This is a genomic window from Microcoleus sp. S1D4 (assembly GCF_036700765.1).
Lineage (GTDB): Bacteria > Cyanobacteriota > Cyanobacteriia > Cyanobacteriales > Microcoleaceae > Microcoleus.
Window position 1 is genome coordinate 57,672 of record NZ_JAUBPP010000020.1, and the last position, 56,500, is coordinate 114,171.

At 44.7% G+C, this 56,500-nt stretch carries 54 protein-coding genes, 1 tRNA gene and 1 pseudogene (1 of these 56 running past the window's edge); 21 read left to right on the forward strand and 35 right to left on the reverse strand.

What is annotated here, in order from left to right; all coding sequences use genetic code 11:
* The 4 genes from QT998_RS19965 to QT998_RS19980 form a co-directional block, all read right to left on the reverse strand.
* Positions 1-231, reverse strand: partial view of a ribbon-helix-helix protein, CopG family gene (locus tag QT998_RS19965; protein ID WP_333218124.1) — the beginning only. The gene continues 843 nt to the left of window position 1, outside the view; the window shows 231 of its 1,074 coding nt (coding positions 1-231); it begins with the start codon at positions 229-231; its stop codon lies off the left edge, out of view.
* A gap of 184 nt (positions 232-415) precedes the next feature.
* Positions 416-1,174, reverse strand: a complete 759-nt coding sequence (locus tag QT998_RS19970) for a phycoerythrobilin:ferredoxin oxidoreductase (RefSeq protein WP_194012015.1) — start codon at positions 1,172-1,174, stop codon at positions 416-418.
* Positions 1,175-1,392: 218 nt separating this feature from the next.
* Positions 1,393-2,127: a 15,16-dihydrobiliverdin:ferredoxin oxidoreductase gene (locus QT998_RS19975; protein WP_333090293.1), complete on the reverse strand. Its 735-nt coding sequence runs from the start codon at positions 2,125-2,127 to the stop codon at positions 1,393-1,395.
* Positions 2,128-2,296: 169 nt separating this feature from the next.
* Positions 2,297-2,953, reverse strand: coding sequence for a HEAT repeat domain-containing protein (locus QT998_RS19980; protein ID WP_333090292.1), 657 nt, complete (start codon positions 2,951-2,953; stop codon positions 2,297-2,299).
* Positions 2,954-3,048: 95 nt separating this feature from the next.
* On the opposite strand from QT998_RS19980, the gene QT998_RS19985 reads away from it, so the two are divergent.
* Positions 3,049-3,294 carry an acetyltransferase gene (locus QT998_RS19985; RefSeq protein WP_194012012.1) on the forward strand — a complete coding sequence of 82 codons (246 nt, stop codon included), beginning with the start codon at positions 3,049-3,051 and terminating at the stop codon, positions 3,292-3,294.
* Positions 3,295-3,534: 240 nt separating this feature from the next.
* Complete coding sequence (locus QT998_RS19990; protein ID WP_333117308.1) at positions 3,535-4,104, forward strand: phycobilisome protein; 570 nt, start codon at positions 3,535-3,537, stop codon at positions 4,102-4,104.
* Positions 4,105-4,181: 77 nt separating this feature from the next.
* Here the strand turns inward: QT998_RS19990 and QT998_RS19995 are convergent, their stop codons facing one another.
* Positions 4,182-5,090, reverse strand: coding sequence for a phosphodiester glycosidase family protein (locus tag QT998_RS19995; protein ID WP_333117306.1), 909 nt, complete (start codon positions 5,088-5,090; stop codon positions 4,182-4,184).
* Between the two features lie 79 nt (positions 5,091-5,169).
* On the opposite strand from QT998_RS19995, the gene QT998_RS20000 reads away from it, so the two are divergent.
* Together QT998_RS20000 and QT998_RS20005 are read left to right on the forward strand one after the other, a co-directional pair.
* The gene (locus QT998_RS20000; RefSeq protein ID WP_333117305.1) at positions 5,170-5,979 is read left to right on the forward strand and encodes a pentapeptide repeat-containing protein; all 810 of its coding nucleotides are present in this window, start codon (positions 5,170-5,172) and stop codon (positions 5,977-5,979) included.
* A gap of 13 nt (positions 5,980-5,992) precedes the next feature.
* Positions 5,993-6,901 (forward strand): HEAT repeat domain-containing protein, encoded by a 909-nt coding sequence (locus QT998_RS20005; RefSeq protein WP_333117303.1) that lies wholly within the window; start codon positions 5,993-5,995, stop codon positions 6,899-6,901.
* Positions 6,902-7,020: 119 nt separating this feature from the next.
* Here the strand turns inward: QT998_RS20005 and QT998_RS20010 are convergent.
* Positions 7,021-7,977: pseudogene (locus QT998_RS20010) on the reverse strand (IS630 family transposase).
* Between the two features lie 383 nt (positions 7,978-8,360).
* On the opposite strand from QT998_RS20010, the gene QT998_RS20015 reads away from it, so the two are divergent.
* Complete coding sequence (locus QT998_RS20015; RefSeq protein WP_333218132.1) at positions 8,361-8,447, forward strand: hypothetical protein; 87 nt, start codon at positions 8,361-8,363, stop codon at positions 8,445-8,447.
* A complete protein-coding gene (locus QT998_RS20020; protein WP_333117299.1) occupies positions 8,407-8,778 on the forward strand; it encodes a PD-(D/E)XK motif protein in 372 nt (123 codons plus the stop codon). The genes QT998_RS20015 and QT998_RS20020 overlap by 41 nt, the downstream gene beginning before the upstream one ends.
* A 10-nt stretch (positions 8,779-8,788) precedes the next feature.
* On the opposite strand, the gene QT998_RS20025 is transcribed toward QT998_RS20020, so the two are convergent.
* From QT998_RS20025 to zds, 5 genes are all read right to left on the reverse strand, one after another.
* Complete coding sequence (locus QT998_RS20025; RefSeq protein ID WP_333090285.1) at positions 8,789-8,935, reverse strand: hypothetical protein; 147 nt, start codon at positions 8,933-8,935, stop codon at positions 8,789-8,791.
* Between the two features lie 74 nt (positions 8,936-9,009).
* Positions 9,010-9,083, reverse strand: a tRNA-Val gene (locus QT998_RS20030).
* 162 nt (positions 9,084-9,245) lie between these two features.
* On the reverse strand, positions 9,246-11,273 hold the full coding sequence (locus QT998_RS20035; protein WP_333117297.1) for a serine/threonine-protein kinase: 2,028 nt from the start codon (positions 11,271-11,273) through the stop codon (positions 9,246-9,248).
* 244 nt (positions 11,274-11,517) lie between these two features.
* Positions 11,518-11,964 (reverse strand): SRPBCC family protein, encoded by a 447-nt coding sequence (locus QT998_RS20040; RefSeq protein ID WP_194013045.1) that lies wholly within the window; start codon positions 11,962-11,964, stop codon positions 11,518-11,520.
* A gap of 261 nt (positions 11,965-12,225) precedes the next feature.
* The gene (gene zds / locus QT998_RS20045) at positions 12,226-13,662 is read right to left on the reverse strand and encodes a 9,9'-di-cis-zeta-carotene desaturase (protein ID WP_333090283.1); all 1,437 of its coding nucleotides are present in this window, start codon (positions 13,660-13,662) and stop codon (positions 12,226-12,228) included.
* A 330-nt stretch (positions 13,663-13,992) separates the two neighbouring features.
* On the opposite strand from zds, the gene QT998_RS20050 reads away from it, so the two are divergent.
* Together QT998_RS20050 and QT998_RS20055 are read left to right on the forward strand one after the other, a co-directional pair.
* Positions 13,993-14,286 carry a hypothetical protein gene (locus QT998_RS20050; RefSeq protein WP_265238746.1) on the forward strand — a complete coding sequence of 98 codons (294 nt, stop codon included), beginning with the start codon at positions 13,993-13,995 and terminating at the stop codon, positions 14,284-14,286.
* Positions 14,287-14,412: 126 nt separating this feature from the next.
* Entirely contained in the window at positions 14,413-17,130 is a 2,718-nt protein-coding gene (locus QT998_RS20055) for a leucine-rich repeat domain-containing protein (RefSeq protein ID WP_333117295.1), read from the forward strand.
* A gap of 614 nt (positions 17,131-17,744) precedes the next feature.
* Here the strand turns inward: QT998_RS20055 and QT998_RS20060 are convergent.
* The 4 genes from QT998_RS20060 to QT998_RS20075 all read right to left on the reverse strand — a co-directional run bounded on the left by QT998_RS20060 (position 17,745) and on the right by QT998_RS20075 (position 23,347).
* The gene (locus QT998_RS20060; RefSeq protein ID WP_333090279.1) at positions 17,745-18,590 is read right to left on the reverse strand and encodes a nitrate ABC transporter ATP-binding protein; all 846 of its coding nucleotides are present in this window, start codon (positions 18,588-18,590) and stop codon (positions 17,745-17,747) included.
* Positions 18,591-18,732: 142 nt separating this feature from the next.
* Positions 18,733-20,736: an ABC transporter ATP-binding/substrate-binding protein gene (locus tag QT998_RS20065; protein ID WP_333090278.1), complete on the reverse strand. Its 2,004-nt coding sequence runs from the start codon at positions 20,734-20,736 to the stop codon at positions 18,733-18,735.
* Positions 20,737-21,026: 290 nt separating this feature from the next.
* Entirely contained in the window at positions 21,027-21,872 is an 846-nt protein-coding gene (gene ntrB / locus QT998_RS20070; RefSeq protein ID WP_333090277.1) for a nitrate ABC transporter permease, read from the reverse strand.
* A 77-nt stretch (positions 21,873-21,949) separates the two neighbouring features.
* Positions 21,950-23,347: a CmpA/NrtA family ABC transporter substrate-binding protein gene (locus tag QT998_RS20075; RefSeq protein ID WP_333090275.1), complete on the reverse strand. Its 1,398-nt coding sequence runs from the start codon at positions 23,345-23,347 to the stop codon at positions 21,950-21,952.
* A gap of 1,160 nt (positions 23,348-24,507) precedes the next feature.
* Between QT998_RS20075 and QT998_RS20080 the strand changes: the two genes are divergently transcribed.
* Positions 24,508-24,675, forward strand: coding sequence for a hypothetical protein (locus QT998_RS20080; RefSeq protein WP_333090273.1), 168 nt, complete (start codon positions 24,508-24,510; stop codon positions 24,673-24,675).
* Between the two features lie 23 nt (positions 24,676-24,698).
* Entirely contained in the window at positions 24,699-25,721 is a 1,023-nt protein-coding gene (locus tag QT998_RS20085; RefSeq protein ID WP_333117292.1) for a cysteine peptidase family C39 domain-containing protein, read from the forward strand.
* A gap of 174 nt (positions 25,722-25,895) precedes the next feature.
* On the opposite strand, the gene QT998_RS20090 is transcribed toward QT998_RS20085, so the two are convergent.
* Positions 25,896-26,057 carry a hypothetical protein gene (locus QT998_RS20090; protein WP_333117290.1) on the reverse strand — a complete coding sequence of 54 codons (162 nt, stop codon included), beginning with the start codon at positions 26,055-26,057 and terminating at the stop codon, positions 25,896-25,898.
* A gap of 107 nt (positions 26,058-26,164) precedes the next feature.
* Positions 26,165-27,190, reverse strand: coding sequence for an isochorismatase (locus tag QT998_RS20095; protein ID WP_333117288.1), 1,026 nt, complete (start codon positions 27,188-27,190; stop codon positions 26,165-26,167).
* A gap of 208 nt (positions 27,191-27,398) precedes the next feature.
* On the opposite strand from QT998_RS20095, the gene QT998_RS20100 reads away from it, so the two are divergent.
* Positions 27,399-28,070 carry a TVP38/TMEM64 family protein gene (locus tag QT998_RS20100; RefSeq protein ID WP_333218126.1) on the forward strand — a complete coding sequence of 224 codons (672 nt, stop codon included), beginning with the start codon at positions 27,399-27,401 and terminating at the stop codon, positions 28,068-28,070.
* Between the two features lie 16 nt (positions 28,071-28,086).
* Positions 28,087-29,622, forward strand: a complete 1,536-nt coding sequence (locus tag QT998_RS20105; protein ID WP_333117287.1) for a mercuric reductase — start codon at positions 28,087-28,089, stop codon at positions 29,620-29,622.
* Between the two features lie 242 nt (positions 29,623-29,864).
* On the opposite strand, the gene QT998_RS20110 is transcribed toward QT998_RS20105, so the two are convergent.
* From QT998_RS20110 to QT998_RS20125, 4 genes are all read right to left on the reverse strand, one after another.
* Entirely contained in the window at positions 29,865-30,455 is a 591-nt protein-coding gene (locus QT998_RS20110) for a Uma2 family endonuclease (protein WP_333117286.1), read from the reverse strand.
* Positions 30,456-30,527: 72 nt separating this feature from the next.
* Positions 30,528-30,905: a hypothetical protein gene (locus QT998_RS20115; protein ID WP_333090260.1), complete on the reverse strand. Its 378-nt coding sequence runs from the start codon at positions 30,903-30,905 to the stop codon at positions 30,528-30,530.
* Positions 30,906-30,909: 4 nt separating this feature from the next.
* Positions 30,910-31,758, reverse strand: coding sequence for a phosphatase domain-containing protein (locus QT998_RS20120; RefSeq protein WP_333117284.1), 849 nt, complete (start codon positions 31,756-31,758; stop codon positions 30,910-30,912).
* Between the two features lie 83 nt (positions 31,759-31,841).
* Positions 31,842-32,927 (reverse strand): T4 RnlA family RNA ligase, encoded by a 1,086-nt coding sequence (locus QT998_RS20125; protein ID WP_333117283.1) that lies wholly within the window; start codon positions 32,925-32,927, stop codon positions 31,842-31,844.
* Between the two features lie 189 nt (positions 32,928-33,116).
* Here QT998_RS20125 and QT998_RS20130 point away from each other — a divergent pair, with 189 nt between their 5' ends.
* Together QT998_RS20130 and QT998_RS20135 are read left to right on the forward strand one after the other, a co-directional pair.
* Positions 33,117-33,677, forward strand: a complete 561-nt coding sequence (locus QT998_RS20130) for a hypothetical protein (protein WP_333117282.1) — start codon at positions 33,117-33,119, stop codon at positions 33,675-33,677.
* 392 nt (positions 33,678-34,069) lie between these two features.
* Positions 34,070-35,098: a hypothetical protein gene (locus QT998_RS20135; RefSeq protein ID WP_333117280.1), complete on the forward strand. Its 1,029-nt coding sequence runs from the start codon at positions 34,070-34,072 to the stop codon at positions 35,096-35,098.
* 76 nt (positions 35,099-35,174) lie between these two features.
* Here the strand turns inward: QT998_RS20135 and QT998_RS20140 are convergent, their stop codons facing one another.
* Together QT998_RS20140 and QT998_RS20145 are read right to left on the reverse strand one after the other, a co-directional pair.
* A complete protein-coding gene (locus QT998_RS20140) occupies positions 35,175-35,615 on the reverse strand; it encodes an MAG6450 family protein (RefSeq protein WP_333218128.1) in 441 nt (146 codons plus the stop codon).
* Positions 35,616-36,071 carry a Panacea domain-containing protein gene (locus QT998_RS20145; protein ID WP_333117277.1) on the reverse strand — a complete coding sequence of 152 codons (456 nt, stop codon included), beginning with the start codon at positions 36,069-36,071 and terminating at the stop codon, positions 35,616-35,618. It abuts the gene before it with no gap.
* Between the two features lie 544 nt (positions 36,072-36,615).
* Here QT998_RS20145 and hemC point away from each other — a divergent pair.
* The 3 genes from hemC (at position 36,616) to glgA (ending at position 40,752) form a co-directional block, all read left to right on the forward strand.
* On the forward strand, positions 36,616-37,587 hold the full coding sequence (gene hemC, locus QT998_RS20150) for a hydroxymethylbilane synthase (RefSeq protein ID WP_333090248.1): 972 nt from the start codon (positions 36,616-36,618) through the stop codon (positions 37,585-37,587).
* 351 nt (positions 37,588-37,938) lie between these two features.
* Positions 37,939-38,763 carry a S1C family serine protease gene (locus tag QT998_RS20155; RefSeq protein ID WP_333090246.1) on the forward strand — a complete coding sequence of 275 codons (825 nt, stop codon included), beginning with the start codon at positions 37,939-37,941 and terminating at the stop codon, positions 38,761-38,763.
* 594 nt (positions 38,764-39,357) lie between these two features.
* Complete coding sequence (gene glgA, locus QT998_RS20160; RefSeq protein WP_333090245.1) at positions 39,358-40,752, forward strand: glycogen synthase GlgA; 1,395 nt, start codon at positions 39,358-39,360, stop codon at positions 40,750-40,752.
* Positions 40,753-41,111: 359 nt separating this feature from the next.
* Here glgA and QT998_RS20165 read toward each other — a convergent pair whose 3' ends face one another.
* The gene (locus tag QT998_RS20165; protein WP_333090242.1) at positions 41,112-41,540 is read right to left on the reverse strand and encodes a DUF1824 family protein; all 429 of its coding nucleotides are present in this window, start codon (positions 41,538-41,540) and stop codon (positions 41,112-41,114) included.
* A gap of 305 nt (positions 41,541-41,845) precedes the next feature.
* Between QT998_RS20165 and QT998_RS20170 the strand changes: the two genes are divergently transcribed.
* Complete coding sequence (locus tag QT998_RS20170) at positions 41,846-42,739, forward strand: polysaccharide deacetylase family protein (protein ID WP_333133217.1); 894 nt, start codon at positions 41,846-41,848, stop codon at positions 42,737-42,739.
* Positions 42,740-42,863: 124 nt separating this feature from the next.
* Here the strand turns inward: QT998_RS20170 and rnc are convergent, their stop codons facing one another.
* The 3 genes from rnc to QT998_RS20185 all read right to left on the reverse strand — a co-directional run bounded on the left by rnc (position 42,864) and on the right by QT998_RS20185 (position 45,103).
* Positions 42,864-43,577, reverse strand: a complete 714-nt coding sequence (gene rnc / locus QT998_RS20175) for a ribonuclease III (RefSeq protein ID WP_333090239.1) — start codon at positions 43,575-43,577, stop codon at positions 42,864-42,866.
* A gap of 336 nt (positions 43,578-43,913) precedes the next feature.
* On the reverse strand, positions 43,914-44,474 hold the full coding sequence (locus tag QT998_RS20180; RefSeq protein WP_333090237.1) for an NYN domain-containing protein: 561 nt from the start codon (positions 44,472-44,474) through the stop codon (positions 43,914-43,916).
* Positions 44,475-44,905: 431 nt separating this feature from the next.
* Positions 44,906-45,103: a hypothetical protein gene (locus QT998_RS20185; protein ID WP_333090235.1), complete on the reverse strand. Its 198-nt coding sequence runs from the start codon at positions 45,101-45,103 to the stop codon at positions 44,906-44,908.
* 109 nt (positions 45,104-45,212) lie between these two features.
* On the opposite strand from QT998_RS20185, the gene QT998_RS20190 reads away from it, so the two are divergent.
* Positions 45,213-45,356, forward strand: coding sequence for a chlorophyll a/b-binding protein (locus tag QT998_RS20190; protein WP_194010658.1), 144 nt, complete (start codon positions 45,213-45,215; stop codon positions 45,354-45,356).
* 488 nt (positions 45,357-45,844) lie between these two features.
* On the opposite strand, the gene QT998_RS20195 is transcribed toward QT998_RS20190, so the two are convergent.
* From QT998_RS20195 to QT998_RS20210, 4 genes are all read right to left on the reverse strand, one after another.
* Positions 45,845-46,063 (reverse strand): hypothetical protein, encoded by a 219-nt coding sequence (locus QT998_RS20195; RefSeq protein WP_333090233.1) that lies wholly within the window; start codon positions 46,061-46,063, stop codon positions 45,845-45,847.
* Between the two features lie 201 nt (positions 46,064-46,264).
* Positions 46,265-46,657: a response regulator gene (locus tag QT998_RS20200; protein WP_194070666.1), complete on the reverse strand. Its 393-nt coding sequence runs from the start codon at positions 46,655-46,657 to the stop codon at positions 46,265-46,267.
* 470 nt (positions 46,658-47,127) lie between these two features.
* Positions 47,128-49,665: a PAS domain S-box protein gene (locus tag QT998_RS20205; RefSeq protein ID WP_333090230.1), complete on the reverse strand. Its 2,538-nt coding sequence runs from the start codon at positions 49,663-49,665 to the stop codon at positions 47,128-47,130.
* A 266-nt stretch (positions 49,666-49,931) separates the two neighbouring features.
* Positions 49,932-52,178, reverse strand: a complete 2,247-nt coding sequence (locus QT998_RS20210; protein WP_333117274.1) for a glycoside hydrolase — start codon at positions 52,176-52,178, stop codon at positions 49,932-49,934.
* 68 nt (positions 52,179-52,246) lie between these two features.
* Between QT998_RS20210 and QT998_RS20215 the strand changes: the two genes are divergently transcribed.
* Complete coding sequence (locus QT998_RS20215) at positions 52,247-52,429, forward strand: hypothetical protein (protein ID WP_333117272.1); 183 nt, start codon at positions 52,247-52,249, stop codon at positions 52,427-52,429.
* Here the strand turns inward: QT998_RS20215 and QT998_RS20220 are convergent, their stop codons facing one another.
* Together QT998_RS20220 and QT998_RS20225 are read right to left on the reverse strand one after the other, a co-directional pair.
* Complete coding sequence (locus tag QT998_RS20220; protein ID WP_194012902.1) at positions 52,430-52,669, reverse strand: NifU family protein; 240 nt, start codon at positions 52,667-52,669, stop codon at positions 52,430-52,432. It abuts the gene before it with no gap.
* A 135-nt stretch (positions 52,670-52,804) separates the two neighbouring features.
* On the reverse strand, positions 52,805-53,455 hold the full coding sequence (locus QT998_RS20225) for a DUF3386 domain-containing protein (RefSeq protein ID WP_194070663.1): 651 nt from the start codon (positions 53,453-53,455) through the stop codon (positions 52,805-52,807).
* 316 nt (positions 53,456-53,771) lie between these two features.
* On the opposite strand from QT998_RS20225, the gene QT998_RS20230 reads away from it, so the two are divergent.
* On the forward strand, positions 53,772-55,310 hold the full coding sequence (locus QT998_RS20230) for a PAS domain S-box protein (RefSeq protein ID WP_194070662.1): 1,539 nt from the start codon (positions 53,772-53,774) through the stop codon (positions 55,308-55,310).
* A 140-nt stretch (positions 55,311-55,450) separates the two neighbouring features.
* On the opposite strand, the gene QT998_RS20235 is transcribed toward QT998_RS20230, so the two are convergent.
* Both QT998_RS20235 and QT998_RS20240 read right to left on the reverse strand, forming a co-directional pair.
* Positions 55,451-55,867, reverse strand: coding sequence for a transposase (locus tag QT998_RS20235; protein WP_333218130.1), 417 nt, complete (start codon positions 55,865-55,867; stop codon positions 55,451-55,453).
* 95 nt (positions 55,868-55,962) lie between these two features.
* Positions 55,963-56,500 (reverse strand): transposase (locus QT998_RS20240; RefSeq protein WP_442921988.1); only part of this gene is annotated, 538 nt, incomplete at its 5' end.

Below are 56,500 nucleotides of genomic sequence, written 5' to 3' on the forward strand. Positions count from 1 at the left end.
AGTATCGATCGCACCTTCTTCATCTTTTTTCCAAGTGATACTAACTTCACTTTTGTCCTTAGAAATATCTAAAGCGCCTTTTGCCAAGCGTTCTAGTAGTTCTGACCTCGATATTCCCAGCTTGCGAGCGATCGTATTCAATCTATCGGCACTAGAAGGAGTCAGCGAAAGTCCGACTTTGACTTTGCTTTCTGAATTTGAACTAACTACATTGCGATTTTTTTTGACCATTGGCATTTTCCTCATGCCAACCTACACTTATTAGTGTAGTGGCTGAAACATCTCTTAAAATTAATTCTTGTTATATCAATTCCGGTTGCACCGGAATGATGTTAACTGTTAACTGTTACCTGTTAACGGTTAACAGTCAACAGTCAACAGTGAATTTACTATTCCGATGCTAACAGATTTGATATTACTTACCAATTGTGGCAGCTTGTGGCAGCTTCCGTTCCAAATCGAACAAAAAGCCATGAATGTACTCTTCCGTCCATTCCTCGCCGTAGAACCGTTTAAACATTCCCCGGGCGGGGTCTTTTTCGGCACGATACCGCAGGTAGCGCAGTTGAGCTTGTAAGATACTATCTAACTTTGCGCTATCTGTCACGGGTTCGGCGCGATCGACCAAATCCAAATAAGCAGCGAGATAGTCTTTGAATGCTGCAAAAACCCGAGTTTCCACAACTTCCGTTTCCTTGGGGCGAGTCCACAGAAACGCCGGTGAGAAAAACTGTTTGGCTTCTTCTGGAAAATCTCCGCCCCAGGGAAGGTGCGGTTGATGAGCTTGAAACATTTGCGCGATCGGCGCAGTATACTTAGCCTCGTAGTCAGCATCCCCGCCAAACAAAGGCTGCATATCCAGAGCAATTAAATGACCGCCCGGAAGCGTTACCAAATCCGCGCCAAAAAACGGCAAATCATAGTTAAGATGCGGGAAAATCACAAAATTCAGAACTTGCAAGCTGTTGCCGCCTTGGACGTGAGCCGCGCGAATTTGCCGCAGTTTCGGGGATGAAAAAGCATAACTGGTAGTTACGATTTCTTCTTGATTTTTCCCTTTGCCGACAGTAGCTTCCTTAAGTTCAAACCCTTCTGGAATCGGGTAAGACTGTAAGTCTAACCGATTTTTCATCAGAGCAATCGCCGTATCTAAAAAAGGTTGATAAAGAGTCATATCGATTTTAGATTTTAGATTTTAGATTTTAGATTAGACTTCTTCAATCAACAGGTTTGTAGTAATGGCTTTAGTTTTTCTTCCGAGGTTCGCAGTCAGGACTTTAGTCCTTCTTTCGAGGTTCGCAGTCAGGACTTTAGTCCCTTTTAAACCTTGACTTTAAGGACTGAAGTCCGAACGATCGAACTTTGTTGGAAAAATCCATGTAAATTCAGCGGTCATCGCGTGCCAGCGGCGACAGCTAAAGGCACAGCATCTTCAAACAAAAATTCGTAAAGAAATTTTTCTGCCCATTCGTGACCAAAATAACTGCTAAACAAGCCCGAAGCCGGGTCTCTGTCTGCGCTGTACTGGTCGTAATCTTTTTGAGCTTTAACGATGCGCTGGATATCTTCTTGGTCAGTCAGCGGTTGTGCGGACGACAGCATTTTCCAGTACAAATCCAAATAGTCTTTATAAGCTGGATATACCCGATTTTCTACAGTTTCCGCATCAGTTTTGGCGAACAGCAAGTATTTTGAAAAATACTGATTGGCGTCATAAAATTTCATTTCTAAATTTTGTGCCAAATCGTCATACTTGTCGCGGAGCGATTGTAGAGGTTGAACGTATTTTGCTATATAAGCTTCATCTCTAAAGAGCGGCTGAAAGTCGAGAACTACTAAAATTTTCTTCTTGCCAAAAGACAAGAGGTCAATTCCCAACAGAGGCAAATCGTAATTGTGATTGGGATAAATCACGCAATTAAAAACTTGAGCTGCTTCACCTGCATCGATGTAAGTGTAGCGAATTTTTCGCAATTGCGGGCATTCGTAAGACCAACTGCGGATTTTAGCTGGGGTTTTGCCGCGCTCGCTGACATTGACTTCCAACCCGGAGGGAATGGGGCGACTTTGCAAATCAAACCTTTGAAACAGCTCTTGCTCTAGGTATTCCCGAAAAGGCTGGTACATGGCGAATTAACTCAGGTGGCAAAACTCTTGCGATCGTAAAGGATGCGGTCGGCTCACGTCTCGTTTATTAAAAACAAAGTAACAATCCGTAACATTATGAAGGGCGATCGGGCTAATCTCAGGGCGGGTATGAAGTGCGACGGGCTTGTAGATTTCAAAACCAGCGTTTTTAAAGCGAAGTTTCCAAAGTTGCACCTACCACCCGAAAATCGGGATCTTTTGCCAAATAGCTCACAGCAGCGCGAGCTTGAGGATTGTCAAATTTTCTCAGCACCCGCGCAACTCGCATCCGAGTTTCCCAGTATTCGGCGCTCACTAGAGGTAACAATTGCTGCAATGCTTCTTCTGCTTTCTCCGTATTTGCCAGGATGCCCAATCCGTCCATCGCCACATCCTGCACTGGTATATCTTCGCCCGCTAGACCGATCGTACAAATTTCTAATATGGCATCAGGACACTGCATTTCGTACATGGGAGCCATGATACTGCGGCGGACGAGCCAATTGTCATCGCGGCGAAAAGCTTCCACCAAGTGAGGAATTGCCTCGGTGCCAAACATTGACACAGAGTTAGCGGCTTCTGCTCGCACGTTCGGATCGCGATCGAACTGCATCATTTTTAACAGCGCCGCGAAAGATTCCGCAGTTTTACTCTGGCGCAATCCCATCGCCACGAACGATCGTACCATGAACTCAGGATCGTCCACCTTCGTCAGCAACACCGGCAGCGCCACCGCAGCATCGCACTTTCTCAAAGCCGTTATCGCCCGCAGCCTGTCTTTAGAATCCGAACTTTCCAGCGCTGCTTCGATTTCGCTAATTTCCATGAGCCAATTTAAATATATTTTTGTTACTTTTCTTGACAATTTTAACAATTCTTGCCGGATTTTGGGAAAATTATAAAAAATTCAGTTATTAGATTATGTCTGCAAATTTAGAGGCTGAAACTTCAACACCAGAAGACGTTCAGGAAGTAATTGCTGAGTTGGAGCAATACCGCCAACGGCTGATCGACGATACCTTGGAAATGGCTAAAAAGGTAAAAATGCCCAAGCAAGCAGTGATGAAGCAGTTGGAAAATCACCCAGAGATAGTTTATATCGACGGGGCGCTAGCCAATTTGCGATCGCAACCCCAAGATAATAATACGGCGGTTGAAACTGCGTAAGCGTCAAACAATGTCCGAGCCAAGCGGACTAAGAGAAAATAACCTAATTTTTACCGCCCATTTTTTCACCCGCTTGGCATTGCTTTTGTTTGTCTAAACGCGGTTTCAACAGCCCGGTATTCTGAAACAATATGTAATTATGCTACTCCTGATTTAGGTTCATTTGAGATAATGCCGATCGCCCTTCTGGTAAAATTTCAATATGCCTTCTCCTAGTAATTATCCACTATCTATTGATCTATGACTCTCCAATTAAGCGAAAAAGCCAAAGAATTAATCCCGAAAGCCCGAATAGTCAACCTAGCCACCTGGGAAAATTCCCATTCTCCCGCAGAAATTCAACTGATTCAAGCTGCTGACGACACAGGTCGCTATCTCACCGATGAAGATTTGCAGCAACTTAACTCATCCGAACCAACATTAATTAATACTGTAAAGTTCCTGCGCGACAGTGCGGCGGATATTGTATCGGAAGCCAGGGAACAAGTTTTAGCGGCATATCCAAATATTTCTGAACCCGGAGGCGACCTTTATCCCCCAGCTAGGGCGGAGGCTTGTTGGCGAGATTTCTGGCATTTTCTGCGCTGCATTACCTATGGAATTGCGGGAAATACGCCAGAATTTACCAGCGATAAAGGGCTGCACAACATGAATTTATTATATCAAGAATTGGGCGTTCCTTTGCCTGCAATGGTTATAGGTTTGCAAGGAATTAAGGCTGCTAGTTTGAAGCGGTGCGATGCGGGCGATGCAGCAAAATTAGCTCCTTATTTCGACCATTTGATTGCGAAAATGAGCCAGTTTAGTTAAAAACTGAACATTAGCTAATTGTATGGGGCGCATTACCTACCATACAATTAGCTGGATAAAAACCGCAATTTGCAACCCTAATTTTCCCACGCATAAAACCCTAAATGATTAGAAATTGGACGTTCCTGCATGGGGATTTTATTCTGAATCGGAGCATTCAACAGTTTTGCTCCTGATGGCGATGCTACTGCCAAAGTGACCGAACCACCACCGTCCAAATTCAGCACTGTATCGGCTCCCAACTGCATCGCAATCTCTGTGATTTCGCTCAACTTCAGCCCTTCGCTGTAAAGCCTCTGCTTGCCGTCTGCCACAATTAACCACAACTTTTTGCCTGTGAGGTCGATCGCCGCAACTGCACGGGGATAGAGTTGATCTTGTTTGTTTTCTTCCTGAATTTGTGCTACTATTTTGCTATTTTTTACCAGTAAAGTATCTCCCGCAATTCCATAGGCTGTTCCCGCAGGACAATTGCCGTTTTCGACTATTTGAGCGCGGTTTTTGGTGTCAAAACAAAGGGCGGGAAAGTTTGAATCTGGTTGGGAATAAGCTTGGCTTTTGCTAATGGCGTGTCCGACGTTATTCACTCGATCGCCTCTGCGGGGATAATAATCCCAAGGTGCTTCCTCAATGCAGGGATAAAAAAAATTGGCATTGACTGCTAGTTGCAATTTGAATTCTTTGAGAAATTCAGTAGCGGTGCGGGCGTTGGTTTCTGTTAAATCGGCTGTTGGAGTTCCGGGGGTGACAAAAATTCCTATTCCTGGGGCTTTGAGGTCGATGCTAACAATGTGAATCATGATGGAACGTGGATTTGAGCGGAATTCCTTGCGGTAGGCTATTCCTTGAAAGAGCGATCGGGTTTCGTTTGTTTGTGCTGGACGCGAAAAGTAGGGAATGTTATAGATTAGTATTGGTGCGAGTAATATTCCGAAACCGAGAATGTGTGAAATGTGTTTGATTTTGAGCGGATTGGTTAGTTTCATTTTGTGAAGGAGATTTTTTAACGAACCGCGAAGACGCGAAGGACGCGAAGGAAGGAAAGAGAGGGAAGAGAAGAGAAATATGAGTTATTCGGATGTCCATAATTTTAGCAATCAAGTTTTGCGAAATCGATCGTTCCAAGGACAAGTTCTTAACGGTGCTGATTTTGGCGGTGCGGATGTTCGTGGCTGCAATTTTAGAAATGCTCAGTTGGAGGGTGCTAATTTTATTGGTGCGAAGATTGGGGTTTCTGGGCGACAGATTGCTGTTTTGAGTGCTGGGGCGATCGCGATTTGTTTGGTTGTGGGCGATGTTGTGACTAGACTGATTTTAGGAACCCAAGGACAGGTATTGGGTTCTCGCAGTTGGCCTTTTGTGCTGTTGCTGTATGGGGTTTTGAGCGTTGCTGGGTTGGCTGGGGCGATCGCCCGCACACAGCCACCAACCTCAAAAATCGGTAGATTTGCGGGGACAATTTCTGCTATTCTATCAGGGGCTTTGTTGGGATTTTTCTATGCTGGGACTGCAACTAATAATAATTCTCAGGCTGCTCTTGCTGGAATGGCGATCGGCGGGGTGTTAATGTTTTTTGTGAATTCCAGGATTCGCCGCCAATTTGCTAAGGTGGCGATCGTAGCGGCCCGAAGTGTTACGACTTACGGAGCAGCTTTTTTGTTTTCTGCCACTGCTAGCACTTTTCTGAGCACTCACAAACTGTTTTGGGGTACGTGTTTCGGTTTGGTGTCGCTGCTGTATTTTTGGTGGTCGTTTGTGTCTTTTTCTGCTATTGTTGGAGAGATTAGAAATGCTCAGCACACTTCGTTCAGAGGTGCAAATCTCGCTGATGCTAAATTTGATAGGAATTACATCAATCTAAAATCTAAAATTTAACATCTCAAATCCCATGACTAACATTCAAACAGCGATCGATCCAGCAGAAAGTGACGCTTTGCTGCAAACGGTGAGGGAACAAAGATCTCTCCAAACTTTCAATCCCAACGATAGCGAACTTCTCAAAAAGATGGTCGAATGTATGGGAGATTCGCGGGGAATGATGCGGCTGAATTTTGCCGAAACCCTCGGCTTAATTGGCAAACCAGCAACTCCTTTTTTGGTGGAAGCTCTAGCACACCACCCCAACCCTGTCGTCCGCAGAGCAAGTGCTAAAACGCTGACTCTGATTGGCGATCCCGTCGCCCTTCCGGCGCTGTTAGAGGCTTTTTTGCACGATGATGATACTGTTGTCCACGGTTCGTCGGCGGCAGCCCTCGCTCAGTTGGGCGAACCGTCTGTGCCGCATTTGTTGGAAGTTTTAGCTTCGCCAAAACATTCTGAAAATACTAAGGGACACGCGGCTTGGGCTTTGGCTTTTATCGGCTCGAAGGCAAAAAAATATTTGTATCGGGAAATCGCGTCGGATTCGGTTGAGGTGCGGGCTGCTGTCGTAGGGGCGATCGCCAAAATCGCTCAAGAAGAACCCGAAGAAGCTGCATTCAACCTGTTAGTTAATGCTCTCACAGACACAGCGGAAATTGTGCGTGTGGAAGCAGCATCGGCTTTGGGAATTACGGCTTACAAACCTGCAATTTCTAACTTAATTGAGTTGCTGCACCATGCAAGTTGGGAAAGTAGAAAAGCGGCGGCTCTAGCATTGATGAAAATTGGAACTAGCGAATATCCGCCGGAGTTTTCTGTTCTTTTGGAACCGTTGGAAGCTGCACTTGTTAATGAATCGGAAGCGCAGGTAAGGCAGGTGATTCAGTTGGCGATTTCTCAGATTCACAAACAGTCTGAGACTGATGATTGGGAATAGATAATTTATATCATGTTCGCTAGAATGACCACCATAAAATTGGTTTGTATGGAGGACGAAAAGTCCTCCATACAAACACTTTTATGACTGGTAATTGACTGCAGATGATATAGCCTTTCTCACAAAGGTGAGGTACAATAACAACAGTGTGTAAACCAGTTAAAAATATTTGATGATGTAACTTGACTGAATGCCAAATCTATGGCTTTCGCTAATTCTTGATAATTAGTAGTCTTGATAGAACGGAGAATATTTTTAAGTTTTGACCACAGATTTTCTATTGGTGAAAAATCTGGTGAATAGGTCGATAAGTATATTAATCTTGCCCCTTGTTTTTCGATAGCTTTTTTCACTTCTTCTCCCAAGTGAATAGAACAATTATCCATGACTACACAAGCCCCTTTCCATAGTTTTGGCACAAGTTTTCTGATAATAAAAGCCTCAAATGTAATTGCATCAGTCCCGCCTATTAGATTAACAGATGTCAAAATTTCCTTGACTGACAGGGCTCCAATTATTAATCCATTTTTGCCACGTTTCGTTGGTCTTGGGCCCTGGGCTCTTTGACCTTTCAAAGCTCTAGCATATAACCTAACTATTGCCAAATTAACTCCTGATTCGTCAATGAATATTAAGTCTTTCAAACCTTACGCTTTAATTTTTTGCCAGAACTCACATCGCAGAAGTTGAACTCGATCGGTGCCTTTGCCACGAAGGGAAGAGAGTTTTTTTTGACAGTAATATCTAAGAGTTTTATCATTCTTGCTATTGTCGATATACTCAGGGAAAATCCAATTTTCCCATAAAGTTTGGGACGAAGTTCTTCAAGAGTTGCATCATTGTTTACTTCAATCAATTCCCCCAATATAAGTAGTTGCTCTGCATTCAGTTTGCCCTTGACTCCACATCGGTCAGTTCGGGGAGTAATGTTTTTTGTTTCACGATATTGTTTAAGCAATTTTTGTACAAAGCTGAGGGCAGAGCGAAAAACGCTTAGCTATTGCTTTTTGTGAAATCGGTTCAGTATGATAAGTATCAAGGATCTTTTGCCTAAAATCAATCGAATAAGCTTTCATTTTACCAAGGTATGAAGAGGAGTATAAGTAAACGTGTTATGAGTCAACTTTTTCGTGCTGTCAAATAAATGCTATCATGTGTGGTATCGCTTTCGTGTGGCTTTACTGAACCATGTAATTCTAGTTGATTTGATCTGATTTTCTCTGTTGGATCCTCACGAGTGAGTGTCAGTAACATGATACCTCATATTTTTGAGAAAGGCTATATATCAATATTGCAAGATGAAATACATATTTTAAAATTTATGATGAATTAGTTACAAATAAATGTAAACTTATAAAATATCGCGTATTTTTTTTGATCGATAATGCTAGGACTTAGACCAGAAACAAAAAATATAAAATTACCTACTGTCCTCGATATTTTTTGCGGTGCAGGTGGGATGAGCTTAGGTTTTCAGAATGCCGGCTGTAAAATTTTAGGGGGAATTGATAAAAATCCTACTGATTTTACTGCACCTATCCCTTGATGCTAGACAAGAAAGAGGTGAATCTCTACCAGATATTGTCGCCAGTCTTAGATCACTTCTCGAAAACGACCCTATAGCCAAGGAAGAATTAGAAATACTCCTTTTTGAAGTTGGCTATCTGGATATACATATTCCCTACTATGAACAAATTGGCTATACCCCACGAGAAGTTAACTATTTCAAAGTCGAGGGAGATTTTCCCAGAATTATTGAAGCGGATCTCCGAAATGGCGTTGGCGATGTTCGCTACACCATTAGCGTTGCCGAGTGCCGACGCTTTTCAATACCAGAATTAGATGTAATTGCTGTAATTATTGGCAGCCATGAGTGAATAAGCCAAATTAATTCATTTTGCTGAAGACCTCAGACAATTTTGCCCTGCCCTTTAACTCCTCTAAATGCTGATGAATGACATTTAATCGCACGGGTACAACAGGTAAACCCTCTTGCCAAAGGGCGATCGCCCTTGCCATATCAAACTCTACCACTTGAAGCGATCGCCCTTACCACACAATCCAACGCCAAAAACAGCAAAACCCGCTACATAACGGGCTTTAAAATATGGACACAACTGGACTCGAACCAGTGACCCCTACGATGTCAACGTAGTGCTCTAACCAACTGAGCTATGCGTCCTCACGGATTACTAACTTAGCACAACATTCGATCGCCTGTCAAGCATAAATATTCAAAAATTTATCGACTCCCGCCCCAGAAACCGGGTTTTGCACCAGGCTCAAGGGCTACAAGCAAGTATTTTCCGCAAAAAACCCGGTTTCTGCATCCCGTTCGATCGCCCTACAACCAAATTCTCCGCCAAATCTTCACAGTTCGATCGCCCCCACCGCTAGCCAAACACCCCCCATCAGCACTAAACGCCACCGACAAAATCTCCCCCTCGTGCCCAGTCAGAAGTTCCAGCAAACCCCCCGTCGCCGCATCCCACAAATAAATCGAACCATCCCGACTCCCCGTTGCCAAAACCCCACCATCCGGGCTAAACGCCACACACAAAACATCCCCAGAATTGTCCCTCATACTTCGCAGCAGCGTACCTTCCCCCCCTGCATCCACCCGCCACAACTTCGCCGTACCATCCCGACTCCCACTAACCAAAACCGATGATCCTTCTCCAACTCCCCCCCTTAACAAGGGGGGACTGGGGGGGGTCTGACCGGCAAGGGAGCTGGGGGGGGTTCCAGCAAAGGCGATCGCCCGCACCCAATCCCCGTGCTCTGCTAAAGTACAGATCGATCGACCATTGCGCCAATCCCACAACTGCACAGTCTTATCCCGACTACCACTAGCCAAAAACTCCCCACCAAGACTAAAAGCCACCGCCTCCACCCCACCAGCGTGACCAGTCAAAACCGACATCGGCCTACCCTTATTCAAATTCCATAACTGCACAGTCTTGTCCCGACTACCACTAGCCAAAACCTGACCGTCGCGACTGAACGCCACAGCATAAACCCGATCCTCATGACCGCGCAAAGCGTACCACCACTTACCCTTATTCAAATCCCAAATTTGAATCGTCTTATCCCGACCACCGCTAGCCAAAGTCGCACCATCTGGACTAAACGCCACACAAGTCACCCAGTCAGAATGGCCCGTGAGAGTGTACCAGCGCTTACCCGCCTCCAACTTCCAAATCTCAATCGTCTTATCCTCACTCCCGCTAGCCAAAGTCGCCCCATCAGGACTGAAAGCTACCGACGTGACAGCATTAGAATGCCCTACCAGAGTATGAACGCACCTCCAAGTAGGCGCGCGGGCCGGCAAAACCCGCTGCTTCCGGGGCACAGGTATAATCGTGCCTGCAACCGTTGGCGGCACCGTATTCTGCACAGCAGGCGCAGTCTGTGGCACTGGAATTGCTATTGGCGCGGGAGTCGGGGGAACCTGTGGAGGCGACTGCTGCGGCTGCAAATCTTGGAGAATCTCAGCTACAGATTTGTAGCGGCGACTGAGACTCGACTCGATCATTTTGTCCAGAATGCGGCTTAATTTCGGAGGGATTTGAACCTTCAAAAAATCTCGCCAAACCCAAACATCCTGATTGATATCGAACAAATCAAAAGGAGATACTTGAGTCAGCAAATAAATGCAAGTAACACCCAAACTGTAAAAATCGCTGGCATAAACCGCTTGACCTCTAATTTGTTCCGGCGCGACGAATTCCGGCGAACCGATTACTGTACCGGTTTCTCTCAAACCTTCCACAAGTTTGGCTGCGCCAAAATCAACTAAAACTAATTCCCCGGTTAAAGTTGGGTAACTATAATTTATTGGAGTTTGAGAAAAACGGCGGCGGATAATATTGGGCGGTTTAATATCTCGGTGAATGACACTGCGCGAGTGCACGAACTGCAATACTGGTAATAAATCATTCAGCAAACTCAAAATTTGATTGGCGCCCAAAGGCCCATTTCGCAGTAATTCTTGCTGTAAATTCTCACCTTCTATAAATTCCTGTACTAAATACTGATAGCGTTCCTGTTGAAAGTGCGCCAGCAATTCGGGAATTTGTGGGTGTTTCCCCAATTCGTCCAGCCGCACGGCTTCTCGGTTGAATAATTCTGCTGCTTTCTCGCTGCTGCTGGTTCCTTGGGATAGGGGGAAAAACTGTTTAATTGCACAGCGCGGTTTTGAGGGTTTGTCTTGGTCTATTGCTAAAAAAGTGCGGCCGAAACCGCCGCGCCCGAGGGGTTTGATGGCGCGGTAACGCTCTCTGAGTAACAGTTTGGAGCCGCAACTCAGGCAATATTGGGTGCGATCGGCATTTTGCGGGTTTTGACAGGAGGGGTTTAGGCAATAACTCATACCATTTTCGATTTTCGATTTTCGATTTTCGATGGGGGATGGCTGATAACATCAAGGTTTGGATGTTGCCTGAAGTTACATTTTTTTAGAACTGATACCATAACTGAACCGAGAAGCAATCAGCAGCATATTTCTATGATACTGAGGTACAAGACATCTCGGCTATGGCGTTACAAATTAAAATTAAAGGACTGAAGTCCGAACATCAAACTGGCTCGATCGTTTGGACTTCAGTCCTCAGAATTTAAGCTTTCGCTTTAACATTCAGAGCATATTCTTTAAATCTTTCCAAGTCAGCCTGAATAGTCGATTCAACAACTCGCGCTAGAAATGAATTGTCCATCAATTTTGCCAGCCAACCGGGAACTCCATAGGCCACTGTCAGTTTGACTATGCTGCTGTTTTTGCGATCGTAAAATCGCACCGCACCCCGATTCGGCAAACCGTCTACCGATTCCCACTGAATTATCTGATTCGGTACTAATTTCAGAATCCGCGAAAGCCAGCTAAATTCTAACCCGCCCGTTGCGAGTTTCCAACGAGATAATTCTGGGTTATCTTCAAGAATGCGAACAGAGTCTATCCACTTCATCCAGCGCGGCATTTGTTCTAAATCTGACCAAAGTTCCCACGCTAATTCGATAGGAATTGCCACTTCTACTTGTACGCTATGTTCTAACCAATCAGTCATGGGATTTTAGATATTTTAGATTGGGAATGGGGAATGGGGCATAGGGCATGGGGAATTGGTTATATCAAATCCGGTAGCATCGGAATTATCAGAGTGCGAGCGTCCTCGATCGCTACCTAAATAGCGATCGAGGACGCTTGCACTCTCGTCGATAGATAGAAATATATAATTCCAATGCAACCGGAAACGATATTATTGGTTATTATTACCAACAAATAGGAACCAATAACCAACAACCAACTAATGACTAATGACTAATGACTAATGACCGTAAACTTCGAGAATTACCTTAGCGGCTTGATGACCGGAAATTGTTGCACCTTCCATGCTATCAATGTAGTCTTGCTGAGTGTAACTTCCTGCTAAAAAGAAGTTAGGTACAGGAGTTTTTTGAGCGGGGCGGTAAACATCCATTCCCGGTGCTTCGCGATACAAAGATTGAGCCAACTTAACCACGCTGTACCAAGTCATGTTTAATTCCCGTGCTGAGGGAAATAAATCCTGAACTTGCTTGAGTACGTGTTGGGCGATCGCCTCATTGCTTTGTTTGATAAACGGATCGCCCGGTGTCAGCACCAACTGCAACAGAGAACCTTGTCCTTCTTTATAGTAATCCTTGGGACTTGTCAGCGCCAAATCTGCAAAACAAGAAAAATCTGCATCTGCTGAATATAGCAAATTATCAATTCCTACAGCGTGGCTCAACTGTTTGCGCTGTGCTTCATCTTCCAGTTCCGTTACCCAACCGTCGAACCGCAATTGTACTGTAGCAACCGGCACCGCATCCAATTTGTAAATATTGTCAAATTCCGACCATTTACGCCAAGCTGGCGGCAATATTTTTTGAATTCCCGGCACGTCTAAGGCGAAAACGTAGGCATCGGCGGTGATATTTTCTTCGGTTTCGCCGTTCGCTACTATCAGGCCTGTGACGCGCGTTTCTGCTGCTTCTTGAAACTGAATTTCTCGGACTCTGCGCCTGGTATGAATTTTGGTTCCTTTGCTTTCCAAATATTCCACAATTGGTTTGTGCAAATATTCGCTGGGAGAACCGGCTAGCATCCGCATCATAGAGGCTTCGGTTTTTGTTGCAAAGAATTGGAAGATTGTCAACATACACCGGGCCGAAATATTTTCGGTGTCGATAAAACCTAGTGCGTAGGCGATCGGATTCCACATTCTTTTGAGGGAGTTTTGATTGCCGCCTTGACCGCGAAACCAGTCAGCAAAGCTAATTTTATCCAAATCGCGGATAGTTTTCATTGCTCCGTCAAAGTCGATCAAACCTCGGACGATGGGGCTAGTTCCGAGGGCGATCGCATTTTGAATTTTGTCCTGTACTGATAGTTGGGATGTAGTAAAAAATGCCTTTAAACCGTGCAACGGAGCACCCACGGGAAAGCGAAAATCTAAAGAACCAGTTTCGCCCCCTCGATTGATAAAAGTGTGAACGTGTTCTTTGAGGAGCAAATCGTCAAAAGCTCCTACTTTTTTCATCAGAGCAAATAAGTTATAATAGCAGCCGAAGAAGACGTGCAAACCCATTTCCACATGATTCCCGTCGGGATCTACCCAACTGCCTACTTTGCCGCCGACAAAGGGGCGAGATTCAAAAATTTCTACTTCGTGGCCAGCATCGACTAAATCGACTGCTGCGGTCATTCCAGCCAGTCCCGCACCTGCGATCGCAACCCGCATCTTACAATTCCTTATCCAGTATTTTTACAAATTGTAACAAATTTTAGCTAAAAACACCGGAATCCCCACGCTTGTCGCCTCGATTGGTGTGGGATCGGAGGTGCGGTGACGCGCTTGATTCCACCGACTTACAACCTTACAAGCGCAAGCGTTAAGCAGTGAGAGGGTGGATGACGACATCAAAGCACAATAAGTCTGTTTATTCAACAGATATATCTTGCTCATCGATATATTTTTTCAATTGTTCAACAGTCATGCCACCGTAAGAGGCAATAAAATAGTAGTACGAAAGCTCGATCGACATCAGCAAACAAAAATTAGAAAAAACCTATGCAGCCCATCCGACAAGGCGACGTAATTCTCACCCCGGTACCGCAAATCGCAGGAGAAAAGAAACCTCACCTAACTCTCGCCGAAGGTGAAGTCACGGGACATTCTCACCAGATAATTGAGGGACAAGCTGAACTGTACGAAAAAGACGGTACTCTGTACTTGCGAGTGCTTTCGCCCACAGCTTTATTGAGTCACGAAGAACACCATGCGATCGCAATTCCTGAAGGTAATTGGATGGTGCGAATTCAGCGCGAATATGAGCCCCAAGGTTGGCGGTATGTCGCAGACTAAGGTTTAACAAACCTTAGCCAGCACAAGAAGCTAAGATTCTAGTTTATCTCGAAAAGTGGAGGGCGAGATCGCTTTCCACTTTTCGCGATCGATCGCACGCTGTGGAAATGATTAAAGTGGGTGCTTGTGCGATCGGCATTTACAGCATTGGATGTCATTTTGTGCGATCGTATTTGTCAAGAACTAGCAGCTACAGAATTAGATATTTGCCAGGAATATATAATTTTCCACAATTTTATGTCAGAACAACAACCAAATCCCGCAGAATTCAACAGCTTTGCCGACTGGTGCTTGCACAAAGACAGCCTTTCAGAAGCAGCAAAACATACAGTTGAGATGCTGTTAAAGTGTGCTGGCACTTCCAATATTCATGAAGCGAACCGGATACTGTCAAGTAGGAATAAGCTGCATCTGTGCTGCAATCTAATATCAGACATTACACCCCTGCAATCTCTGACTCATTTGAAAGAGCTGAATCTTCAGGACAATCTAATATCAGACATCACGCCACTGCAATCTCTGATTAATTTGACTGCTCTGAATCTGTCCGACAATCAAATATCAGATGTTGCATACCTGCAAGGGTTGACTCATTTGACTTCTCTTTATCTGTCCAACAATCAGATATCAGATATCGCATACTTGCAATCTCTAAGTCATTTAAAAGAGCTGCATCTAGACTACAATCAAATATCAAACATTACACCTTTACAATCTCTAACTCATTTAACTGATCTATATCTGCAATTCAATGAAATATCAGATATCACACCACTGCAATCTCTGACTCACTTGAGCAATCTATATTTGCAATACAATGAAATATCAGATATCACACCGCTGCAATTATGCGCGGGTTTGACTGGGATATATATTTACTACAATGAAATATCAGACATCACACCGCTGCAATCATGCGCGGGTTTGACTTCTCTGGATCTTTCCAACAATCAAATATCAGACATCACACCGCTGCAATCTCTGACTAATTTAAGTTCTCTGGATCTGTCTGACAATCAAATATCAGATATCGCATACCTACAATATCTAACTCATTTAAGTTCTCTGAATCTGTCTGACAATCAAATATCAGATATTACACACCTACAATCTCTAAGTCATTTGACTTGTCTGAATCTGTCTAACAATCAAATATTAGACATCGCATACTTGCAACCTCTAAGTCATTTGAATGATCTGAAACTGTCCAACAATGAAATATCAGACATCGCATACTTGCAATCTCTAAGTCATTTGAAAAAACTGCATTTATGTGGCAATCAAATATCAGACATCGCATACCTGCAATCTCTAACTAATTTGACCGATCTCACTCTATCTGACAATCAAATATCAGACCTCACGCCCCTACAATTTCTAACTAATTTGACCGATATTGGTCTCAGAAAAAATAAAATATCAGACTTAACACCTTTACAATGTCTGACTCATTTGACTTCTCTTTATCTGTCCCACAATCACATATCAGACTTAACCCCCCTACAATTTTTGACTCATTTGACTGCGTTGCATCTGTTCAACAATCACATATCAGACTTAACACCCCTACAATCTTTGACTCATTTGACTGCGCTGTCTCTAAGCAAAAATAAAATATCAGACCTCTCACCCCTACAATCTTTGACTCATTTGACTAAACTGTATCTGCTCAAGAATAAAATATCAGATATCACACCCTTACAATCTCTGACTCATTTGACTGTTCTGAATCTGCTCAAAAATAAAATATCAGACTTCACGCCCCTGCAATATCTAACTGATTTGACTAAGCTGTTTGTAAACTTTAAAGCTGAACAGAAGAGTCTGATCGAACCCTGTCGTCAAAAGTGGGGAACTCTCGCCAACTCTACCGAACCAATCTCTCACCCCAAGGCCACTACCGCCCTTAAATCTGTCTACGAAACCCTGGGTTTAGAACTTCCAGAAATAACTTTTTACAGTAGCCCTAGCGAAGCGTTTGCACAACTAGAAACTCTGCAATATTCTATACAAAACAATGAGTGTGTCGAGCAGTTTGACAAATATATAAAAGATGAATTACACCCATTTATTTTAATATCAGAGTTGCAGCAACTTTCGCAGTCAATTGTATGGGAGGAACAGCTAAAACAACAATTGAATGCAAATTTTTTAGAGTGTGGGAACTATTCAAAGTCAATATTTACTCCGAAATACTTGGTTGAGGCTCTCGCTCTTGCTGAATTCTGTGTTTATGGCTTGGGAATTGTTGTTAAACCAGAATCACAGAAACTTTTTGAATGTCTGAACCAGCTTTTAGCAGAATGCGGCTGGGTTTTTGCGTTTGAGAATATCTGCATTGTATGCTCGCGCCCTTGTCAGCTTAGCCTTGACAGCGAATACCGCCTCCATGCAGAAGGTGAACCTGCACTGGAATTTCCCGACGGTTACAAAATCTATTCCTACCACGGTGTAACATTACCTGAAAAATACGGACACATTCACCCCAATCTGTGGCAAGCACAATGGCTTTTAGAAGAAAAAAATGCTGAATTAAGACGAGTATTAATTCAGAAAATTGGTTATGCTAGAATTTGCTCGGAACTGCAAGCAACAGAATTAGATTGCTGGAAAGAATACACGCTGCTCAAAATTGATGCTGATATTGATGGCTTCGATCCAAATGATTTCGATGGCGATGATGATGCTCCGAAAAAAGAAGATATTTATCTGTTAAAAATGATTTGTCCGAGCACCGGACACATTCATGTTTTGCGAGTTCCGCCAGATATGACATCTGCTAAAGAGGCAATTCGCTGGGTAAATTGGGATATTGACTCAGAAGAGTTTTCGGTGCAAACTTGAGTAATACTAATTTAAAAAAGCTACAATCATCAATCTGAGGCCAATTGTTAAAAGCAGAGTCCAGCGCCGGAGACGGCAGTGCCGTTTCCCTACCCGATTATGTTGTTAAAAGCAGAGTCCAGCCGGAGAGGGCAGTGCCGTTTCCTTACCCGATTATGTTGTTAAAAGTTGCAGAGTCCAGCGCCGGAGAGGGCAGTGCCGTTTCCCTACTGATAACTGCTAGATTGGCAAAATATTAATCTATAAAACACTAATCAAGATTGGGCCTGTGACACTTAAAATGGTGGAATGCACCAAGTGTCAATTTAGCAAAAACTGTGGATAACATAGGAAAGAAGCCCACCTTCAGTCAAAGTTGGGCTAAATTCATGCCAGCTTACCGACAGCTAGGCAATCGGGTCTCTTAGCGGGTAGACGTAAAAGTTGAGAAAAAGATCCGAACTTTGTCGAAAAACTTATCCCCAACAATTAAGCTCCAGTTTACCCGTTAGCGAAGCCCTCGAAGAGGATCGCACCAGCGACATCTCACCCGCAGCGATGTTCGCTGAAATTGGGAAATGCTGGAGCTCTAATTTTCCAGCATTTCCCATTTTAAAGTCCCAATCTCCAAGGGTTTAAGCGTCGTCATCGTGAGCGAAGCGGCGGAACAGGAAGTCTAGGGCGTAGTTCCGCAAATTGTAGTATTCGGGATCTTCCATCATTTGTACCCGATCGCGCGGACGGGGGAAAGGAATCTCCATAACCTCGCCGATGGTCGCTGACGGGCCGTTAGTCATCATCACGAGGCGATCGGCCAAAAACAGCGCTTCGTCAATATCGTGAGTAATCATCAACACCGTACAGCGGTGATCGTTCCAGATTTTCAGCAACTCTTCCTGCAATTCTTCCTTGGTAATTGCGTCGAGAGCACCGAAAGGTTCGTCTAAAATCAGCACCTGGGGGCGAATTGCCAAAGCGCGGGCGATGGACACCCGTTGTTTCATCCCGCCGGAAATTTGCGGTGGTCTTTTGTCAGCAGCTTCTGTGAGCCCCACCATCGCCAAATGTTCTTTGACGATCGCATTTTTTTCGACCTTCGATTTGTTAGGAAATACAGCATTAACGGCAATGTAAACATTTTCAAATACAGTCCGCCAAGGCAACAAAGCATAACCCTGAAACACTACCATGCGATCGGGGCCAGGCTTAACAATCCGCTGCCCGTTAATCGACACGGTGCCCTCGCTGGGATGGCTAAAACCGGACACCATATTTAATAGTGTGGATTTGCCACAGCCCGAGTGTCCGATCAGAGTAATAAACTCTCCCTCAGCTACGGTCAAGTTAACGTTTTCTAATGCCCTGTAACCGTTTGGATATACTTTATGAACATTGTCCATCACCAAAAACGGCTGGCGGCGATCGGTCGGTTGCTGGATTTGGGTTTTGGTGTTCGTCTGGTTGACAGCAGTATTAATCATGGGTTTAGGAAGTCTTAAGTAGGTGATTAGCGATAGCAAACACGGTTTGTAGTGTGGACTTTAGTCCGCAACATATCGCGGACTAAAGTCCACACTACGAACTAATCTTATTGCGGTCGTTTGGCGCAATGACGATCGCCTTTTAAGCAACAGCTCTGCGGCCAGAATCCAGAATCACTTCAGCCATCGTGTAATCGCGTTTGATCGCGAGATTGTTGAGATAGCCGATCGGATCGTCAGCATTAAACACCGAGCCATCAAACAAGCGGAGAGAACCCCGAGTGTAAGTAATATCAGACATCCCCAGCTCTCGGGCCGCCGTGCTGAAGGGGCCTACTCGCACTACCCGTTCCAGAATTTCTACCCAGTTGCGGGGGAACACAGTATCGCCCCAACGCGCCATCTGCACCATGTGCCACAACTGTTCGGTGCGGCTGGGGCGGTTTACTCCGTCTCCGGCGAACAAGTGGTGGGCGTATTCCCGCATCGGAGTATCCAGATTGCAAGCTGCAGATTTCGGATCGCCAATTTGGATGTAACTCTTGTCAGTAGCGACGTACTCGCGTCCCGCCACAATTTCGGAAACTTCTTCAGCATTGGCCGGATCGCTGCAATAATGGCAAGCTTCCAGCAAAGCTTTGACTAGAGCAATGTGAGTGTTGGGGTAAGCATTCGCCCACTCTTCTCGAACTCCCAGAATTTTTGCCGGGTGTCCGGGCCACAGTTCCAAATCCGTAGCTACAGTAAAGCCGACTCCTTCCATCGCGGCGCGCAGGTTCCAAGGTTCGCCAACGCAGAAACCGTCAATCGTGCCGCCTTGCAAGTCCACGATCATCTGGGCTGGAGGGATGTTTTTGAGCGAAACATCGCGATCGGGGTCAATGCCGCCGGAAGCCAGCCAGTAGCGCAGCAGCAGGTTGTGCATCGATGAAGGGTGAACGATACCCATGCGGTGAGTTTGGGCGGGGGTTCGGCGCAGCATTTCTTTGTAATCTGCAAGAGTGTAGATCCCCTGGTCGTAAAAGCGCCTCGCGAGGGTAATTGCGTTGCCGTTGCGGCTCATGGTGAGGGCTGTAACGGTTGGTATTGGCTTTTCTTGGTGGCCTCCCAAGCTCAACCACGCCGCCATCCCAGAGGGCATATGGGCTGCGTCTAAGTAGCCTGCGGCGATGCCGTCTACGATGCCGCGCCAGCTTGTTTCCCGCACGAGGTGGACTTCATCGAGTCCGTGTTTGGCAAATAAGCCTTTTTCTTTGGCGATGGCTAGGGGAGCGCAGGCGGCGAGGGGGATGAAGCCGAGTTCGAGGTTGACTTTTTCTAGGCCGTGGCGGGCGATCGCGGGTACTTTGCGCGCCCGCAGTTTTTTGACTCGTTTCTGCTGGTTGAGGAAGTAAATCATTTCGCTCCGCAGGGCGTAGTAGCTGGGGTGCGTGACTACTTCCATACGCTTGCGGGGGCGGGGGATGTCTACTTCGAGGATGCCGCCAATCTTCGATTCAGGGCCGTTGGTGAGCATGACGATGCGATCGCTCAACAGCACTGCTTCGTCAACGTCGTGCGTTACCATCAGGGCGCTGATTTCGTACTCTTGGCAGATTTCCATCAACTTTTCTTGCAAGTTGCCGCGAGTCAAAGCATCCAAAGCGCCGAAGGGTTCGTCCAAGAGTAACAGTTTGGGGCGCAAAGCTAGAGCACGGGCGATCGCCACGCGCTGTTTTTGTCCGCCGGAGAGCAGTGCAGGTTGCTTTTCGGCGTGGGGAGCCAAGCCCACCATGTCGATATGTTTTTGAATGATTTCGAGGCGTTCGGCTTTGGGTAAGCCGCTCATCACCGAGTCTACGGCTAGGGTAATGTTTTCTCTGACCGTCCGCCACGGTAGCAGCGAATAGTTTTGGAATACTACCATGCGATCGGGGCCTGGCTTGGTAATTCTTTGTCCTTCGATCGTCACCAATCCTTCTGTGGGCAGATCCAAACCCGCCACCATATTTAGTAGGGTAGATTTGCCGCAGCCGGAGTGTCCGATTAAGGAGATAAATTCGCCTTTTTTAATTTCTAAGTCGATGCCTTTGAGGGCTATGTACGTGCCGCCGTCTGACAAATTAAATGTTTTTCCGACCTGTTCTACCGCAATCAAAACTGACATGGTTTTCTTGCCTTTTTTGTAGTTGGTTATTTTGCTAGCTGTTGACTGTTGACTGTTTGTTATTTGTTTCGATCGAACAACTGCTAGAAATTTAACTGGTTTAACTGGTTCCTAGGCTCTGCCTGGGAACCCATGTAAGCGAGGCTCTGCCTCACTTTTATAGGAGTAAAATTCGAGGCACAGCCTCTGGAGCTGCGTTTCCAGGCAGAGCCTGGAAACGAGTAGACAACTGACAACTGACAACTGACAACTGCCAACTGACAACTGCCAACTGCCAACTGCCAAATTAGTTATTTGCCTTCAGAGGGAGCAATTTTGTGTTGCAACCAAGCCATCATGCGATCGAGGAACAAACCAACAGCACCAATGTAGAACACCGCTAAGAGAATTTCGCTGATGTAGTTTTGCTGGTAAGCGTTCCAAATAAAGAAGCCGATACCAACAATCCCCGACATCACAATTTCCGCTGCAATAATCGCCAGCCAAGCCAGCCCGATCGCAATTCTCAATCCCGTGAAGATGTAGGGAAGTGCCGACGGAAACAAAATATTGAAATAATACTCTTTCCGAGTCAGTTGCAGCACTTTCGCTACGTTGTTGTAATCGTCGGGAATTTGGCGGACACCTTCAGCGGTGTTGATCAAAATCGGCCAAACTGCGGTGATAAAAATCACGAACAAAGCAGCAGGTTCGTTTTGTTGCAGTGCAGCCAAGGCGATCGGCACCCAAGCCAGAGGCGCAACCATCCGCAAAAACTGAAAAATTGGGTCTAAAGCCTTGTTCAGCAACGGATTTGTACCTACCAAAACACCCCCAGCAATTCCTACAGCAGCGGCGAGAGTGTAGCCTTTTGCTACCCGTTCCAAACTAGCCAAAGTCTGCCAAAACAAGCCGATTCCGTAGGTTTTGGAATTCATGAAAGGATACAGCAACAAGATCCGAGTCCGTTCGTCAGTCCAAACGCTCGTCGGGCCCGGCAGTTTGATCAGTCCCGTACTCGACAGGAATTGCCAAACTAACAGAAATCCCAAAATTCCTAAAATTGGCGGCACAATATTTGATGAATTCTTCTTCCAAAACTCTCCAAACGCTCCTTGTGCAGCGCCTCGATCCCTTCGATTTGTACTTACAGCCATCCTATTAATCTCCTATGTTTGCGCTATTTTTTATGACCGTAATTTTTTGATGCTAAATTACGGTCAGCTTTGACCCATTAAACTTTTTTAATCGCCAAACTCTTGAGGTAATCTTCTGGCTTTTCCGGGTTAAATTCTTTGCCATCAAAGAACTTTTCAATACCGCGAGACGTACTTTTAGGAATGTCAGCATCAGCAACTCCGGCCAATTTTGCTGCGGCTTTCCACAAATCTTCGCGGTTGACTTTATCGATCATCTTTTTATCCGCCAAGGTTTTGGTTGGTAGGAAGCCCCAGCGCACGCTTTCGGTTAAGAACCACAAATCGTGACTCTTATAAGGATAGGAAACGTTGCCGAGGCCGTCTTTCCAGTACAGCGGGCTCATCTTGAAATCGTTGATTTCTGGTTGGCCGTCACCCATCATGTACTTGCCCTGGTAGGGAGGTGTCAAAACTGCCGGAGGTACGTCAAAGTAGTTTCTGCCAGAAGTAATGGCAACTAATTCGGCGCGATTTTCTGGTTTGTCGCACCATTGCTGCGCTTCGATCAGTCCTGCTAGCATGGCTTCGGTGGCTTTGGGGTGTTTGTCTACCCAGTCGCCGCGCATAGCTAGATACTCTTCGGGGTGATCTTTCCAGATTTGGGCCGTGAGGGCGGACATGAAGCCGATGTCCTCTTGGACGATCCGCAGGGGCCAGGGGTCGCCGGTACTGAAACCGTCCATGCTGCCGGTTTTCATGTTGGCTACGGTTTGGGCTGACGGTACTGTTAGCAACTCGGCTTCTGTGTCGGGATCGATGCCGTTAGCTGCTAGCCAGTAGCGAATCCAAAAGTCTTGGTTGACTTTGGGGAAGGTGTAGGCTGCTTTGAAGGGTGTGCCTGCTTTTTTGAGGCCTTTCATGTAGTCTTGGGCCGCTTGGTCTAGTTTGAGCCCGATGCCTTTGCCTTTGTGTTTTCCGGCGATCGCAATTCCATTTCCTTGAGTGTTCAACTGGGCTAGAACATACATCGGAATTTTGACGCTACCTTTGGTAATCAGACCTTCACTAATTTGATAAGGCATGGGCATTTGCCACTGGCCTCCATCAATACCGCCACCTGCAGATCCAATTTCTAAGTTGTCTCTAGCCGAACCCCAGTTGGCTTGTTTGGCGACTTCCACTTCGGTCATTCCATATTTGGCAAAAAAACCTTTTTCTTTGGCAATAATTAACGCTGCTGCTTCAACGATCGGGATATATCCCAAGATAACCTTTGTGCTTTCGATGCCTTCTACTCTTTTCTCGTTGGCCACAGCAACTGCTGATGTGGCCGCAGGTACTGCGCTGCTACCTGTGTTAGTACCGGCACCTGCAGTTGCACCGGGTTCTGGGGGATTTCCCAAACAGCCTTTGAGGAGTATTGTACTGACTGCAGATGCACCTGCGGTAACGATAAATTTACGCCGGGAAAATTGCTCTGAAAATTTTGTCATAGCCTAGCCTTCGTTCCTATTCATAAATCTTCTGTAACGACATCACTGAAGTTTATCAAAGCGCTTTTTTGCTGTTTGCTAAAGGTCTATTAGCGAAATATTTTGAGCGCACGGAAAGCAGAAGGGGTCGAAAGATTTATTGTTAGCATAAGTCTTTCAAATATCCCTGCTGATTTTACACTTTTGATTAACTCAATATTGCAATCGACCAAGTTGTGCGAACTCGCTTTAAGCGAACTCCACATTTTCTTGTCTTAGTTATTCAGTTTACCGTACTGTTGCTGCGATTATAAAACAAATATTAAATTTGAATGATAAGTAAATATTTTAGAAGACTGGTGTCAATAATGAGGGTTTTTAGCCGCGATTCGATCTAAAAATATTTCTTTTTATCGTTAAGTGTTTATCCGTAAGGCGTTTAGCAGCATGAAGTGTGGGAGTATCAAATTTTATTGTCAATAAGCTGCAAATTCTGATGCTGCGATTGATTAGTATTACTTAACAGTTTTCTAATTTTATAAAAATTACGAGTAGATGTATCAAAAGATACATTAATAATTGCATTTTTCTAAGTGTATAAGATCGTGTCCGATCGATTGCCATAACAAAAACCGATCTGTGTGGAATGCGAGTTCCCCAACGATCGAACAAACTCGCATTCCACACGCGCGATCCAATGGCGCGATCGGTCAATCGAGCGGACACTATATAGGTAAGGAATGAAAATTTAACAACTTAAGCGATTGCCCGTTACTTTCGCTCTGCGTGGTAATGCAGATAGGCGAGGAAGAGCCTCCTTCGATTTTTGTTACGGTAATCGACAGGACATGATATAGCGGTTCTCTAAAAAGTGAGGTATGCCCGGTTTGGCCTATGCCCGGTTTGGCCTATGCCCTATGCCGGATAGTACCTCATCTTTTTGAGAAAGGCTATATCAAACCTTCAAACCTTAATTTTTCACCGTTAAACGCTGCGAGCTAATATTTTCGTAAAAACACCCGGTTTCAGCCTCCCAGACTATATTTGAATGGGTTTTGACTTCTCTCTATGTTACAAGAGATATATCTGTTTTGGGCGATCGATTTGGGATTTTTTTGCGGTGCTATTTTTTTTTAGGAGTTTTTAGAAGTGGTAAAAAAAATTACTCGAATGCTTGACAAATGGCAAATTTTAAGGAAGCATCTCTTTTTTGCAATAAGCATTTTTTTACAGTGCGAGTGGGGGCGATCGCACTATTAAAAGTGTTGTTTATTTTCCAGTTTCCGGGCAATTTTCCCAATTGGCGACTGCGCCACGGACGATCGATCGCACAGCGTGTTAAAACCTAGTTAAGCAACAAAATTTTGAATTCATGGAAATATTGTTGACACTGCTACTGGGTTCGGTGCTGTTTGTCTGGGGAATGCGCTTTGGAAAGCTGTTAGTTCGATCGGGAGTGACGGCTAAGGATTTGTTTAAGGGCAGAAATTCTCTCGCCCTGCTGTTTTTGGGTTTCTACTTTGCCTTGCTGCTGCTGGCTCTAAATCTGCCGCAAATGCCTGCTTTGCCGATCGAGTGGCGCGTGCACGGGATGCAGGTTACTTGGACTTTGCTCAGGGTGATGCTGATGGGAGTCTGCGGTGTTGGGTTTAGTATAAGTTGGCTGACGGCGCGATCGCAAGTAATCGCAGTAATTTTAATTGGCTTGCTGGGATTGGGCGGATTTACCAGCGCTGAGGCTTATTTTCTCGCGCCAATTTATGATGATTTAATTGATAATTTGCAACCAAACGGTGTATTTCGGCAAACTTCTAGCAGCAGTTGTGCACCGGCGGCGCTAGCAACAGTGTTGAGACGTTGGGGAATGGATGCGACGGAATCAAGTGTAGCGCGTTTGGCGGGCACGAGTCGTTTGGGCACTTCGATGCCGCAGTTGATTGTAGCAGCGAGGGGGTTGGGTGTAAATGCGATCGAACTAGCGCCCACTTGGGAGCAAATCCAGCAAATTAATCGCCCCGGAGTGCTAGCATTTTGGCTGTTTGACGGCCCGCGCAAGCTACCGCACGCAGTAGCTTTGCTGAGAATGAACGACAGCTTAGCAGCCATTGGAGACCCGGCGCGGGGCAAGATTTTCTATTTAGACAGAGCAACTTTTGCCTTAGTTTGGCGGAATGAATACGTGCCGATTTTTCGGTCTGCCGATATCTTGTTAAGTGACAAACAGGCGATCAATTTTTTGACAAAATTAGGATATAATAGTGGCGATTTAAAAGCAGATATCGAGCGATTTCAAACCGATAAAAAATTGCCAATCAGCGGCAAGTTAGATAGGATAACTGAATTAATGTTGAGCGGCCCTTTTTTAGAAGGCGTGCCGAGATTGGATGGGAAATAATTAGATTATAGGAATTAATGAACCGCAGAGAACGCAGAGAGCGCTGAGAGAGATATAGCATTTCGAGCTCTCATATGAGGTGCCGCTGGCCTCCGCGGGCATAGGGCATAGGGCTATCCTCACCACGCTTGAGAACCGCTATAGAGAGTTTTTTGGGCAAGTTAGATTCGATCATCAATCAGTTGATAAATATTGGCGCAAAGCTGCAATGACATCCTCGGCTGACTGCTGTCGAAATTTGCCTGCACGAAAATCATCCAAGGTTTTTTTTGCATCCGCAGCTATTTCTGCACGACGATTTTCGCGGTGACGGCTTTGGAGAATTTTTATCAACATTTCCTACTGTTCGTAGGTTAGTTTTAAAGCAGTTTCTAGCACTTGGTCAAGGGTATTCATATCATTAAATACGGAGGTCATACTCATAGGCTATTGCTAACTTATCTTTATTCTAGCTGAAACTGAGTAGATTTAACCACATTCATTCCCGCCGCAGCAAATCTTTGAAAAGCCGCATCTGCTGCTTCCGTAAAATCAACAACACCCGGAACAACCACCGGCGAAGTGCAATCTTCCAGCAAATAAACTTTCTTAGCCAACTCCGAATTTCGCGCCAAAATTTCCGTTAGCAAATCATCAATCGTCCAAGCAACGCAATGACTCTTCGCTTGTCCCGCAATAATTACCGCATCAAAACCTAGCAACTTATCTATAAATTTAGCATTTTTTTTAGCAATAGAAACCCCATCTGGCCCGTCTAAAACTTCCGGCCGCAAAACCGAATAATTTTCAGTTAAGGGATTGCCGCCCTTAATCTCAAAAAGTGCTTGACTTTCGCGGGCGATGCTGTGAAAAAATATCGCTTCTTCCACAGCAGAAACCAAGGCGTGTCCGATGCCGCCTAACATTGAATGATAGGGCCAAATTGTCAAGGGAAATTTGCCGTCATCGCTGAGTTTCTGCACGTAGTGGAGAGCGTGTTTTTCCAGGGCCGAAAAATTGCCACCGCTGATGCTGTCGGCGACGGCTGGATTAACTTTCCAAATACCTTTTTGCACATCTTCCAGCGTAATTAATGTGGCGGCTGGTTGCGGGTGTTCGCCTGCATCATTTATCCAAAAAATCGGATGAAAAATTTGCATCGCCGTATGGGTGTCCATTGTCGGCGCAATAGTTGTAATTCTATCTAAATTGCGGTAAATGAACTCGCACAAGCGCAGGTTGTCGTCTACTGCACCGCTACCGGAACGCCCGCCTACAAATAGTTCAAATTCCGGCAAACAAAAAGTATTTTGGGCATCGATTATCAACAAACAAATGCGGTTTCTGTCCCTGGCTGCGGGCGGGATTTCGTGCTGTTTCGCCCAACTTTTAGCTTGAAAAGCCCGTTCTTGGTAAGGTACGCGCCAAACTTCGCCTACTTTTTTTGCCTCGAAATATTCAGGAATTGGGAGTTGCTTTTTTGCTATCATAGCCTGTCTATTTTAGAGTGAGTTGTAACAATAACTTAAATAACCTCTCATTCTCTGATATCTGTCTCAGCGCCCTCTGCGTCCTCTGCGGTTCAAAAAAAATGCTCTATACTCTCATATAATACAAATAACTATTTACGGGTGAATTACGCCACCAGAACTAAACCACAATTCTTCACCTAAAAAAAACAATCAAAAATTGTTGTTTTTGTCGATCGCCCTTTTCATCCCTCTCTTAATTGTAGCAACTAAATCTCCCTACGTTCAACAACTTTTAACAACTGTTTTAAGCCAAATCCAGGATTTAGGCATTTGGGGCCCAGTCGCTTTCATCGCTACCTACAACTTAGCCACTATACTGTTTGTACCTGGTTCCGCCCTCACCCTCGGAGGCGGAGTGCTGTTTGGCCTGTGGTGGGGCTCCATCTACGTGTTTGTCGCAGCAACTTTAGGGGCTACCTTTGCTTTTGCGATCGGGCGATACCTGTCGCGCGATCGCGTGGTAAAATACATGGAAGCTCACCCGAAGTTCAAAGCCCTCGATCGCGCCGTTGCTAAATCAGGATTTAAAATAGTCTTTTTAACCCGTCTTTGTCCTTTATTTCCCTTCAATTTATTGAATTACGCCTTGGGAGTTACCCAAGTTTCTTTAAAAGATTACGTGTTAGGTTCCTTCGGGATGATTCCGGGAACTTTGATGTACGTTTACTCTGGTTCATTGATAGGAGATCTTGCTGCAATTGGTATGGGAACTGAACCGACAAGTCCCCAAACAGAAGCTGTAAAATGGTCGATAAATTGGATTGGTTTTGCGGCTGCTGTCGCAGTAACTTTATATATAACTAAGATTGCTCGCAAGGCTTTGGATGAAACTATTTAATTAGGAGAATTTGCTCGTGTCGCAGTCAAAAGTCGATCGCGTAACCGTCCCCCCGATGGACGAATACAACCAAAAATTAGTCTCCTATTTGCATCCGTCAGATTGGGTGAATCCCCAGCCAGCTAGCAGTTACAATTTAGTAGTAATTGGCGCGGGGCCCGCCGGATTGATTGTGGCTGCGGGGGCGGCTGGTTTGGGTGCCAAAGTTGCTTTGATAGAAAAACATTTGATGGGCGGCGATTGTTTGAATGTCGGTTGCGTACCTTCAAAAAGTTTAATTCGATCTTCCCGCACAGTCGGCGATATCTGGAATGCTCATAAATTTGGCGTTCATCTTTCTAACAATCCAGAAGTGGATTTTCCCGCAGTCATGGAACGGATGCGCCGGATCAGATCGGGAATCAGCGATGTTGATTCTGTTGAACGCTACCAGCACAAATTAGGAGTCGATGTTTTCTTAGGTTCCGGTAGTTTCACTAGCAATTCTACCATTGAAGTTGCTGGTCAAACTCTGCGGTTTAAAAAAGCAGTAATTGCCACAGGTGCAAGGGCGCGACAACCCCGAATTCCCGGCTTACAGGAAGCTGGATATCTGACAAATGAAACTGTATTTAACCTCACAGAAAGGCCTCAGCGTTTGGCCGTAATTGGCGCTGGGGCGATCGGCTGTGAATTGGCTCAAGCTTTTCGCAGGCTGGGTTCGGAAGTCGTATTGCTGCACAAAAATGCTCATATTTTGGACAAGGAAGATGCGGATGCTGCGACAATTGTGCAGCAGGTTTTTCTGCGGGAAGGAATTCAACTAATACTTGAATCCCAAATATCTCGCGTTGAGCAAACAAATTTAGGCAAAGTAATTTATTATCAATCGCACAACCAGGAAGCATCGGTAATAGTAGATGAAATTATTGTGAGTGTGGGGCGATCGCCCAACGTGGAAGGATTGAATCTGGAATCTGTCAGCGTAGAATACGATACACAAAAAGGCGTATTTGTCAACGACAACTTGCAAACTACGAATCCCCGCATTTATGCCGCTGGGGACATTTGCATGAAGCATAAATTTACTCACGCTGCTGATTTTGCCGCGAGAATGGTGATTCAAAACACTCTATTTTTCGGGCGCAAAAAACTCAGTGCTTTGACGATACCTTGGTGTACTTATACAGATCCAGAAATTGCGCGCGTCGGAATGGGCGATCGCGAAATTCAAGCCCAAGGAATTGATGTCGATACATTTTTGATTCCTTTCGATAAAGTCGATCGGGCAATTATTGACGGTGAAGAGGAAGGTTTTGTGAAAATAAACGTCAAGAAAGGCAGCGACAAAATATTAGGTGCAACTATTGTAGCGCGACACGCCGGGGATATGATTAGCGAAATTACTTTAGCAATGGTTAACAATATTGGTTTAGGGAAAATTGCTAGCGTAATTCATCCGTATCCGACACAAGCTGAGGCTATTCGCAAAGCCGGAGATGCTTACAATCGTACTCGTTTGACGCCGTTTGTGAAAAATTTGTTTAACCGCTGGCTGGCTTGGACGCGATAGATAAATAATTGTGGAACAGGCATCTTAGGAATGAGAATTAAATAACTTATAATTTGATATTTCTTGTGGGATGGGTGTCCCGCCCGTCCCACAAACTTGTGTAAATTATTTAATTTGCGATCCTTTCCTGTTCATTATCGGCTTTTATGGGCGGCGTCGAAGCCCACCACAAAATAAAATTCACTCTCTGTGGAACAGGCATCTTGCCTGTTCGCGATCTAGTTGCCATAAAATGTGTATTTTTATGATTCTGTTTCTGTTTCTGTTTCAAATCCAACACCTTCATACAAAAGTGCGATCGGCAAATCAAACTCAATGCTTGATAAAGTGATAATCTCCCCAGCAGTGTAAGAATAGTACAGCCACATTCTCCCCTCTCCCCGACAGTAACGCTCAACAAAAATCTTTTGTGAATCAATCAAGATATACTCTTGCAAAGTCAGAATTTTCAGGTAACAAGTGAATTTTTCATCCCGATCTTTAGCACTTGTACTGGGTGAAAGAACTTCCACAATGATTTTAGGATTCTGAATGAATGTGCGGGAATTCAAGTCTTCTGGATCGCAACTGACTATCACATCAGGGTAGTAGTAACGGCTTTGAAAACTGACTTGCAATTTCACATCTGACACGTTCATCCGACAGCCTCTGGAACGCAGATGCGGGCGCAATGAAGTGTAAAAGTTAAGTGCAATATCGTTATGGGGAATTGTACTGCCTGTCATGGCAAAAACTTCGCCGTTGACATATTCGTGGCGAATCTCTTGTTGAGCTTCCCATTCGAGGTATTCCTCAACGGTCATTTTTTTGGGTGCTTGGGGAATGGCTATCATAACAAAATTTTTTTCAATCTTAGTTTGATTATAGCATTAGAGCTAGCTGCTGCCTCACCGGCACTCAATTGACTAATCAATTAAATTCAATCTATTTTCATACCCCCGCATTATCTTCTGTAATACGTGCCTTAATCTTTCAAAATCAGCATCTTCTAAAGAGAAAGTAATTGCGACCTCATCGCATTCTAGAAGAGCTATAGTATCGGAACCGAAACGAACAGTAAATCGATCGCGACTAAGAGTAACAAAATCGATGCCTGCATCTTCTGTCCAGTATTCCTCGTCCAATTCTGCATAGATGTTTTTTCTGTTAGGAACAGTCTCTTCTTCAGACTCTTCGTCTCGTGTCAGGAGGAAATAATGTTCGCCCCCTTCCGCTTCAGAAAAACCCACATACAAATTGGCTTCAATAGCATCAAAGCAAGGGGCAAAAAATTCAGTTTTCATAATTTTAAAAATCCCCTTCATCTACTTGAAAAACAGTCAATCCCAACGATCGCCACATATCAACAACTTGCTGGCGATCGTCCAGCACAAACTTAACATTATATTGCCCTGCAATATGCTGCTGATAGATTTCCTCCTTCATAATCGCATCTTTCCTCATATCCCCAGTTTTCCGCATATAAAGACTGTGATAATTCACCTCATACTGCTGCAACCATTGTTCAGTTTGAGGCTGACAGTCATCGGTTCTTCCCGACACTACAATAATATTAGCGCTGGTTTGCCACTTGCGGACGGTATCTAAAACTGGCTGATTCGGTAAATCGCGATCGCACTTTGAAGCATCAAAAGGATTTCTACCATTGAGAAGTGCGAGCGTACCGTCCATATCCACAATAATTGCATCCGGCAAATCCGGGTTATATTCCGGCGGCGCAACGGGAACCCGCACATACTTATTGTACATCTTCAAAATCACATCTTTCCCCACCGAATTAAGTCTTTTCAAATCCCGTTTAATACATTCCTCCACCGGAACTTGCAGGAAAGAATCATTAACTTCAACGATAGCTTTACCCTTAACCAACTCCTTGATCTGCTCGATGTGAGGCCCAAAATTAGTATCATCAACAATGACGTGCTTGCCGCTTTCCAAAGCCATCAAAATAACCGTATCTCTCAACTGCACAATAAATTTTTCATTAGCAGGCGACCAATGGGAAGCATGAGCCATTTCTCTCAACAAATCTTTATTCGTCCGCACCCATCTTGCAGGTTCAGACAGCAGCAATTCTCGCGCAAATTGAGATTTTCCCGAAGCAGGCAAACCGACAAGTACAACAACTCTTTTCATGGTAATGCGGAATGGGTAATTGGTAATTTGTTAGGAATGACTGTTAACAACTGACAACTGGCAACTGACTACTGACATCTTCTTCACAAACCTAGATGGATGTAATCCAAACCCAATAACTCCTCTATCTTATGAATTGTAACATCGCGGAGAGCTTCTTTAACTCCCGTAACTCTGCGGTTTCGCAAAGAAAACAAAATCCCCGAATACGGCAAATGTTTCACAGCAAAAGCAAAATCTTTCTGCACTTCAATCTGTTCCTGCTGTCGGTAAACTTCCTCGATTTCTTGAACTAACAATTCATATTTACTCTTAACTTTTTGATACAAATCAATCCACTCGGGAAAATAAGCTAAAAACTCTTCTCCTTCATTCATCAAAACAATTTCGATCATCCTGCGGGTCGAAAATCCTTCGCGGAGATGGGAAATCGCGACATATTGCGGAGACTTAACCTTAACTCGGTTGAAGTTAGCATCACAAATAATATACCCTTCCGAATCCATCGGATCTAAATGTTGAGATGCTTCGATAACTTCTTTCCAGCTAGTCAAAGGATAGGATTTGACTACTTTCCAGGCATATCTGTTTGCCCAAAAAAGGGGATCTGTTTCTCGCAACGTTTCAGTATTGCGAACCCCATGCAGCACGATATCATTGTATTTTTGCTGAACTACTATTCTATTATAAGGTGTCATCAACTCAAAGATAAAACACTCATCCCTTGCTTCCGGTAATTCATATCCCAATTCTTTCCAGACTTTCCAAAAAAGTTCGGCAAAGCTAAATCCAAAACCGTTAACTTCGCCGGCTGCGTCGGGAGTACCGCTAGATTGCACTCTCCATTCTTCCTGATAGAAATACATTACAATCAGAGAACCGTCTAATTTTTCGTAAACTTTGGCGCTACTCCAATCGATTGCTGCGGCGTGGCCTTCCCCGTAATTAAAAAATTTGTCGTAGGGATAAGAAACTATTTCCCAATCTTGAGATGAATCTAAAATAATGCCCCGGCACTGTTGGACTATTTTTTCGCCCAGGGGGGATTCTATCTGCGAGTATTTCAGACAGACTAAATCGGGATATTGGCGGTGGCGGGTCACTTTGATATGATAAGTTTCGCACAAAGTTTCTAATCCGTGCTGGCGTAAATACTCTTGCAGTTCCACGTTCGACTCCTAAGTTTGTCGCTTGCTCTATTTTATCGACAACTGTATATTTTGGCGAATTTGTAAACAAAAATTAAACTATTTTTTCTGGGATCCATCTGATGATTTTTGTATTGTGGAGTATCGTTGTAAATAGGTGAATTCAGTTGGGGACAAAAAGGGAATGTTTCAACATCTAGGACAAAAACAGTGAACAATAAATTATTACTTTTGGCGACTGCTGCGTGCGTGTTGACTGCTTTAGTACCTGTATCGCGAGTGTTGGGTGCGGGCGAATTGTCGCAGCGGTTGCCGGAAACCCAATCTGTGGCTGTAGCGGGTACTGCTGTCCCGGTAAGTCAAATCTTGGCAAAATTAAAAGGCAAAACACAACTGCCGATTTTTATTCCCACTCGGCTTATTGTTTCGCGGAAGCTTTACTATTACAGCCAAGCGCAACCGAATAGCTATGCTATTTCAATAGATTATACAGCAAATTGCCGGGGTGCGGGAGCTTGCAATTTTGGGGAAATTCGAGTTCAAAAAGGCGGTAAATTTTCTACGAAACTAGAAGGTGTAACTGAGAGTTTAAAAAATGTTCAACTTGCCGGCGGAATGAAAGGAGTTTTTCACAGCGGTTGCGGTGCTTACTGCACGGCATCTATTCAGTGGAAAAAACAGGGGTTTATGTATACCATATCAATTAAAAACGGAGGACAATCGGATTTAATTTTAACAGCTAATTCTGCTATTTTAGCGAGAAAAAGTTAAGTTTTGCAGTGTTGGATACAGAAAATAATTATGTAGGGTGCGTCGTTTGGGCGTATCTTACTGTTATTGTATGATATGGCAGTTAGAGTGAAAAATGAGGTATTGATATCAAGTCAGTTCGATTGACGACGATAAAATTTTGTTCATTATGCGGACTTTAGTTTGCGCTACGAACCTTTTTTATGGTGGTAATCTACCGGACAGGATATGAGCAGTCAATCCTTCAATTTCTCAATCCATTAATCTAAAACTTGTAGGGCGAAATCGAAGTATCTTAAATTTAAAATCGATTGACTTCTCACCTGTTTGAGAAAGGCTATAAATGTTAACCGACAGCAAGCCGCAGCCGAATGTAATATGGTTTGTTATACTTATCTACTTGGAGGGAAATTATGATGAGGGGAAGATGGCTATTTGGGGCGATTGTTGTTGGTGTGGTTACTGCTTTGACGATCCTCTTCGATGGCTTCGCTAACGCAGTTTTGATACCATACTCAGCCCTAGCAAGAACAGAAACGCAAATAACAGAAATTCGCTGGTTTAATTATACTTCTCAAGATGGCTGGCAATCCGCACAATTTATTGTGCCCGATCGCAATACTACACAATCTGCCGGCAGCTCCAAGTTGCGCTTGTACGATGTTCATATTGCCAAGATGTTTGAGATTTCGCGTTTTTTGTGCGATCGCGATCGCACTTGGGCCGGTTACAATTGGTCTTACGGAGCCGCCAATGGCAACATTGACATGGGAAACTTCAAAATTAGCTGCAATCTCGCCCGTACCACAGCCACAACTTACGGGTTAGGGAAACCAGAAATTACAGTAATTCGCCGCAATTTCGACCTTCCAGGCGGCCAGCCATCTGTTGCTGTAGAAAAATATTCTATTCCTACTCTGAACGTTGAGAAAACTAGAGTTGTACAATGGAGAAACTTTGTCCAAAAATTTCCCCCAATTCCCAACAATTCAGGTACAAATCAAGCTAATACTCGTTTTCCAGTAAGTAACATTTCTCAGCAAATCAAAGGCAAAACACGAGTACCTGTTTTTCTACCGAGCCTACTTCCTTTATCTGACACTCAGCAACTTGATTTTGACGTGCAAGCTGGCTCCCACGGTTACATTGTTGAAATGTATTTAGGCAAAGACTGCCGCGGCGGAGCTTGTGCTTTTGGCACAATCACAGCTAAAAAAAATGAACCGTTTTCGCCTCCATCGCAATTGCCTAGGGATACTTATAGAAGCATTGAATTAGCAGGCGGAATGAGGGGAATTTATTTCCAGACTTGTGGTAATTACTGCATTTCTTATGTGGAGTGGCAAAGGCTGGGTGTACTTTACCGAGTAAGTCTCAAAAATGGAAGGCAGTCAGAAGTTGTTCGGATAGCAAATTCTGCACTTCAAGCTGGGTCACGTTAAATTTTGCGGGTAAATGGAAAAGGTACGCGCGCGTTTCCGCATCCTAGGGAATCGATATTTTCATTACTCATAAACTTTATTCGGGACAAACTGAATGATTGCGGTCAAACCAAATGATGTAGTAAACAGACTGAACGCGAAACCCAAATATCCGTTTTTTCTCATCAATTCGCATTTCTGATAACCTCGCATCTTCAGGAATATTGTCAGGAAAAGTCGGATGCTTGTCAATCAACTTATAACCCGTTCCCACTGATTCACCTCGTTTTTTTGATCCGTGACATCGGATTTGGGCCCAAGTATATTTCTCAATTTTCTTTAGTCCTTCAATTAGGTCATTGATTTCTGATGATGTCCAGTCAGACAAAACCCAACGATTTTTATCTGCATAGGTAAATCTGAAGCTAGGATGCTCATCATCTGCAGTGCTTGGTCGATTTAACTGAGTTGCTTGCTCTGGAATTCTACTTGGTTGCTTTTTTTGAGATGGCTTTAGTATTGGACTTTTTTTCCCCACTTACGCCTCCACAAAAGGTGCATAGTAGGATTTCATATCCTCGTGGGAGATGATTTTAGTTGATTTTTCAGCAGGTTCTAATCCCTTGCGGGCGTTTAACCAAGGCATCTCTGAGTGCGTTAACTCGACCAAATATTTAGCACTTAATTCTCCATAAGCATTCCAAACTTCTTCGAGGACTTCGAGTTCATCTTCCTCAAATTCTTTTTCAAAATTATCGGGAGTGGGAATATCCTTGTATTTGTAAGCTTTGTATTCATTCCAAACATCGCGGACAACTGGGCCGGAAACCCAAGCTTCAATATCTCCATCAAATAGCGGCTGGCTTCTAAAGACTAAACTCCAAGCTTGTGCATAATACACGAGCTTTTGCAGTTTCAGAGGAGAAATGGTATCGCCTGCTTCTCGATCGACACGGCATAAAAAGTAACGAGCTACGTCAAGAGCACTTTTCATAGTTTTAGGATTTTAGTAATTTGACAAATTCACTTTTGATGCTAAGCTATTTGGTGGCTTTAGAAGTACGATCGCAATTACGATCGCTCTTTTTCCCTCCCCACTACATTTTTCTCTCCAAATCTCGCAACCTTTGAGCTAATTCTTTCTCGCTGCTGCTGAGCTAACTCCTCATACCAACCAGGTTAATCCGGCTCGACCCAAGGTAAATCTTACATCGCCAGCAGCCTTTGCTTCGGAATGTCGATCGCAAGAGAGTGCAAGCGACGCCCAATGCTGGATGGGAAACATCATCAAGGCTCACTGCTACTGGCGGTCATAAAATTTTAGATTTTAGATTTTAGGTTTTAGATTGGCAATGGCTTATTATGTAAAGGTTTGGAGCTTGCCTACCGTTGCATCCTTTTTTCAAACAGGCGCTCAAAATCTGGTACTTCTATTTTATCACGCGAATTATCCCAACCAGCAATTAAAGTCCCCACCTGCGGTACGCTAGATCAGGTGAATATACTGGCTCATTTCAAGCTATCCTGCGATCGATCTTATGTCCCCAACCACATCTGCCCCCTCCCGAACCGTCCGCATCGGTTCCCGCAAAAGCCAACTCGCTCTAGTGCAAACCCACTGGGTGCAAGCAGAGCTACAGAAACACTTCCCGGAACACACTTTTGAAGTCCACACCATGTCCACTCAAGGGGACATAATTCTTGATGTCGCCCTCGCTAAAATCGGCGACAAAGGACTTTTCACCAAAGAATTAGAAACGGGAATGCTCAACAATGAAACGGACTTTGCCGTTCATTCCCTCAAAGATTTACCTACCAATTTGCCCGAAGGTTTAATTTTAGGATGCGTCACCGAACGGGAAAATCCCGCTGACGCCTTGGTAGTTAACTCCAAGCACAAAGACAAGCAACTAGACACCCTCCCCGCAGGTTCCGTAATCGGCACTTCTTCGCTGCGGCGGCTGGCTCAACTGCGGCACCATTTCCCTCATTTTGAATTTAAAGATATTCGCGGCAATCTCAATACTCGACTCGCAAAATTAGATGATGGCGGTTACGACGCCATTATTCTAGCAGTTGCAGGATTGGAAAGATTGGGAATGGGCGATCGCATCCATCAAATTATCCCTGCTGAAATCTCCCTTCACGCCGTCGGCCAAGGTGCCTTGGGCATCGAATGCCGCGCTGGAGATACAGAAATCATGGCAGTGATCAAAGCTCTCGAACATACGGAAACCGCCCAAAGATGTTATGCCGAACGCGCATTTCTGCGGGAATTAGAAGGCGGCTGTCAAGTACCAATCGGCGTCAATACCAAAATAGAAAACGGTCAATTAACCTTAACCGGAATGGTATCGAGTCTCGACGGCCAGCGCTTCGTCAAAGATACTGTTTCCGGCGCTGCCGAGACTGCTGAAATGCTGGGAATTGATCTCGCTCACCGCCTGCGCGAACAGGGAGCCAGCGAAATTTTGGAGGAAATTTTTATCGAAGTTCAACGCGGTTCCTAAACCAAGTCAGCATTTATTTGTCAAGGCGCTTAAACGCGAAATATCGCCTTTTATTGAAAAAAAATAACTGGCGGTTCGCTTTGACAAAAACGAGTAAATTAGCAGTATTTTTCTAGGTGTTGGATGGGAATTTTAGAGAAAATTGTGGATGATTTCACAAATATCTGACTAATTGAGGGCTGCTGTTAAGAAACCAGGTTTATGGATGAATGCCGGGGTGCAAAGCCTAGGATTTTTAGGAAAAACCGGGTTTCTTGGGTCTTAGTCTGATTCTTGTCAACATACCAATCCAAAATCTACAATCAAACATCCAAAATAAATCAGCAATCTATTTTAGGGAAAGGCAAAAACATGAGCGCTAGAGCAACTCAATTAAAGCTGGAAGTGAAAAAAGTTCAGGAACTTTATCGCAAAATGCAGGCTGACCAAAAAGCTTTGCAGCAGCAATTGAAAGAGTTCAAAACTCAAGCAGGAAGTTTCTCGGATGTCGTCGAACAAATCTTGCCGTCGATAGTTTCAGTTTACGTGATGGATTGGGATACAAAACAAGAAATTTCTTCGGGAAGCGGCTTTTTTGTATCGCCGGATATAATCGTCACTAACTATCATGTAATCGAAGATATTGCGGATGAAGATTACTTCTATGAAGAAGATGAAATCGAACAGGTTTTAGTGGAAACTAATGATGGAAAGTTGAGATTGGCGGAGGTGGTGTTTACTGGTAATGCCGAAGAAGATTTAGCATTACTCTTGATTAGCGATTTTACCTTCGATCCGGAAACAGGGGAACAAGTGGAATCTCCCCAAGAGCATCCTCCTTTAGAGTTATCTTTTGATGTAAAAGTGGGCGATCCGGTAATTGCGGTGGGTAATCCTTTGGGACAGTTTGCTGCAACTTTAACTCAAGGTATTATTAGTGCAATTCGCGAACCTGACGAGTCTGAGGAAGGGGAGGAAGAAGATCGGGTTGCTGAGGTGAAGGTGTTGCAAACTGATGCGGCGATTAATCCGGGAAATTCCGGCGGGCCGCTGATTAATATGGCAGGTCAAGTGGTTGGGGTGAATGTGTGGGGATTGGAGGATGCTGATAGTATTAATTTGGCGATCGCTTCGGTCGCTTTGGATGACTTTTTAGCTGGATTTGAGGAAAGTTTTGAGGAAGATTCTCAAAATTAGTCGGGAATTGTTGATAGATTTTCCAGATTTGTAGGGGCGGGTTTACGCAGATATTTGACACCAAACGACAAATGATCAAAACCCGCCCCCACCCATAAATTAACAATTAATTGAATTTAACGCTGAGGTGAGGATGATTGTTCGGGGTTATTTGATAAAAACCCCATAGCTTTTTTATCCCCAAATTTCAGGAGATGTAGGTATTTAGGAAAAAGCCTTTTATTTTTACGCACAGTGCGAATTTTTGTAACAATAATTTACACGATCGCCCCAGCGACATAGATAGTCAGGTGCAATAGGTGCGATCGCTACTGGCAATTGGCAGTGTTTGTATCCCAACTATCTGCCGGCATCCGATATGGCAGAAACTCCATACTTCCTACCTTGAAAGTCGATTGCAGACTGGAGATTTGAAACTTGAGATTTGATATTTCCTTCACAGCCTCGACTAACTGTTTAAAGGGATCGCTAACATTTTTTGCTTAACCACCGACAATAGAGATTTATACTTGTTTTTGGACAGCGCGTTAACATTGTGTCCCTCGCCATTTAAACTTAATCTAGACTAACTATCCCAAGGAACACACAAAAATAATGCGAATTTTATTTGTATCTGCCGAAGCAGCACCCCTGGCCAAAGTTGGTGGCATGGGCGATGTCGTCGGCGCTTTGCCTAAGTTTTTGCGGCGCATGGGACACGATGTCCGCATCTTCATGCCCTACTACGGCTTCGTTCCCGACAAAATGGACGTTCCCAAAAAACCTGTTTGGAATGGGGCGGCGATGTTCCAAAATTTCTCAGTCTTTGAAAGTGTTTTGGCGGGAACCGATGTACCTTTATACTTATTGCAACATCCATCTTTCTTGCCGCGCCGCGTTTACGGCGGTTTAGATGAAGATTGGAGGTTCACTTTTTTTGCTAATGCTGCCGCTGAATTTGCCTGGAATTACTGGAAACCCCAGATTATCCACTGTCACGACTGGCACACGGGGATGATACCTGTTTGGATGAAGCCTGACCCCGATATCAGCACGGTTTTTACTATTCACAATTTAGCTTATCAAGGGCCGTGGCGCTGGCGTTTGGAACAGATGACTTGGTGTCCTTGGTATATGCAAGGCCACAATACAATGGCTGCTGCAGTACAGTTTGCCGATCGCGTAAATACAGTTTCGCCAACCTACGCCGAGCAAATCAAAACCCCAGCTTACGGCGAAACTTTGGAAGGTTTGCTGTCTTACATCGGCGGCAAAGTTTCGGGAATTTTGAACGGAATTGATACAGAATCTTACAACCCAGCAACTGACAAGTACCTCCACCAACAATTCAGTGTTGATACGCTAGAAAAGCGCCCAGCTAACAAAATTGCCCTGCAAGAAGAAGTCGGTTTGGAAGTGAATAAAGGTGCCTTTTTAATCGGCATGGTGACGCGGCTGGTAGAACAGAAAGGATTGGATTTGATCATTCAAATGCTCGATCTGTTTATGGCCTATACCGACGCTCAGTTTATTGTACTCGGAACGGGCGATCGCTACTACGAAACCCAACTCTGGCAAATGACAGCCCGCTATCCCGGTCGGATGTCCACCCAATTGCTCTACAACGAAGCCCTCTCCCGTCGCGTTTACGCAGGCTGCGACACCTTCCTGATGCCCAGCCGTTTCGAGCCCTGCGGCATCAGCCAAATGCTCGCCCTCCGCTACGGCTGCGTGCCAATGGTGCGCCGCACCGGCGGTTTAGTCGATACCGTTTCCCACAATAACCCGATCGACAATACTGGTACAGGTTACTGCTTCGATCGCTACGAGCCCCTCGACTTGTTCACCTGCATGATCCGAACATGGGAAAGTTTCCGCTACAAAGATAAGTGGAAAGAACTGCAACAGCGCGGCATGAGAGAAGATTTTGGGTGGGATATTTCTGCCAAGAAATATGTCAATTTGTACAGCGACATTTTGGGGATATCGCCCGAAGAAAATGCACCCTAACCAGAAGAGCCAGAATTAATCGTTGGTAAGGGTTAATCTTAGTACAATAAGGTTCAGTTAAAACTATTTATTCCTCGGAGATCCCCCTCGCATCCCCCTTAAGAAGGGGGACTTTCAGTAAGTTCTTGTCCCCCCCTTTTTAAGGGGGAGTAGGGGGCAAGCTAAGGGGGGATCGAGCTGAACTGAACCGTATTGAATCTTAGTAAGGTGCGTCAGTCGGTGTTTGATTCGACTGAATCGAGGGGCGATCGGCTGACGCACCCGAAAGCTTAGTCCGCAGTCGGTTTTTTATTCAATTTAATTGATCGACTGACTACTGACTACTGACTACTGACTAATGACTGCTGACTCCTGACAAATTAATCAACAAATAAATCGAGAGGTAAATGGCCGTAAGTCCCGCTAACTCCATCTTCAGAGGAAAATTGACACGACACTAAAACTCCTCGGTAAGTTCCCGGATAACCATCAACATAATAGGAACCCTTCAAAGTATTGAACTTAATATAAACCGAACCGGTAAAGGTCGAACCAGTATTTGGATCTAAAACAGCTTGATATCCGAAAGCTTTCAAATAAGCTTCTAAAGCTAAAAAACCCTCATCCGTCGAAGCAGCGCAAACTCCCAGCATTTGATAATCCGACAAACTTGCTACTAGCAAAATCGCTTGACGCAACGCCTGTTTTTCCAGCGGCGACGCTACAGATTGCATATCCAGACAAGTAAAATCTTTGAGGATTTGCTGTGCTGCTTCAACAGTCAGGGTAGTCGGGTTTTGAGTAGACATGAATTGCTCTGATATTTACCAAAAGTACGATCGACACTCGGGCACTCGTCAACGGATTTCTGCCATTGCAACCCTCGATCGACGGCGGTAACACTCGCGCCAGCCCCGATTATAGCCTAATTGTGGATCGGGAAATCATTTTGGGCGATCGGCCTACTGCCTCGCACAATCTACCTAGATTCCCCAAAAATATCACAAAAATGTCAACTTAGCTAAATTTTCCTCTGTTAAAAGTATACACAAAAAGCACACAAATTAGTAAATAAATTATGAAGTTCCAGCAATTATCGAAAGACCTAAAACTTGTGAGGAATTTTATTGTTAGGTTGCTAAAGAAAGCCAAACCCCTCTACTTATTCCTAATATTTGGCATCTGTATAGGTATTTCTGGCTGGACAGTAGAATCTAATTTCATCAAAATCCCTTTAATCGGCTTTCACGACATTGTAGACACTCGCAATCCCGCCCAATTGCCACCAAAGCGCCTTGCTTTTTCCATAGACTACACCAAACAAGATTTTTCAGTATTTTTAGAATATATAATGAAAGAAAACTATTGGTTATTATCATCTCAAGACCTGTACGTATACTTTATCAAAAAGTCCCAGCCAATACCAGCTCAAAGATTGGGTCAAAAACCGATTATGATATCCTTTGATGACGGGTATAAAGGCGTTCATGTAAATGCACTTCCCGTCTTAGAAAAACTTTCAGCAATCCATAAGAAAAAAGGCAAATTTGTGTTATTTGTCAATCCTCAGTTCTTAGGTGTGGATATGGGTAAGAAATTCATAGCCCACGCTAGTTGCAATGATTTAAGAGACGGATATAAACAAGGTTTTTATGACGTTCAATCTCACGGTTTTGCTCACAAAAACTTCACTCAAATTAGCGGAAAAGAATTAGAATTTGAAATTGCCCAATCTAAGTCTGAATTGATAAAATGTATGGGAGATTTGGACAAAAATAAGATTATTGGCGCTCACATAGCTTATCCCTACGGCGCATCCAACAGACAAGTGGAAAAGATTTTGCCTAAATATCATTTAACTGGTTTTTTGTACAATGACAATTTCTTCAGAGCAAACAGACTCAAAAATAACTACCGTATTTCTCGCATCACTGTGGATAAATATATGTCGCAGCAAGGTTTAATTCAGATTGCTAAAAAAGCTTCTACTCTCCGAAAGAAAGAGTAGCTTTAGGTAGCATTTTGTTGTTGTTTATTTGCTTAATTTTGCTCGTTTATCCGCAGGTTGGGGAAGCGCGCCCCATTGTGTCATCGTGCAAAAAAGCTAGTAGTTGTTACTGATATTTGCACGTTTAGATCAGTCCGCGTTTTTTGAGCTTTGCTAGCGCATCTTCTGCCGCATTTTTCTCAGCATCTTTCTTGCTTTTGCCTTTCCCTTCTCCATAGCATTTCTCTGCAACATAAACCTTAGCGAGAAATTTGGGCTGGTGGGGTGTACCTCCTTCTTGGACTGTCGCATATTTGGGCGGAGTCGCTTCACCGTTGGCTTGTACCCACTCCTGAAATCGGTTTTTCGAGTCTACAGTCGATCGCGTTTCCACAACATTTTCGGGCACAGAATCAAACATTTGCCACACAAAGTTGCGAACTTTGTCCATGTCTTGCGTATCGAGATAGTACGCACCAATGAATGCTTCCAAGGTGCTGCTGAGCAAATTTGGATTGGTAATCCCGCCTTCTCGATAAGCTCCTTTTCCGAGCCGCATTTTTAAGTCTAAATTGATTTCAGTAGCAAATCTGGCTAATTGTTTTTCATCTACCAATGCAGAACGGCGGCGAGTCATTTGATCTTCTCCCATTTCTGGGTGACGCTGATAGAGATATTCGCCGCTGAGAAATGTCAGCAAAGCATCGCCGAGAAATTCTAAGCGTTCGTTGTCTTCTTCGCGAAATGTGGGGTTTTCGTTGACGTAGGAACGGTGGGTTAGGGCTTGGCGCAAGAGTTTTTCATTCTGGAATTGGGGAATGGTTATTTCGATTTCTTGTGTTGTGTTAGTTAGTAGCATGGGAGTTTGATAAATGTGATTGATTTTGGAGTTTCGTGTTGTTATGTTGCGGACATGAAAGAGCCGCAGATAGCGGTTTGCTTGGAAAATCTAGTTTATCAAATAAACTGGATTTTTGCTATCTGCGACGAGGTTGATTTTAACAGATATTTCGCGTTTTTGCCGTTAGTCCGCCAGGGGTTTAAACCCCCGGCTAATAGCTGAAGTCCTCTAAAGAGGACTGAAGATTATATTTTTTTACACTGTTTTTAGTCGGTTTAAACCGACTTTCGCTATTAGCCAGGGAATTAATTCCCTGGCGGACTGTGCTGCTTTATGCAGATAATCGGTTGGTTTCTATTGATAACTGTTTTTGATTTTTAAGTTGGGTTTCCATCCTGCACACAAACTAGACAATTCGTCTACATAATGAAAGTTATCCTCACCAACGAGCTTAATCAGTTTTTTCCTTGCACTTTTGCGCCGTGCAAAAACGATGACTGTTTTACTTTCGCGGCGTGCAAAAACGATGACTGTTTTACCCAAAGCCATCAAAACGGCGATTAAACCTGCAAAGTCCCGATCTCCTGAGACTAAGATAACTATGTCAGGAGAAGGCTTAATTGCAACTCGTTTAATACAGTCAAACACCAATTGTTTATCTGCACTATTTTTACCATCGGGAACATCAATGCCTTTAAAACCAAGCTTTTCGGCCCGATTTTTGTCGTTAACTTGATTTTCGTACTGCGAGTTATAGTAAAAATTTTGGCAATCTAAACGCCCTTTTGATTTGGCAAAATCGACCAATAATTCAGCTTCCTTTTGCTTTAAGTGGACGTTCTGACCATCCCAAAACATAGCAACTGGTTGAGACTGGCTTTTTTGTTGGCCTGTGGTTCGATGATTGTCCGCCATTGTATTATTTCCTAAAATTAGGTTGACTGGACAGCCTCGACATATCACGCATCTAGGATTAATGGAACGTTGCCTGTGGATTTGCTCAAAAATGAACATCTCAGCACAGGACAATCTGTTACCACAAAACACTGTAATTTTGTTGGGATTTGATTAGCGTCTTAGCTACAGGATTTATAGAACTGGAAGGAGCTTAGTAGCAGCCCGTTGAAGGGAAATATAACTCTATAATGTTTCGGTTTTCTCAAGCTTGTATCAACTTGTTAACACGACATTAGACTTACTTTCCGCTCAACGGGGTGCTAGAAACTTGTTCCAGTTCTATAAACCCTGTAGCTAAGACGACTCAATCAACATTCCTTAATTTTGAATGCGATATTTAGTTTTAGCTCTGCCTTTAACATAACCTTTTAACTATTGGATGTCAAGTATTAACTAAAAATAATTTTTTTGACATCCTTATATCTGATGTCACGAAGATTTTCGCCCACCTGATACCGCCAGTTACGCACCCTCAGAAACCGGGTTTCTACGAGTTTTTGCCACGACTCACCGAAAATATCCCAAGAAACCCGGTTTCTCGCCTGACAAGGGCGATCGCCCACAAACTCCTCTCCCCGTGGGCCCATCCCGCTTATCGCCAACATTTGAAAACTAAATGTAAAAATATGTTGCAATGTTTCTACTGTTGTGTTAAGTTTAGTTACATAAGGTTGAAATTAAACGAGGTATCCGATCGTGCAAAACAAAGACGCAAAAGTAGGCTTCACAGAGTTTGCTGAAACTTGGAACGGTCGTTTGGCAATGCTAGGTTTTGTGATCGGCTTAGCTACCGAACTCCTCACCGGTCAAGGCATTCTCTCTCAAATCGGTTTGATGTAATCAGCTTAACTCTATACAAGAGCTGTAATTTGTGGCGATCGACCCCCTTTACAAGTGCGATCGCCCCCCCGCTAATAAGTCCCCTTCATTGATAACGAAGGGGCTTTTGCATTTTTTATTAAAAATTAAAACCGATGGTACTATCATTTTTTTTTCGTCTGAATATTTATCCTCACTAAGCAATTCCTACCGAACCCAACATCCTCGATTTAGGAGTCAAAGCAGGAAGCTTCACTAAACCGTCCCGTTGGCGAGACCGCAGACTGTTATTTAAAATCATCTCCAACAGATCCGGCATTTCTTGCCTGCAATGGGAGCAGAACCAGTAAATGCGATTGTGGCGAGCGTGGCGGAGCAGTGTAGAAGAACAACAAGGGCAACTATTCATGATATTTTAAACCTTATTTAAGATGTGGAGCGATCGGCAATTCATTGCAGAGATTCACGAATGCAGGCGGATATTAATTTCACACACAACAATTTTTTTTTCACTCACAACGTTGAGTGTCTCGTAAGTACCACTTTTGAAGACTCAGCAGTAACATCACAATCAGAAGCTGAACCATCCAAGGCGCAACAGAAAAACCCCAAAGAAAACAACCTAGTCCGGCCACAGCCACAAGCACAAAAATATCTTGAGAGGTTTGCCAGTAAATCCAGACGGCTGCCAGAGAAACTATCAGTAGTAAAATGTAAGCTGAGGGCATAGTCGTCTTCTCCAAAGGTGTCTGCCAACAGTCAGGAGCGATCCCCGACCATGTAATAAAACTAAAACTAAAAACTGAAGAACTTATGAAGATGAGCAACTTGTTACAAAAAGCAAAATACTCCTGCTAATTATTATTTATCCGATCGCTCAGCAGCAGTAATTGTTTTAAAGGCTACAGAATTCAATAGGGGCGATCGACCTATGCTTCCTCCCAGCCCAAAGCTTGAGCCACCATAGCAGCCAAAACCATCGGTTCAAAAGGCTTAGCAATCACACTGACAACGCCCAAATCTGCGAACATTCGCCTGTCGCTAGCGAGAGCCTTAGCCGTCAATAAAATTACTGGAATGTGCCGGGTAGCATCATTAGCTTGTAACTGTTTAAAAGTAGTAGGCCCGTCTTGATCCGGCATCATCACGTCCAAGAGAATAGCATCAGGCTGTTCTGCAAGAGCCTTAGCCACGCCCTCGCGGCCAGAACTCGCCGTCAGGACTTCCCAGCCCCCTACTACCTCAAGACTCACTTGAGCCACTTCCCGAATATCTTCCGCATCGTCAATTACCAAGATGCGCTTGGCATTCAAAATTAACATTTTTTTTAACAATCAGAACTTATTCTCAGATTAAAGGCGAAATGTGAATGTTTGGTAAAGCAAAGTGTTTTGCCAGATCGAACTTTACACTAAATTTTTAAAACAGTAAAATCTTTCCCCCCTAAAAATCGGCTTTTTGACCTCAAATCCCGATTTTAGGCCGTTCCGGCGCATCTATCCTCGCAAAAATGACAATCTTGGACGCACTGCAATTACCAAATAAACCTGGTTTTTTTAATATAACTTTGCCGGCCTTAGCTTTAATATCGTATCCGGTCAATTGACAGCAATAAGATTGGTTCGATCGTTCGGACTTTAGTCCGAAAAAGCTGCTGACTAAAGTCCACACTACGAACCCTGCTGCAAGTAAATCTAAAATCAAAAACTTGTACGCTCGCGACTTGTCGGCTGGCGTAGCCGAAGCAAGCCGAAGTATCTAAAATCTAAAATCGAATACCTTCTGCCTTCCCTTAACTTTGCCCTTCTCCGAGAATTGGCAGACTTAAGAAAAAAGTGCTGCCCTCATCCAAAACACTCTCTACCCAAATCCTGCCCCCGTGCTGCTGCACGATACTGCGACAAATAGCCAGCCCCAAACCAGTACCTCCTTTCTGGCGAGAATCAGAACCATCCACCTGTTGAAAGCGTTCAAAGATAATCTCTAGCTTGTCTGCCGGTATGCCCCGCCCTCGGTCTTTGACAGCAATCACGATAAACGAACTCACTGACGACAAGTGCGGATTGGTGGCGACAGCATGAGGAGACGATAGCGACTTCAAGTCCGATCGCGCTGTCAAATCCCGATCGTGCATCAACTCCCCGCTCAGCCAAACCGTAGCCCCGGGCGGAGAAAATTTAATAGCATTGCTGAGCAAATTTGTCAAGGCTTGAATTAGCCGATCGGGCACAGCCCGCAACAGAGCTTCCACAGGCCTGACGGACAAAATAACTCCCGCCTGTAGCGCCATGCCCTGCATCTCGTCAGCCGCCTGCAACATCAGCTCAGCAACATTGCAAGTTTGTTTGACAGCAGTGCTGTAACTCGACTCCATGCGCTCTAAATCGAGAATGTCGTTGATCAAGCGCACCAAGCGGTCAGTATTAGTGACAGCAATCTCCAGCATCCGCTTGGCTTTGTGGGGGTGAACGTCAAGCAAGCCACTGTTGAGGAGGCCTAGAGCGCCGTGAATCGAAGTCATCGGTGTCCGCAGTTCGTGGCTGACAACGGAGATGAATTCATCTTTCATGCGCTCGACGGCAAGCCGATCGGTGATATCTTTAAAAGTCACCACGGCTCCAATAATTTGGTCTTGTTCTCGCATCGGAGCGACAACGTACTCCACCGGAAAAGTGCTGCCGTCAACGCGCCAAAAAACTTCATCATTAACGCGCCGAACCTCTCCGTCTGCTAAGGTGTCTAAAATTTGAGAACTTACCCGCAAGGGCAGTTTTCCCGTTGGCGTGGCGGCGTAGTCGGCGACAAGTTCAGAAGCAGAATTGATGACTGTTGCAGGCGACAAAAGCTCGATCGCCCGCGAGCATTCTTCGTGAGAACGGTTTATGGTTTCATAGAGCGGTCGATCCATCCATTCCTTCGAGCCGCAGCCGGCCATTCTCACCGCCGCCGGATTGACAAAAGTTACTTTTCCCTGTTTGTTCAACCCGCAAATGCCTTCCCCGGCGGAGAACAAAATCATTTCTGTTTGGTGGCGGAGTTGTTCTAGGGCTTTTTCAACTCGCTTGCTGTCGCTGATGTCGCGAGCGATTGTCGAAACCCCCGTCACCATTCCTTTAGCGTCTTTAATCGGAGAAATCGTCAGGGACACATCTATCTGTTCGCCGTTTTTGTGCAAGTGTACGGTTTCGTAATGGTCGATAGTAGTTCCAGCCCGAATATTTTCCAGAATTTGGGGCATTTCCTTGGGGCGTTCGGGTATTGCTAAAATTTCGATCGACTTCCCCTTAACTTCCGCCGCACAGTAGCCGTAAATCTTCTGGGCTCCTGCGTTCCAGCTTTGAATTGTCCCGGCGAGGGTTTTGCCGACTATCCCGTCGTCAGAGGACTCGACAATGGACGCTAAGCGGACGAGTTCATCTCTAGCTTGCTTGTATTCGGTGATGTCGCGGCCCAAAATCACGATACTTTTGCGTCTGCCGTCAGGGTGAAATAGAGGTACTTTAATCACGTCGTAGATTTTCACAGTACCGTTCGATCCGGGAATCACTTCTTCACCCCTAGAAAGCGTACCTTTTTCCCACGCGGCTCGATCGCTCACCTCGCACGCCTGCAGCGCCTCCAGATAAAAAGGGCTGAGTTTTCCTAGCTGAGAATCTGTCAGGCCGCGGTATTCATCTGCTGATAGCTCGAACAATTCCAGTATTGCTTGATTTGCCTGCTGCCATCTGCTTTGGCCATCTTTGAAGCAGACAATATCTGGCATGGCATTCATTAGCAAGTCGAGATAGAGGTTTTCTCGCAGTGCAGCTTCCGCCTCGGCCCGCTTAGCGATTTCCTGTTGCAGGTTTTTGTTGGCCGTTTGCAGCGAATCAATTAACAAACTTTCGCTAACAGTGTGTTGTTTAATTATTTCTTGGAGTCTGTGAACTTCTAACGACAGCTTCCTGCGGGCCAACAAATTTTCTACCCGCAACTGCAGTTGGGCTGCATCTGCGGGAGTTGCGATTAAATCGTCAATTCGGCGATCGAGTTTTTGTGTTTGCTGCCCAAAATGCGGCTCGGTGAGGGCGGGGGTTTGGGATGTGCCGAGGAGCAAAAACGGTAAAAATATCGGCTCGGCGGCTGTTTTTAATGCTTCTATCAGCGGCCAGAGGCGATCGAAATTTGCCTCGTCGAGAATGCACAAGTCAAAAGCAATTTTAGGAATGTGAACTTCTAAGTTTGGTTCGCAAGTGCGATCGGGTACGATCACCTCATGTTGAGTGTTGAGGTGTGCGATCGGCAAATTAGGTTGTTGGTGGCGATCGACCAAGAGCAAAATGCGGTTCATTGAATTTGATTTATTTCCTCATAAATAATGATTTAATTTCATCTGAATTCACTTGCTATCTGGTTTGTCGTTCGGACTTTTTTCCTCGGAAAATGCAGGACTAAAGTCCGAACGATCGAACCTCTTTTCTAGCTGGTTTGTCGTGAGAACTGAAGTCCTCGGAAAATACAGGACTAAAGTCCGAACGATCGAACCTCTTTTTTCGCGATCGACCTACCGGACACAATCAAACATAATCTGACAACTGACAACTGACTACTGACTCTTTACGGCATTCCGATCGCAATCAAAGAATCGAACGGCATACAACTAGAATAACGCTCCCCTTCCGATAAAACCGCAATCAGCTTCATTTGCCAGTCTGGCATAATTTGCAAATCCGCCCAGGGTACTGCTATCTCCAAACATTTATCCAGTCCCACTTGGGTTCTGCTGATGCGGGGATGCCACTCATCGCCCTCTCCTGCTTCTTGAAACCAAATCGATTTCGTCAGCAAATTAATCTCTAACTGATGGTGGAACCGATAGTTGAGCGGTGCTTCGTCGGGCAAACCCGACAGTGGGATCGGACTGTTGTGCATCGTGCGATCGGGATAAAACCAGAACAAGTTTAACTGCGGCGGGCAATCAATACCTGGCCGCACCCCAGCATTGAAGTCGGCGCGCAGGTAAAAATTCAAGTGATCGACTCCATACCAAAGCCGCTGAATTGCCGAACTCCGGTGCATTGTACCCCTTGCTCCTCCAATTTCAATGCGGCCGGCTTTGTCCCAATCCTGTTCGTTGCCGATACCGTCGATAATCGGGTGAATAAAGCTCAGCGGTTCGCGATCGCCAGCCGCGTGATGCGCCTCTACTTGCCGCCGCACTTCCGGGGGTACAGCCTCGCCGAGAGCTTCGTAAATTCCTGCTACGTGTTCGCGAAATAACTGATCGAACATAGCATCTTGATTTGACGTGTGGCCTTCGCCAAACCACCAAAACCAGTCGGAACCTTCGGCCGCATAAAGCGCTTCCCAAGCTTCGGGATTGCTTTCTTCCGTGGCTTCTGGATGGTTCGCCAGCATTTGTCTCGCGGCCCCTAACAAGTCCCAAGCGCGATTTTTTGCCGGATCGCCGATCCAAGTTGTCAGGGAACCGTCTACCCAGGAACCAGTGTGCAGTTGGGCTGCGGGTATTGTTTCGGTGGCTGGGAATTTGTCGAGAAATTCCGAAACTGTGACTAATTTGATATCTGGATTGTCGCTGAGAGTTTGATAAAGTGATTCTAAGAACGGTTTGCCGTCTTCGGGATAGAATTCCCAGCAATTTTCGCCGTCAAGGGCGATCGTCACCAACCAGGGATTTTCTAAAGCTGTTTCGCCGCTTGACTGTCGGTGTTTGAGAGTTCTGCCGATCGCCTCCAAGTGTCCCACCAAATCTGAGGCTGCTTTTTCCGGTTCCATCGAACTGTAAGTAAACCCGATCAAATCAGACAATCTGTGGTCTCGAAATACGATCGCCAAATCGCCATCAGGAGTTTCTAAACGATAAGGACGATACAACAATTCTGGCTCGTAAACATTCCCCGCCCCATCCCGGTTAAAAAACTGTTTAATTGTCCACCCCAATACTGCCTCATCCGAGACAATCCATTTAAAACCTTGTTTAGCAATGTAGGGCAAAATTTCCGGGCTAACCGCCTGTTCCGACGGCCACAAACCGCGCGGTTTGCAATCAAACCTTTCTTGATACATTTCCCAGGATTTTCTCAAATGTCTGGGAATATCTTCTGCCCACTCAAACCGATGTTTTGGCAGAGTCATGTTAGGAATAGCTACGCGGCCGCTGTTGGTGTCGGCAAGCAGCGGTAAAATCGGGTGCGTGTAGGGGGTTGTGGAGACTTCCAACTGTCCCTCAGCTTGCATTTTACGGTGCTGGGGAATGATTTTTGACAGTATTTCTTTTTGTTTTGCGTAGATGTTTTTTCGGTCTGCCAAGCGGAAACCTTGTCCTTGTTTCAGCCACCCGGCAATCTCGGGGTCATCCCAAAACAGCGGATCGATCCAAGCTAAATTGTGCCACGCCAGCAAATCCCCAAAATCCTGGACAGTCCAGTTTTCCAAGCACCACTGAATGCCTTTTTCCTGTCGCTGAGTGTAGAGTTGAGCGTACCGGGGATGGGGCTGAATCAGGGTGTGGTAATTGGCATCAAAGAAGTGTTCTAAAACAAACTCTTTTTCTTCGATGTTTAAATCATCGGCTCGCTTGAGAGTTACCGCCAAGTAAGGGTCTAATGCTTTGTCTGCGATGCAGTCTTCTATCTGCAAAATTAAGGACGGAACCAGATTTACTGTTTGATGCAGTTTGGGATATTTTGCCAGAATTAGCACTAAATCCAAGTAATCTTTGACTCCATGCAGGCGCACCCAAGGCAGTCTGTATTGAGCTTCTTTTGCTGTAGCGGATACTCGGGATTTATACAGCGGTTGGTGTTGGTGCCAAATGAAGGCTACGTAAAGGGGGTGAGACATCGCATTTGGTAATGGTAATTCAAAAAAAGGTAACAGTCAGTTGACTGTTGACTGTTGACTGTTGACTGTTGACTGTTGGCTGTTGGCTGTTGGCTGTTGACTGTCGGCTGTTATTAGTTAATGCTTTCGGGCCAATTGCCAACAACCAATTGCCAATTACCAATTGCTTTCCTACCAACAACCAATTGCTTTCCTACCAACTGCCAATTGCTTTCCTACCAACTGCCAACTACCAACTGCCAACTAACTAATTACATTACCTGTTCGACTTCGGCAATTTCTGGAATTGCTTCGCGCAGGCGGCGTTCAATACCCATTCTCAGAGTCATTGTGGAACTCGGACAAGAACCGCAAGCTCCTTGCAGTCTCAAGTGTACTACCGGGCCGTCGATTTCTACGAGTTCGACGTTGCCGCCGTCGGAAATCAGGTAGGGACGCAGTTCATCGAGAACTGTTTCCACGTTATCTCTGGTTAGTGCTAGTGTCGTCATAGTTTGCCTCTGAAATAATTTCTTGATATTGGGTTTATTCGATCGTAGCCTGAGTTGCTGCCAAATCCAGCCGTCTTGGACGCGCAACTTCGATTTTTAGGGTGGGCGACGGGCCGCGCACCCCAGTCTGTAAGATTAAACTACTGCTGGTTGCAGCAGTTTGATGTTGGAATAGTTAAATTCGGTTGTTGTCAGTTGACCTTTTTCTTTCGATCGCACTACTTGCTTCGTCATGACATAATAGTCGTCTATTTTGTCAAAGGTATCTTCAAATTCTAGTTCTTTGATGATTTCGTTGGTTTCGGGGTTGCGGAAAACCGCATCGTAGTGGCTAGCCAAAGAACCTTCGGGAGTCTCCAAGCTTTTGTGCGTGTCAATGACGAAAGCCATGCGGCCCATCACCCGGCTGACTTGACAAATTGACAGACCTCGGATTTTATAATTCGAGCCCATTGAGTCGCCTTTCACTAGAATATCCACAGCCTCGCTGCTGTCCTTCTCGCCGAGGGTGAAGCTATTTTTGCCGTGAGATTGTTCAAATGATGAGCGCTTGCGGTGGGTCACAATGTCCCGCATTTGGGTGTAAACGCTCTGCTTCACTTCCTCGTCTGCAATACCGCTGACTTCTACGCTCATGTCTGGTTTGATGGAAACATGGCCCGTATATACTTCGTCGCCTTGTTTGAGTTCAATATCGGCACTGTAGCCGGGAAAGTTCGCATCCCAGGTGTAGCGGTGTTCGTAAGCAGCGCGAAACAAATCGCGAGCGTTGGCTTGCTCTGACATAAATTCCTCTTTGTGTTGACACCCATCTAGTTTAGCTTAAGGGCCGGCTGGCCCCACATTCAGCGCATAGGCGGTTTCCCGACTCTCGCACTAGCACTTCTTGAGGTTGCTGCTGCAATCTTGATTTGAGCGCAACAAAAATTTACTTTTTTTGTCGGTTGCTACGATCGAAAATAAACTTAAAACATAGCTGGTTGTTGAGTTCGCGATCGATCGCGATACACTAATCTTAGTTATGGGTGATCTTGAAAAAAACTTTAGTCTGCTTGATAGAAGTTACACCTGTGACAACTATTAGATTCTCCCCATTAATAAAATGCTAGAAATAGTTTACAAATACTTAAAAAAGTTGCAGGAACAAGCTAGCGAATTGCCGCCCCCACAACAGGCTATTTTCACAAAAACTGTAGAAAATTTATCCAATTGTTTGCAGGAAGTGGCAGCCAGCATCCAGTTAGAAAATGCGAGCGATAACGAGGCCAAGCTGGTTGAACTAGAAAAAAACAATCGCCTCTTGGAACGCACAGTAGCGCAGCAAGCAACGCAAATCAGACAGCTACAAGAGCAGTTAGAAAAAGAAATGAGACAGCACCGCAGGGACAATCAAGCATTAACTAAAAGCGAAGCCAAGGTGCAAGCTATCCTGCGGAATTCTCCCGATATCATTAGTATTATCGGCTCCGACGGGGGAGTCCGATACCACAGCGGAGCTCTGCAGCGGGTTTTGGGTTACAACTCCGAAGAAAGAATTGGTAAGTTTCACGGCGAGTTAATCCATCCAGACGATTTACTGGCTTGGCAGACCTATTTTGGCAAATTGCTACAAGAGCCGGGAATTGCCGGGCCGATCGAATATCGGAAACGCCACGCTGACGGTTCTTGGATCTGCATGGAGGCGACAGGTAATAGTTTGGTTCACGATTCTAGCGTGCAGGGAATTATAATTAACTCGCGGGAAATCCGAGAGCGCAAGCAAGCAGAAATCGCACTCCGAGAGTCGGAATCGCACTACTTAGTTATGTCGAAAATCACTTCGGATTTTGCCTATTCTTTTAAGGCACTCCCAGACGGCAAGTTTGTGGGCGAGTGGGCTACAGAAGCTTTTGAGCGCTTCACGGGCGTGCTTCCTGAAGAATTAGAATCGTTTGGTTGGTGGAATTCCCAACTCGTTCATCCCGATGACAAGGAAAGGTTAATTAAACAGTTAGAAGGTTGTAGTTTCAGCCACACGGGAGCAAACGAGTACCGAATTGTTAATAAAAAAGGCGAGGTGCACTGGGTGCGCGATTGCTGGCAAGCGGTTTGGGACAAAGCTGAAGGGCGGGTTGTTCGTTTGTGGGGCGCTTGTCAGGAAATTACCGATCGCAAGCAAGTAGAATTGAAACTGCAACTCGCGAACGAATTAATGATAGCGCAGGTGGCATCAGCACCGATAGCGATTAATTGTACCGGCAATGATGGCCGTACTATTATCTGGAACCGTGCCGCCGAAAAACTTTTTGGCTGGACTGCGGCGGAGGCTTTGGGGCAACCTTTACCGAATATTCTTCAAGGACAAAAGCAGAATTTTTCCGCGCTACTGACATCGGCGCGTAATGGCTTACTGCACAAAGGTTTGGAAGTGTGTTTGTTGAAAAAGGACGGTAGTTCGATCGATGTTTGGCTTTGGGCGGCACCGGTGCGAGGTGCTGGCGGCGAAACCATTGGCATTATCAACATATTTTCTGACTTTTCAGAACGCAACCACATAAAGGAGGAACGCCAAAAACTAGCAGCGATCAAAAATATGAAAGAACCTTTTTGGGCGCGCTATGTCAGCCCTCCCGAAACTACAAAGAAAAAGGGCGATTCTTAGTTCCATCAAGCAGAGTTTAAAGATATTAAAGGTGCGAAATTACAATCTTCGCATAGCAATATCATTGGGATAAAATAATGCTTACAAGTTTGTAGTGAGGACTTTAGTCCTCTGAGCTTTATCAATATTTCGGACAGTTTTTAAGCAGCAAGAGTACCATAGGATAGGACTGACGAGAGGTTAGGGTGATTTAAAATCAAGTTAGGGTCTAAATCTAACTTGTTAATAAAGGTGTAAAGTAGATGGCTATTAAATTCTAAGCGTTTGTAAGATGCCATGGAAAACACAAAGGGAGCCGGAGATGAATGACGATTATAAGCTTCATATTTTGCCAAATTTAAAGCAATGAGACTGGAGTTAAAATGAAAATCAAGCCGTTGACTACCACGACATTGGCAGTCGGATAAACCTGTAAATTGTTTGCCATCACGAAAAATGAACTCAATCTGGAAACGGGCCTGATAATACTCAAGTATTTGCTCGGCTGGCAGAGCAATATCGGTGCTAAACAATAAAATATTTTTGCTCTTACCGTTAGGTTGAAGCTCTGAAATCACAGCTAAACGTATTTCACATTTTCAACAATAACTCCCTACTACTAATGAATAAAGATTAACTCCCGGTCGAAATTTTTTGACAAAATTTAAATTCTTTAAATTATTGCAGTCAACCTTTCCATCATATTTGCGAGGGGCACCTCGTGGATTTTTTCACCTATATAGAGGTAATTTAAGTTAGCATCAATCCTTAATTTGCTAATTAAATTTAAATCTGCATCCCGTACAGCATTCCAGAATTTTAAGCGACAATAATAACCATCAGCTACCAAGTAACGGACAGAATCTGGCAACAAAGAACGAGTTTTTTTTAAAGGTTGAGCATAGTCATCAACTCTTGTTATTTCAGGCGTTAAGCTTAATAACTTCTGTTTTTTGCCAAGTTTTTTTGAATTATTTTTGACTTGAGCAGTTAGGGGATTTTTCGGTAGTTCTGTGGTCGGACGCAAGGGCATTTGTTGTACACTTAGGCTATAAGATAAATGAGTTTCAACTTCGACCACAGAAATTACAGAAATTTCTAATCCCTCTTCAGGTCTGCCAGCTACACCATTAGAAAAACTAGCTTTGCCTTCAGTTTTTTTGCCACTTTTGGGGATAAAAGAACAATCGATAACGGCAATAAGTGTTCGC

Bases quoted from the DNA above. Each gene is read 5' to 3' on its own strand.
- rnc (WP_333090239.1), bottom strand. From the start codon at position 43,577: ATGCTACTAACTAACACAACACAAGAAATCGAAATAACCATTCCCCAA.
- QT998_RS20230 (WP_194070662.1), top strand. From the start codon at position 53,772: ATGCTAGAAATAGTTTACAAATACTTAAAAAAGTTGCAGGAACAAGCT.
- QT998_RS20035 (WP_333117297.1), bottom strand. From the start codon at position 11,273: ATGAGTTATTGCCTAAACCCCTCCTGTCAAAACCCGCAAAATGCCGAT.
- QT998_RS20195 (WP_333090233.1), bottom strand. From the start codon at position 46,063: ATGCCCTCAGCTTACATTTTACTACTGATAGTTTCTCTGGCAGCCGTC.
- QT998_RS20110 (WP_333117286.1), bottom strand. From the start codon at position 30,455: ATGATAGCCATTCCCCAAGCACCCAAAAAAATGACCGTTGAGGAATAC.
- QT998_RS20040 (WP_194013045.1), bottom strand. From the start codon at position 11,964: ATGACTGATTGGTTAGAACATAGCGTACAAGTAGAAGTGGCAATTCCT.
- QT998_RS20120 (WP_333117284.1), bottom strand. From the start codon at position 31,758: ATGAAAAGAGTTGTTGTACTTGTCGGTTTGCCTGCTTCGGGAAAATCT.
- QT998_RS19970 (WP_194012015.1), bottom strand. From the start codon at position 1,174: ATGACTCTTTATCAACCTTTTTTAGATACGGCGATTGCTCTGATGAAA.
- QT998_RS20015 (WP_333218132.1), top strand. From the start codon at position 8,361: ATGAGCTTAGGTTTTCAGAATGCCGGCTGTAAAATTTTAGGGGGAATT.
- QT998_RS19995 (WP_333117306.1), bottom strand. From the start codon at position 5,090: ATGAAACTAACCAATCCGCTCAAAATCAAACACATTTCACACATTCTC.
- QT998_RS20225 (WP_194070663.1), bottom strand. From the start codon at position 53,455: ATGTCAGAGCAAGCCAACGCTCGCGATTTGTTTCGCGCTGCTTACGAA.
- QT998_RS20005 (WP_333117303.1), top strand. From the start codon at position 5,993: ATGACTAACATTCAAACAGCGATCGATCCAGCAGAAAGTGACGCTTTG.
- glgA (WP_333090245.1), top strand. From the start codon at position 39,358: ATGCGAATTTTATTTGTATCTGCCGAAGCAGCACCCCTGGCCAAAGTT.
- QT998_RS20210 (WP_333117274.1), bottom strand. From the start codon at position 52,178: ATGTCTCACCCCCTTTACGTAGCCTTCATTTGGCACCAACACCAACCG.
- QT998_RS20200 (WP_194070666.1), bottom strand. From the start codon at position 46,657: ATGTTAATTTTGAATGCCAAGCGCATCTTGGTAATTGACGATGCGGAA.
- QT998_RS20080 (WP_333090273.1), top strand. From the start codon at position 24,508: ATGGCAAATTTTAAGGAAGCATCTCTTTTTTGCAATAAGCATTTTTTT.
- QT998_RS19985 (WP_194012012.1), top strand. From the start codon at position 3,049: ATGTCTGCAAATTTAGAGGCTGAAACTTCAACACCAGAAGACGTTCAG.
- QT998_RS20075 (WP_333090275.1), bottom strand. From the start codon at position 23,347: ATGACAAAATTTTCAGAGCAATTTTCCCGGCGTAAATTTATCGTTACC.
- QT998_RS20205 (WP_333090230.1), bottom strand. From the start codon at position 49,665: ATGAACCGCATTTTGCTCTTGGTCGATCGCCACCAACAACCTAATTTG.
- QT998_RS20135 (WP_333117280.1), top strand. From the start codon at position 34,070: ATGATGAGGGGAAGATGGCTATTTGGGGCGATTGTTGTTGGTGTGGTT.
- QT998_RS20165 (WP_333090242.1), bottom strand. From the start codon at position 41,540: ATGTCTACTCAAAACCCGACTACCCTGACTGTTGAAGCAGCACAGCAA.
- zds (WP_333090283.1), bottom strand. From the start codon at position 13,662: ATGCGGGTTGCGATCGCAGGTGCGGGACTGGCTGGAATGACCGCAGCA.
- QT998_RS20000 (WP_333117305.1), top strand. From the start codon at position 5,170: ATGAGTTATTCGGATGTCCATAATTTTAGCAATCAAGTTTTGCGAAAT.
- QT998_RS20095 (WP_333117288.1), bottom strand. From the start codon at position 27,190: ATGATAGCAAAAAAGCAACTCCCAATTCCTGAATATTTCGAGGCAAAA.
- QT998_RS19980 (WP_333090292.1), bottom strand. From the start codon at position 2,953: ATGGAAATTAGCGAAATCGAAGCAGCGCTGGAAAGTTCGGATTCTAAA.
- QT998_RS20060 (WP_333090279.1), bottom strand. From the start codon at position 18,590: ATGATTAATACTGCTGTCAACCAGACGAACACCAAAACCCAAATCCAG.
- QT998_RS20220 (WP_194012902.1), bottom strand. From the start codon at position 52,669: ATGACGACACTAGCACTAACCAGAGATAACGTGGAAACAGTTCTCGAT.
- QT998_RS20155 (WP_333090246.1), top strand. From the start codon at position 37,939: ATGAGCGCTAGAGCAACTCAATTAAAGCTGGAAGTGAAAAAAGTTCAG.
- hemC (WP_333090248.1), top strand. From the start codon at position 36,616: ATGTCCCCAACCACATCTGCCCCCTCCCGAACCGTCCGCATCGGTTCC.
- QT998_RS20180 (WP_333090237.1), bottom strand. From the start codon at position 44,474: ATGGCGGACAATCATCGAACCACAGGCCAACAAAAAAGCCAGTCTCAA.
- QT998_RS20090 (WP_333117290.1), bottom strand. From the start codon at position 26,057: ATGTTGATAAAAATTCTCCAAAGCCGTCACCGCGAAAATCGTCGTGCA.
- QT998_RS20115 (WP_333090260.1), bottom strand. From the start codon at position 30,905: ATGAAAACTGAATTTTTTGCCCCTTGCTTTGATGCTATTGAAGCCAAT.
- QT998_RS20145 (WP_333117277.1), bottom strand. From the start codon at position 36,071: ATGAAAAGTGCTCTTGACGTAGCTCGTTACTTTTTATGCCGTGTCGAT.
- QT998_RS20050 (WP_265238746.1), top strand. From the start codon at position 13,993: ATGCAGCCCATCCGACAAGGCGACGTAATTCTCACCCCGGTACCGCAA.
- QT998_RS20085 (WP_333117292.1), top strand. From the start codon at position 24,699: ATGGAAATATTGTTGACACTGCTACTGGGTTCGGTGCTGTTTGTCTGG.
- QT998_RS20065 (WP_333090278.1), bottom strand. From the start codon at position 20,736: ATGTCAGTTTTGATTGCGGTAGAACAGGTCGGAAAAACATTTAATTTG.
- QT998_RS19975 (WP_333090293.1), bottom strand. From the start codon at position 2,127: ATGTACCAGCCTTTTCGGGAATACCTAGAGCAAGAGCTGTTTCAAAGG.
- QT998_RS20185 (WP_333090235.1), bottom strand. From the start codon at position 45,103: ATGGGCCCACGGGGAGAGGAGTTTGTGGGCGATCGCCCTTGTCAGGCG.
- QT998_RS19990 (WP_333117308.1), top strand. From the start codon at position 3,535: ATGACTCTCCAATTAAGCGAAAAAGCCAAAGAATTAATCCCGAAAGCC.
- ntrB (WP_333090277.1), bottom strand. From the start codon at position 21,872: ATGGCTGTAAGTACAAATCGAAGGGATCGAGGCGCTGCACAAGGAGCG.